Annotated in this window: 46 protein-coding genes and 1 tRNA gene (1 of these 47 cut by a window edge); 28 read left to right on the forward strand and 19 right to left on the reverse strand. The window is 67.6% G+C overall.

Annotation, left to right across the window (positions count from 1 at the left end; all coding sequences use genetic code 11):
• The 11 genes from hfq to WG922_RS18755 all read left to right on the forward strand — a co-directional run.
• On the forward strand, positions 1-29 hold the 3' portion of the coding sequence (hfq, locus tag WG922_RS18705; RefSeq protein ID WP_340284361.1) for an RNA chaperone Hfq. It extends 220 nt beyond the left edge of the window; the window shows 29 of its 249 coding nt (coding positions 221-249); the start codon falls outside the window, past its left edge; the stop codon is at positions 27-29.
• A gap of 71 nt (positions 30-100) precedes the next feature.
• Entirely contained in the window at positions 101-1,279 is a 1,179-nt protein-coding gene (gene hflX / locus WG922_RS18710; protein ID WP_340284362.1) for a GTPase HflX, read from the forward strand.
• A gap of 43 nt (positions 1,280-1,322) precedes the next feature.
• Positions 1,323-2,648, forward strand: coding sequence for an FtsH protease activity modulator HflK (gene hflK / locus WG922_RS18715; RefSeq protein ID WP_340284363.1), 1,326 nt, complete (start codon positions 1,323-1,325; stop codon positions 2,646-2,648).
• A 22-nt stretch (positions 2,649-2,670) separates the two neighbouring features.
• Entirely contained in the window at positions 2,671-3,678 is a 1,008-nt protein-coding gene (hflC, locus tag WG922_RS18720; protein ID WP_340284365.1) for a protease modulator HflC, read from the forward strand.
• A gap of 44 nt (positions 3,679-3,722) precedes the next feature.
• Positions 3,723-3,911 carry a DUF2065 domain-containing protein gene (locus WG922_RS18725; RefSeq protein ID WP_340284366.1) on the forward strand — a complete coding sequence of 63 codons (189 nt, stop codon included), beginning with the start codon at positions 3,723-3,725 and terminating at the stop codon, positions 3,909-3,911.
• 105 nt (positions 3,912-4,016) lie between these two features.
• On the forward strand, positions 4,017-5,165 hold the full coding sequence (locus WG922_RS18730; protein WP_340284367.1) for an ATP phosphoribosyltransferase regulatory subunit: 1,149 nt from the start codon (positions 4,017-4,019) through the stop codon (positions 5,163-5,165).
• A 27-nt stretch (positions 5,166-5,192) separates the two neighbouring features.
• Positions 5,193-6,524, forward strand: coding sequence for an adenylosuccinate synthase (locus tag WG922_RS18735; RefSeq protein WP_340284368.1), 1,332 nt, complete (start codon positions 5,193-5,195; stop codon positions 6,522-6,524).
• 28 nt (positions 6,525-6,552) lie between these two features.
• Positions 6,553-7,077 carry a phosphoribosyltransferase gene (locus WG922_RS18740; protein ID WP_340284370.1) on the forward strand — a complete coding sequence of 175 codons (525 nt, stop codon included), beginning with the start codon at positions 6,553-6,555 and terminating at the stop codon, positions 7,075-7,077.
• Positions 7,078-7,127: 50 nt separating this feature from the next.
• Positions 7,128-8,309 carry a PLP-dependent transferase gene (locus WG922_RS18745; RefSeq protein ID WP_340284371.1) on the forward strand — a complete coding sequence of 394 codons (1,182 nt, stop codon included), beginning with the start codon at positions 7,128-7,130 and terminating at the stop codon, positions 8,307-8,309.
• Positions 8,310-8,385: 76 nt separating this feature from the next.
• The gene (locus WG922_RS18750; protein WP_340284372.1) at positions 8,386-8,583 is read left to right on the forward strand and encodes a hypothetical protein; all 198 of its coding nucleotides are present in this window, start codon (positions 8,386-8,388) and stop codon (positions 8,581-8,583) included.
• A 138-nt stretch (positions 8,584-8,721) separates the two neighbouring features.
• Entirely contained in the window at positions 8,722-9,252 is a 531-nt protein-coding gene (locus WG922_RS18755; protein WP_340284373.1) for a hypothetical protein, read from the forward strand.
• A gap of 72 nt (positions 9,253-9,324) precedes the next feature.
• On the opposite strand, the gene mnmH is transcribed toward WG922_RS18755, so the two are convergent.
• Both mnmH and WG922_RS18765 read right to left on the reverse strand, forming a co-directional pair.
• The gene (gene mnmH, locus WG922_RS18760; protein ID WP_340284375.1) at positions 9,325-10,401 is read right to left on the reverse strand and encodes a tRNA 2-selenouridine(34) synthase MnmH; all 1,077 of its coding nucleotides are present in this window, start codon (positions 10,399-10,401) and stop codon (positions 9,325-9,327) included.
• Positions 10,398-11,048, reverse strand: a complete 651-nt coding sequence (locus tag WG922_RS18765; protein ID WP_340284417.1) for an arylesterase — start codon at positions 11,046-11,048, stop codon at positions 10,398-10,400. The genes mnmH and WG922_RS18765 overlap by 4 nt, the downstream gene beginning before the upstream one ends.
• Between WG922_RS18765 and WG922_RS18770 the strand changes: the two genes are divergently transcribed.
• Complete coding sequence (locus WG922_RS18770; RefSeq protein ID WP_340284377.1) at positions 11,047-11,721, forward strand: ABC transporter ATP-binding protein; 675 nt, start codon at positions 11,047-11,049, stop codon at positions 11,719-11,721. The genes WG922_RS18765 and WG922_RS18770 overlap by 2 nt on opposite strands.
• A gap of 67 nt (positions 11,722-11,788) precedes the next feature.
• Here WG922_RS18770 and WG922_RS18775 read toward each other — a convergent pair whose 3' ends face one another.
• Positions 11,789-13,822: a protein kinase domain-containing protein gene (locus tag WG922_RS18775; RefSeq protein WP_340284379.1), complete on the reverse strand. Its 2,034-nt coding sequence runs from the start codon at positions 13,820-13,822 to the stop codon at positions 11,789-11,791.
• Complete coding sequence (locus tag WG922_RS18780; protein WP_340284380.1) at positions 13,819-14,661, reverse strand: c-type heme family protein; 843 nt, start codon at positions 14,659-14,661, stop codon at positions 13,819-13,821. The genes WG922_RS18775 and WG922_RS18780 overlap by 4 nt, the downstream gene beginning before the upstream one ends.
• A 112-nt stretch (positions 14,662-14,773) precedes the next feature.
• On the opposite strand from WG922_RS18780, the gene rlmB reads away from it, so the two are divergent.
• On the forward strand, positions 14,774-15,508 hold the full coding sequence (gene rlmB, locus WG922_RS18785) for a 23S rRNA (guanosine(2251)-2'-O)-methyltransferase RlmB (RefSeq protein WP_340284381.1): 735 nt from the start codon (positions 14,774-14,776) through the stop codon (positions 15,506-15,508).
• A 16-nt stretch (positions 15,509-15,524) separates the two neighbouring features.
• On the opposite strand, the gene WG922_RS18790 is transcribed toward rlmB, so the two are convergent.
• Both WG922_RS18790 and WG922_RS18795 read right to left on the reverse strand, forming a co-directional pair.
• Positions 15,525-16,097 (reverse strand): chromate transporter, encoded by a 573-nt coding sequence (locus tag WG922_RS18790; RefSeq protein ID WP_340284383.1) that lies wholly within the window; start codon positions 16,095-16,097, stop codon positions 15,525-15,527.
• On the reverse strand, positions 16,094-16,693 hold the full coding sequence (locus WG922_RS18795) for a chromate transporter (RefSeq protein ID WP_340284384.1): 600 nt from the start codon (positions 16,691-16,693) through the stop codon (positions 16,094-16,096). The genes WG922_RS18790 and WG922_RS18795 overlap by 4 nt, the downstream gene beginning before the upstream one ends.
• 281 nt (positions 16,694-16,974) lie before the next feature.
• Here WG922_RS18795 and WG922_RS18800 point away from each other — a divergent pair, with 281 nt between their 5' ends.
• On the forward strand, positions 16,975-19,113 hold the full coding sequence (locus tag WG922_RS18800; protein ID WP_340284385.1) for an AAA family ATPase: 2,139 nt from the start codon (positions 16,975-16,977) through the stop codon (positions 19,111-19,113).
• A gap of 162 nt (positions 19,114-19,275) precedes the next feature.
• Positions 19,276-19,983, forward strand: a complete 708-nt coding sequence (locus WG922_RS18805) for a (2Fe-2S)-binding protein (protein ID WP_340284387.1) — start codon at positions 19,276-19,278, stop codon at positions 19,981-19,983.
• A gap of 19 nt (positions 19,984-20,002) precedes the next feature.
• On the opposite strand, the gene WG922_RS18810 is transcribed toward WG922_RS18805, so the two are convergent.
• Genes WG922_RS18810 through lptF form a run of 5 tightly spaced genes read right to left on the reverse strand, consistent with a single transcriptional unit; the run spans position 20,003 to position 24,723 of the window.
• On the reverse strand, positions 20,003-21,163 hold the full coding sequence (locus tag WG922_RS18810) for a pyridoxal phosphate-dependent aminotransferase (protein ID WP_445322857.1): 1,161 nt from the start codon (positions 21,161-21,163) through the stop codon (positions 20,003-20,005).
• 1 nt (position 21,164) lies between these two features.
• A complete protein-coding gene (locus WG922_RS18815; RefSeq protein ID WP_340284389.1) occupies positions 21,165-22,112 on the reverse strand; it encodes a CysB family HTH-type transcriptional regulator in 948 nt (315 codons plus the stop codon).
• 45 nt (positions 22,113-22,157) lie between these two features.
• Positions 22,158-22,529 carry a sirohydrochlorin chelatase gene (locus WG922_RS18820; RefSeq protein WP_340284390.1) on the reverse strand — a complete coding sequence of 124 codons (372 nt, stop codon included), beginning with the start codon at positions 22,527-22,529 and terminating at the stop codon, positions 22,158-22,160.
• The gene (gene lptG, locus WG922_RS18825; protein WP_340284391.1) at positions 22,526-23,626 is read right to left on the reverse strand and encodes an LPS export ABC transporter permease LptG; all 1,101 of its coding nucleotides are present in this window, start codon (positions 23,624-23,626) and stop codon (positions 22,526-22,528) included. Before lptG ends, WG922_RS18820 begins: the two co-directional genes overlap by 4 nt.
• Positions 23,623-24,723, reverse strand: a complete 1,101-nt coding sequence (gene lptF / locus WG922_RS18830) for an LPS export ABC transporter permease LptF (RefSeq protein WP_340284392.1) — start codon at positions 24,721-24,723, stop codon at positions 23,623-23,625. The genes lptG and lptF overlap by 4 nt, the downstream gene beginning before the upstream one ends.
• Before the next feature lie 36 nt (positions 24,724-24,759).
• Here lptF and WG922_RS18835 point away from each other — a divergent pair, with 36 nt between their 5' ends.
• The 7 genes from WG922_RS18835 to WG922_RS18865 all read left to right on the forward strand — a co-directional run bounded on the left by WG922_RS18835 (position 24,760) and on the right by WG922_RS18865 (position 35,526).
• Entirely contained in the window at positions 24,760-26,295 is a 1,536-nt protein-coding gene (locus WG922_RS18835) for a leucyl aminopeptidase (protein WP_340284393.1), read from the forward strand.
• Entirely contained in the window at positions 26,292-26,735 is a 444-nt protein-coding gene (locus WG922_RS18840; protein WP_340284394.1) for a DNA polymerase III subunit chi, read from the forward strand. The genes WG922_RS18835 and WG922_RS18840 overlap by 4 nt, the downstream gene beginning before the upstream one ends.
• Entirely contained in the window at positions 26,735-27,064 is a 330-nt protein-coding gene (locus WG922_RS18845; protein WP_340284395.1) for a hypothetical protein, read from the forward strand. Before WG922_RS18840 ends, WG922_RS18845 begins: the two co-directional genes overlap by 1 nt.
• 136 nt (positions 27,065-27,200) lie before the next feature.
• On the forward strand, positions 27,201-28,334 hold the full coding sequence (locus WG922_RS18850) for a branched-chain amino acid ABC transporter substrate-binding protein (RefSeq protein ID WP_340284396.1): 1,134 nt from the start codon (positions 27,201-27,203) through the stop codon (positions 28,332-28,334).
• Positions 28,335-28,594: 260 nt separating this feature from the next.
• Positions 28,595-33,307: a hybrid sensor histidine kinase/response regulator gene (locus WG922_RS18855; RefSeq protein WP_340284398.1), complete on the forward strand. Its 4,713-nt coding sequence runs from the start codon at positions 28,595-28,597 to the stop codon at positions 33,305-33,307.
• Positions 33,304-35,406, forward strand: coding sequence for a response regulator (locus WG922_RS18860; protein ID WP_340284399.1), 2,103 nt, complete (start codon positions 33,304-33,306; stop codon positions 35,404-35,406). Before WG922_RS18855 ends, WG922_RS18860 begins: the two co-directional genes overlap by 4 nt.
• Positions 35,407-35,435: 29 nt before the next feature.
• A tRNA-Ser gene (locus tag WG922_RS18865) sits at positions 35,436-35,526 on the forward strand.
• A gap of 267 nt (positions 35,527-35,793) precedes the next feature.
• Here the strand turns inward: WG922_RS18865 and WG922_RS18870 are convergent.
• Positions 35,794-36,144 (reverse strand): RNA recognition motif domain-containing protein, encoded by a 351-nt coding sequence (locus WG922_RS18870; RefSeq protein ID WP_340284400.1) that lies wholly within the window; start codon positions 36,142-36,144, stop codon positions 35,794-35,796.
• A gap of 80 nt (positions 36,145-36,224) precedes the next feature.
• On the reverse strand, positions 36,225-36,518 hold the full coding sequence (locus tag WG922_RS18875; protein ID WP_340284418.1) for an RNA recognition motif domain-containing protein: 294 nt from the start codon (positions 36,516-36,518) through the stop codon (positions 36,225-36,227).
• 383 nt (positions 36,519-36,901) lie between these two features.
• Between WG922_RS18875 and WG922_RS18880 the strand changes: the two genes are divergently transcribed.
• The gene (locus WG922_RS18880; RefSeq protein ID WP_340284401.1) at positions 36,902-37,309 is read left to right on the forward strand and encodes a GFA family protein; all 408 of its coding nucleotides are present in this window, start codon (positions 36,902-36,904) and stop codon (positions 37,307-37,309) included.
• Between the two features lie 38 nt (positions 37,310-37,347).
• Complete coding sequence (locus WG922_RS18885) at positions 37,348-37,749, forward strand: hypothetical protein (RefSeq protein WP_340284403.1); 402 nt, start codon at positions 37,348-37,350, stop codon at positions 37,747-37,749.
• Between the two features lie 63 nt (positions 37,750-37,812).
• Here the strand turns inward: WG922_RS18885 and WG922_RS18890 are convergent, their stop codons facing one another.
• Positions 37,813-38,730, reverse strand: coding sequence for a LysR family transcriptional regulator (locus WG922_RS18890; protein WP_340284404.1), 918 nt, complete (start codon positions 38,728-38,730; stop codon positions 37,813-37,815).
• 218 nt (positions 38,731-38,948) lie between these two features.
• On the opposite strand from WG922_RS18890, the gene WG922_RS18895 reads away from it, so the two are divergent.
• Together WG922_RS18895 and WG922_RS18900 are read left to right on the forward strand one after the other, a co-directional pair.
• Positions 38,949-40,115, forward strand: coding sequence for a mandelate racemase/muconate lactonizing enzyme family protein (locus WG922_RS18895; RefSeq protein ID WP_340284406.1), 1,167 nt, complete (start codon positions 38,949-38,951; stop codon positions 40,113-40,115).
• A 25-nt stretch (positions 40,116-40,140) separates the two neighbouring features.
• Positions 40,141-41,118, forward strand: a complete 978-nt coding sequence (locus WG922_RS18900) for a tripartite tricarboxylate transporter substrate-binding protein (RefSeq protein WP_445322858.1) — start codon at positions 40,141-40,143, stop codon at positions 41,116-41,118.
• Positions 41,119-41,569: 451 nt separating this feature from the next.
• Here WG922_RS18900 and WG922_RS18905 read toward each other — a convergent pair whose 3' ends face one another.
• The 3 genes from WG922_RS18905 to WG922_RS18915 all read right to left on the reverse strand — a co-directional run bounded on the left by WG922_RS18905 (position 41,570) and on the right by WG922_RS18915 (position 43,847).
• Entirely contained in the window at positions 41,570-41,755 is a 186-nt protein-coding gene (locus WG922_RS18905) for a hypothetical protein (protein WP_340284407.1), read from the reverse strand.
• A gap of 123 nt (positions 41,756-41,878) precedes the next feature.
• Positions 41,879-43,282, reverse strand: coding sequence for an FAD-binding oxidoreductase (locus WG922_RS18910; protein WP_340284408.1), 1,404 nt, complete (start codon positions 43,280-43,282; stop codon positions 41,879-41,881).
• A gap of 169 nt (positions 43,283-43,451) precedes the next feature.
• Positions 43,452-43,847 (reverse strand): VOC family protein, encoded by a 396-nt coding sequence (locus tag WG922_RS18915; protein WP_340284409.1) that lies wholly within the window; start codon positions 43,845-43,847, stop codon positions 43,452-43,454.
• Between the two features lie 253 nt (positions 43,848-44,100).
• On the opposite strand from WG922_RS18915, the gene WG922_RS18920 reads away from it, so the two are divergent.
• A complete protein-coding gene (locus WG922_RS18920; protein WP_340284411.1) occupies positions 44,101-45,099 on the forward strand; it encodes a YcjF family protein in 999 nt (332 codons plus the stop codon).
• A 57-nt stretch (positions 45,100-45,156) separates the two neighbouring features.
• On the opposite strand, the gene WG922_RS18925 is transcribed toward WG922_RS18920, so the two are convergent.
• Together WG922_RS18925 and WG922_RS18930 are read right to left on the reverse strand one after the other, a co-directional pair.
• Positions 45,157-46,068 carry an alpha/beta fold hydrolase gene (locus tag WG922_RS18925; protein ID WP_340284412.1) on the reverse strand — a complete coding sequence of 304 codons (912 nt, stop codon included), beginning with the start codon at positions 46,066-46,068 and terminating at the stop codon, positions 45,157-45,159.
• A 163-nt stretch (positions 46,069-46,231) separates the two neighbouring features.
• Positions 46,232-46,528 (reverse strand): hypothetical protein, encoded by a 297-nt coding sequence (locus WG922_RS18930; RefSeq protein WP_340284413.1) that lies wholly within the window; start codon positions 46,526-46,528, stop codon positions 46,232-46,234.
• A 71-nt stretch (positions 46,529-46,599) separates the two neighbouring features.
• Between WG922_RS18930 and WG922_RS18935 the strand changes: the two genes are divergently transcribed.
• Entirely contained in the window at positions 46,600-48,162 is a 1,563-nt protein-coding gene (locus WG922_RS18935; protein WP_340284414.1) for an ABC transporter permease/substrate-binding protein, read from the forward strand.
• The last annotated feature ends 198 nt before the right edge of the window (positions 48,163-48,360 follow it).

Here is a 48,360-nt window from a genome sequence, read left to right on the forward strand (position 1 = left end):
CTGAAAGTCACGAGGCACCTGCAGCCTGAACACACCATGCATGCAGGGCGCTCCTGGCGCCGCCCGGGTCCGCTATCGCGCACGACTCGGGTAACCATCCTTGCAAACTAATTCTCCCAACGCCACTGCTCCGGTCCTGCTGGTCGGAGTCGATTTCGGCACCCCCCATTTCGATACGCAGCTCGAGGAACTGGGCCTGCTTGCGCAGACCGCCGGCCTCGAGCCTGTCGCTCGCGTCACCTGCAAGCGCAAGGCCCCCGACGCGGCGCTGTTCGTAGGCAGCGGCAAGGCCGACGAGATCAAGGCCCTGGCCGAGAGCGCCGGCGCAGCCGAGGTCCTGTTCGACCAGTCGCTCAGCCCCGCGCAGCAGCGCAACCTCGAACGCCACCTCGGCCTGCCGGTCAACGACCGGACCCTGCTCATTCTGGAAATCTTCGCGCAGCGCGCCCGCAGCCATGAAGGCAAGCTGCAGGTCGAACTCGCCCGGCTGCAGTACGTCAGCACGCGCCTGGTGCGGCGCTGGTCGCACCTGGAGCGGCAGACTGGCGGTGCCGGCGTGCGCGGCGGTCCCGGCGAAAAGCAGATCGAGCTCGACCGCCGGATGATCGGTGAGGCCATCAAGCGCACCCGCGATCGCCTGGAGAAGGTCAAGAAGCAGCGCACCACGCAGCGTCGCCAGCGAGAGCGTCAGAACGCATTCAACATCTCCCTGGTCGGCTACACGAACGCCGGCAAATCGACGCTGTTCAATGCGCTGGTGAAAGCGCGGGCCTACGCCGCCAACCAGCTCTTCGCGACCCTCGACACCACCACCCGCCAGCTGTATCTGGGCGACGGCCTGGGCGGCGGCCGCTCGGTGTCGCTGTCCGATACCGTCGGCTTCATCCGCGACCTTCCGCACGGCCTTATCGATGCCTTCGAGGCCACTTTGCGCGAAGCAGCCGACGCCGACCTGCTGGTGCACGTGGTGGATGCTGCCAACCCGGGATATCCCGAGCAGATCAACGAGGTGCAGCGGGTCCTGCAGGAGATCGGCGCAGCGGACGTTCCGCAGCTGCTGGTGTTCAACAAGATCGATGCTTTGGCGCATTTCCAGCAGCCGCGCGCCGCCTGCGACACGTTCGATGTGGACGGTCGCGCCGTGCAGCGCGTCTTCGTGAGCAGCCACACGGGCGAAGGGCTGGGGAGCCTGCGGCACGTGCTGGCGCAGCGCTCGCAGGCCGAGTCGGCGGCGTCCATCCCCAGAGAAACCCCGTACCTGCATGAGGCGGCCGCGTGATTGGGCACAATCGCAGCGCCACACGATTAGAGATGCACATCGAATGAATCTGAAAATTCCCAGCTTTGCCAGAGGACGGCTGAGCACCCGGCTGCGGGGCATGTTCAACCTCAACGACCCCCGGTGGGGCCGCGGCGAAGACGTGCGGGCGGAGAACAATCGCCCCGATCCCGGCCCGGGCGGTGGTGGTCCGCGCGGTCCCAACCAGGGACCGCCCGACCTCGACGAGCTGTGGCGCGACTTCAACCGGAAGCTTGGCGGCCTGTTCGGCGGCCGCGGGCGCGGCTCCGACCCGGGAGGAGGGGGCGGCAACTTCCAGCCCGACATGAAGAGTGCGGGCGTTGGAGTAGGCCTCATCGCCGCGGTAGTCGTTCTCATCTGGCTTGGGACGGGCTTTTTCATCGTGCAGGAAGGCCAGCAGGCGGTGATCACGCAGTTCGGCCGCTACACGTCTACCGTGGGCGCCGGCTTCCACTGGCGCCTGCCGTACCCGATCCAGCGTCACGAGGCGGTCACGGTGACGCAGATCCGCTCGGTCGATATCGGGCGGGACACCGTCATCCGGGCCACGGGCTTGCGCGATTCGGCCATGCTCACGCAGGACGAGAACATCGTCGAGATCAAGTTTGCCGTGCAGTACCGCCTGAAGGACGCGCGCGCCTGGTTGTTCCAGAGCAAGGACCCGGCACAGACGGTGGTCAACGTCGCCGAGACCGCGGTTCGCGAGGTGGTGGGCAACATGCGGATGGACTCGGCCCTGGCCGAAGAGCGCGACCAGATCGCCCCGCGCGTGCGCAAGCTGATGCAGACCATCCTGGACCGCTACGCCATCGGCGTGGAGGTGGTTGCCGTCAACCTGCAGCAGGGCGGCGTTCGTCCGCCCGAGCAGGTGCAGGCCGCCTTCGACGACGTGCTCAAGGCTGGCCAGGAACGCGAGCGTGCCAAGAACGAGGCGCAGGCCTACGCCAACGACGTGATTCCCCGCGCGGTGGGTGCGGCTTCGCGGCTGGGCGAAGAGGCCGAAGGCTACAAGGCCAGGATCGTCGCGCAGGCGCAGGGCGATGCGCAGCGTTTCCGCTCGGTGCTGACCGAGTACCAGCGGGCACCACAGGTGACGCGTGACCGCATGTACCTCGACGCGCTCCAGCAGATCTACTCCAACGTGAACAAGGTCCTGGTGGATTCGCGCCAGGGCTCGCAGCTGCTGTACCTGCCCCTGGACCGCCTGATGCAGCAGGGGGGCAATCCGGGTGGCACCGAGGTCGTTCCGCCGCCGCCCAGCCCGGCGCCGCCTGCCAATGGCGCCGCGGCTGCAACCGACGTGCGCGCCCGCGACGGTGGCCGCAGCCGCGAACGCGAGACGCGTTGATCCCCAAGGACTTGCACTCCCAATGAACAGAATCGGTTTCCTCGTAGCAGGCCTGCTGGTCGTCCTCGCGCTGCTCAGCTCGATGGTCTTCGTGGTCGATCAGCGCCAGTACGGCGTGGTCTATGCCCTCGGACAGATCCGCCAGGTGATCACCGAGCCCGGCCTGCACTTCAAGCTGCCGCCGCCGTTCCAGAACGTGCGCTACATCGACAAGCGCCTGCTCACGCTCGACAGCATCGACGCCGAGCCCATGCTGACCGCCGAGAAGCAGCGCGTGGTCATCGACTGGTTCGTGCGCTGGCGCATCAGCGATCCGCTGCAGTACATCCGCAACGTCGGCCTCGACGAGCAGGCCGGCGCGATCCAGATCAACCGGGTCGTGCGCAACGCCTTCCAGGAAGAGATCAACCGCCGCACGGTGAGCGAGCTGCTCTCGACGCGGCGCGAGCAGCTCATGGCGGACGTCAAGCGCGAGGCGCAGGAGGTCGTGTCCGGCAGCAACCCCTGGGGTCTGGAAGTGGTCGATGTGCGCATCACGCGGGCGGACTACGTGGAGGCCATCACCGAGTCGGTCTACCGCCGGATGGAGGCCGAGCGCAAGCGCGTCGCCAACGAACTGCGCTCGACCGGCGCGGCCGAGGGCGAAAAGATCCGGGCAGACGCCGACCGCCAGCGCGAGATCACCATCGCCAATGCGTACCGCGAGGCCCAGAAGGTCAAGGGCGAGGGCGACGCACAGGCGGCCGCCGTCTACAACGAAGCGTTCGGTCGAGACCCGCAGTTCGCCCAGTTCTACCGCAGCCTAGACGCCTACAAGGCCAGCCTGGGCAAGCGTGGGGACGTGCTCGTCCTCGATCCCTCCACCTCGGAGTTCTTCCGCACCTTCCGAGGCGGCGGCAACGTGGCTCCTCCCGCAGGCGGATCCGGCGCCCCGCCGGCCGGTCCGCGGGCGGGAGCTCCCGCCGAACCCGCTTCCTCCGGCGGGAACAACCGGACGCCGGCCGCCGCCGCTTCCGCCGCGGCCCGCTGAGGACGGCTCGAACGTGCACGGGCGCACGGCCGTCGCCGCTTGCCTTGGACGCTGACCTGTTCTGGGCGGCCCTGGCGCTGGTCCTCGTGTTCGAGGGCCTGTTTCCGCTGCTGGCGCCAGGGGCCTGGCGACGCACCTTCGCCCAGCTCGTCGCCATGCGCGACGGGCAGTTGCGCTTCTTCGGTCTGTGCAGCCTGGTCGTCGGGCTGCTGCTGTTCTGGGTGGTGCGCTGACGCACCTGTCCACCGCCCGAACCGCTGGTGGCCCACCCGGGGCATGCTCAGCGGTGGGCACGCGGCCGGCCGGTAAAATAACCGTTTCATCACTCGTCCCCTCCCATGTCTGCCTGGGTCCTGCCGGATCACATCGCCGATGTTCTGCCTTCCGAGGCCCGGCACATCGAAGAGCGTCGCCGCGAACTGCTCGACACCGCCCGCGGCTATGGCTACGAGCTGGTCATGCCGCCGCTGCTCGAACATCTCGAGTCTCTCCTGACCGGCACCGGCGAAGCGCTGGACCTGCAGACCTTCAAGCTGGTCGATCAGCTGTCGGGACGGATGCTCGGCCTGCGCGCCGACACCACGCCGCAGGTCGCACGCATCGATGCGCACCTGCTCAATCGCCAGGGCGTGGCACGCCTGTGCTACTGCGGCCCGGTGCTGCATACCCGGCCGGACCGTCCACACGCCACGCGCGAGCCGCTGCAGTTCGGCGCCGAGATCTACGGGCACGCCGGACGCGAGGCCGACCTTGAGATCCTCACGCTCGCCCTCGACTGCCTGGCCGCCACGCAGGTGTCCGACTTCATCGTGGATATGGCGGACGTACGCATCGTGCGCGCGCTGCTCGACGGCTGTGTGAGCGATCCGCGCCTGCTGGCCGACATCCACGCTGCGCTTGCGGCCAAAGACGCCAGCAGCATTTCAGCGCTCACCCGTAGCCTTCCGTCCTCCTCACGCGAAGGGCTCGTGGCCCTCGTCTCGCTCTACGGCGACGAGCAGGTGCTGGACGAAGCGGGCAGGGCGTTGCCGGACACGCCGGCGCTGCGTGAATCCCTTGCGGGCCTGCGCTGGCTCGCTGGTGAGCTCGGTGGTGCGCGGGTGAGCTTCGATCTGGCCGACCTGCGCGGCTACGCCTACTACAGCGGAGTGCGCTTCGCCCTCTACAGCCCCGGCGCCAGCGATGCGCTGGTGCGCGGCGGCCGCTACGACGAGGTCGGTGCGGTGTTCGGCCGCAACCGACCGGCGGTCGGCTTCAGCCTGGACCTCAAGGAGCTCGTGGGCGTCGCTGCGCGGCGTCCCCTCAAGGCGGCCATCCGCGCGCCATGGGGGCAGGATGCCGGCCTGCGCGCGGCCATCGCCCATCTGCGGCGCCAGGGCGAGACGGTGGTGTGCGTCCTGCCGGGCCATGAAAGCGAGATCGACGAATTCGACTGCGACCGCGAACTCACCGCCCAAGGCGGTGCCTGGGCCGTGCGCGCCCTTTGAACTTCATTTTTCCAGCGAGTTTTTTTGATGAACAAGACGATTGGTCGCAACGTGGTCGTGGTCGGCACCCAATGGGGCGACGAAGGCAAGGGCAAGCTGGTGGACTGGCTCACCGAGATGGCGCAGGGTGTGGTGCGCTTCCAGGGCGGTCACAACGCCGGCCACACGCTGGTGATCAACGGCGTCAAGACGGCGCTGCACCTCATCCCCTCGGGCATCATGCGCCCCGGCGTGAAGTGCTACATCGGCAACGGCGTGGTGCTTTCCGCCGCCAAGCTGTTCGAGGAGATCGAGGGCCTCGAGGCGGCGGGCGTGGAGGTGCGATCGCGACTGCGCATCAGCGAAGCGTGTCCGCTGATCCTGCCGTTCCACGCTGCACTCGATGTGGCCCGTGAGGCCCTGCGCGAGAAGGGCGGCACCGAGAAGATCGGCACCACCGGCCGCGGCATCGGCCCCGCCTACGAAGACAAGATCGCGCGGCGCGCACTGCGCGTGCAGGATCTGAAGCATCCGCAACGCTTCGCCGAGAAGCTCAGGTCGCTGCTGGAGCTGCACAACCACGTCCTCACGACCTTCCTGCAAGCGCCGGCCGTCGATTTCCAGCAGACGCTGGACGAGGCACTTGCGCTCGGCGAGCGCCTGCGGCCCATGATGGCCGACGTGTCGCGCGAGCTGAACGAAGCCCACCGCGACGGCGCCAACCTGCTGTTCGAAGGTGCACAGGGCACCCTGCTCGACGTCGATCACGGCACCTATCCGTACGTCACCTCCAGTAACTGCGTGGCAGGTAATGCGGCCGCAGGTGCGGGCGTCGGGCCGGGCATGCTGCACTACATCCTCGGCATCACCAAGGCGTACTGCACCCGCGTGGGTGGCGGCCCGTTCCCCACCGAACTCGACTGGGCGACTCCGGGAACGGTGGGCCACCACCTGTCGACGGTGGGGCAGGAGCGCGGCGTCACCACGGGCCGGTTCCGTCGCTGCGGCTGGTTCGATGCGGCCCTCCTCAAGCGAAGCGCGCAGGTGAACGGGCTTTCGGGCCTGTGCATCACCAAGCTCGACGTGCTCGACGGACTGCAGGAGCTCCAGCTGTGCACCGGCTACGAGCTCGATGGCGAGCAGATCGACCTGTTGCCGCTGGGTGCCGACGAGATCTCGCGCTGCGTTCCGCTGTACGAAACGCTTGCGGGCTGGAGCGAAAGCACCGTCGGCATCACGCAATACGACGCGCTCCCTGTGAACGCGCGTCTCTACCTGCAGCGCATCGAACAGGTCACCGGGGTGCCGATCGACATGATCTCCACGAGCCCCGACCGCGACCACACGATCATGAAGCGCCACCCCTATCTGGCCGCCTGAACACCGACACACGAAAGAGGAGTTCCCGATGTTGACCGAAGACGGCAAGCACCTGTATGTGAGCTACGACGAGTACCACAACCTGATCGAGAAGCTCGCGATCCGGGTGTACCAATCGGGCTGGGAGTTCGACACCATCCTGTGCCTCGCGCGCGGCGGCATGCGTCCGGGAGACATCCTCAGTCGCATCTTCGACAAGCCGCTGGCGATCATGTCCACCAGTTCGTATCGCGCCGAGGCGGGCACCGTGCAGGGGCACCTGGACATCGCGCGCTACATCACCACGCCGCGCGGCGAGATCGCGGGCCGGGTGCTGCTGGTCGATGATCTCGCCGATTCGGGCCATACCCTGCACAAGGTGGTGGACCAGCTGCGCAACAACTACAAGCCCATCACGGAATTGCGCAGCGCGGTGATCTGGACCAAGGGCCTATCGACTTTCACGCCGGACTATTCGGTCGAGTTCCTGCCGACCAATCCCTGGATCCACCAGCCCTTCGAAGGCTACGACAGCATGGGTCCCGGCAAGCTGCTGGAGAAGTGGAAGATCTGACGGCGCCAGCCGATTGCCGTGAGGCGGGCGGCGGCCGCTACGATGCGCGCATGCGCGCTCCCATCACCGACCTGATCCACCACCCGTACACCGCTCCGGCGGGGTTCGGCGCGCCGCAGCCCGGCGTCTTCAAGGCCTCCACCGTCTTTTTCCCGAATGTCGCCGCGATGCGAGCGCGCGACTGGAAGACCAAGGACGGCTACACCTACGGGCTGCACGGCACGCCCACCACCTTCCTGCTCGAGGAGCGCATCGCCGCGCTCGAAGGAGGGCGGCAGTGCCTCCTGGTGCCGAGCGGACTGGCGGCGCTGGCCAACGTCAACCTGTCCCTGCTGCGCAGCGGCGACGAAGTGCTGCTGCCGGACAACGCGTACGGGCCGTCCCGCGCGATGGCCGAAGGCGAGCTGGCGCAGTGGGGCATCGGCCATCAGCGCTACGACCCGATGAACGTGGACGACCTCGCGCGGCGCATCGGGCCGCGCACGCGCCTCGTGTGGCTGGAGGCGCCCGGATCCGTCACCCTGGAGTTCCCGCCGCTGGAGCGCCTGGCCGCACTGTGCCGTGAACGCGGAGTGACCAGCGCCCTGGACAACACCTGGGGTGCCGGTCTGGCGTTCAACGGCTTGGAGGCCGGCGCCGACATCGTGGTGCAGGCCCTCACCAAATATCCCAGCGGCGGCGGAGACGTGCTCATGGGCAGCGTAGTCACGCGCGACGAGGACCTGCATCTGCGGCTCAAGCTCACGCACATGCGCCTGGGCTGGGGAGTCGGTGCGAACGACGTCGAGTCCGTGCTGCGGTCCTTGCCCAGCCTGGCACTGCGCTACCGGGCGCAGGACGCGGCGGCGCGCGTCCTGGCGCGTTGGTTGAGTGATCGGCCCGAGGTGGCGCTGGTCCTGCATCCCGGCCTGGAGGGCTCGCCCGGACACGCGAACTGGCGCGCGACCTGCGGCCCTGATGGCCTGGCTGCGGGCCTGTTCTCGATCGTGCTCCACGAGCATCATGCCCCGGCGCGCGTGGATGCCTTCTGCGACGCGCTGCGGCTGTTCCGCCTGGGCTACTCCTGGGGCGGTCCGATCAGCCTCGTGGCGCCGTATGAGCCCTCCGCCATGCGTTCGCCCGAGCTCGGCACCTGGCCCCATCGCGGGACGCTGGTTCGCTTGTCCGTGGGCCTGGAGGCGGTCGAAGACCTGCAGGCGGACCTGGCCGCGGCACTGGCACAGCTCGCCTGAGCCGTCCGCCGGATGACGGGTTTGGCCTCTCGGCCGAATCGCGTACAGTGAGCCGATCAACATATCGGGAGACGACGTGGCAACACCCAATTACGGATACGAAAAGCGCCAGAAGGAACTGGCAAAGAAGAAGAAGAAGGAAGAAAAGCTGCGGGCCAAGGCCGAGCGCAAGTCCGGCACCGGGCCGGCCGACGGGCAAGCGCCCGAGCCGGGCGAAGGCGATGGCAGCCTCAGCGGCGACGACGCGGCACCCGCACCCTCTGTGTCAGCCTAACGCTAGGATTTTCGTTCCCCGCTGCCGATAGGATCGCAGTCTTTGTGATTACAAAGACTGCCCGATGCTCCGGTATTCGCTTCATCCGTTCTCCCGCGCATTTCATCTTGGGTCCAGGCACGCGACGGGGCCGACCTGATGGGCGGCCTGGAGCTGCCGCTGCTGCTGCTGGCCTGGTCCGGGCTGTGTGCCTTGATCGCCCACCGCATCGGTGACCTCTTCATCGACAACCCGCTGCGCACCGAGCTGAAGGCGATCATCTTCCTGGCGCTGCTGCCGGTGCTGCTGCTGGACGAGCTGCTCGCCAAGCCGCAGTTCGAGAAGCTCTGCGCCGAAAAGGCCGTGATGACGGTGCATGTGCCTGCCGTACATGGCCGCAGCTACTACCTCACCGAACTCCCGATCGAGCAGCTGCCCGGCCTCTTCGTCCCGGTGCACATGCAAAGGCGCCTCTACGTGGACGCACGCACCCACCAGCCCCTCGTGAGCTTCACCATCCTGCGTGCCGGGGGCGGCAAACTGGTCCGCGTCCTGCAGCGCGAAAGCGCCACGCCCATGACCTTCGAGGGGCAGTGTCGCCCGCGCAACTGGCAGCAAGCCTACGCGGCGCTCGGCCTGCAAGCTGCGCCGCCACCTGCGGGTGCGGCAGAAGCGCAGCCATTGCGCTGAGGCGCGCCACGACGGCGGCCACCAAGTTGTCGTGCGCCTCCGCCGCGCGAGGCGTTGGAGAGCTGCCGCCGCTCAGATGCCTGCCGGCGCGGCCGATGGCGCCAGCAGCGCGACCGCCACCTCGTCCATCGACTCAGGGGAACGATCGCGGGCCGGAAGGGTTCGCGCCTGCGGCCACTGGCTGAAATTGCGCGCGATGGACGCCGCATACATCGGGTCGTAGTGCTGCGCCAGCAGTTCATCGACGACTTCGCGCACCCGCCCCGCGCGCACGCGTTCCTGCCAGCCGCCTACCACCGCCTTGCCGCGCAGCTCTGTCAGCGCAGCAAGTCGGCTGCAGAAGAACTCCGGGTCGCGAACGAACCAGTCGTAGTCTTCCATCAGCAGCGCCACGCGCTCTTCGCGCGGCAGGTCGAGATGCAGGCAGGGGCTGGCCCGCATGGCGACGATCAGCGCCTCGGGCACGGCAACGTTGCCGACCTTCTTGCTCTCGCTCTCGACGAACACCGGCCGCGACGGATCGAAGCGGCGCAGCCGGTCCCACACGCGGGTGTCGAACTCCTTCTGGCTCGGCTGGCGTTCGCCCGGCACCAGCCCGAGCACCGAACTGCGGTGCTGCGCCAGGGCCTCGAGGTCGAGCACCTGCGCGCCTCGGGCGGACAACGCCTGCAGCAGCCGCGTCTTGCCGGAGCCGGTGGGACCGCACACCACGCGCAGGGAGACCCGAGCAGCCAGCAGCGGCAGCTGCGCGAGCACCTGCGCCCGAAAGGCCTTGTAGCCGCCCTCGACCAGGTGGACGCGGAACCCGATCTGGTCGAGCACGAGCGCCAGCGAGCCGCTGCGCTTGCCGCCGCGCCAGCAGTACAGCAGGGGCTGCCAGCCCTTGGGCTTGTCCAGGACCTCGCGTTCGATGTGCCGCGCGATGTTGGCCGCTACCAGCGCCGCGCCCAGCTTCTTCGCTTCGAAGGGGCTGACCTGCTTGTAGAGGGTTCCGACCTGGTGGCGCTGCGCGTCGCTGAGCGACGGCCAGTTCAGGGCGCCGGGCAGGCGGTCTTCCTCGAACTCGGACTCGCTGCGCGCGTCGATGATCGTGTCGAAAGCGTCCAGGCGCGCTATCGCCTGCGCGGCATCGATCAATTGAACGGTCACTTGGGCAGCAGCTTCTTCAGTTCGGGCCAGACGTTGGCCAGCATGATCGGCTGCGCCTCGGCCGTGGGATGGATGCGATCCGGCTGGAACAGCCGCGCCGCGTCGGGCACGTCGGCCACGTCCTTGAGGAAAAAAGGCACCAGGGCAGCGTCGTAACGGCGGGCGACCTGCTCGTAGAGTGCAGCGAAGCGCTCGCCGTAGTCGCGCCCGTAGTTCGGCGGCAGCTGCATGCCGAGCAGCAGGACACGTGCGCCGGACTTCTGCGCCGCCTCGGTCATCGCTGCGATGTTCGCCTCGGTCATCTGCAGCGGCAGCCCCCGCAGCGCGTCGTTGCCACCGAGCTCGATGACGACGTGCGTCGGCCGGTGCTGGGCCAGCAGCGCGGGCAGTCGCGCACGGCCGCCGGACGTGGTGTCGCCGCTGATGCTGGCATTGACCACCCGGGCGGGGACGCCTTCGCGCGCAAGCCGCTGCTCGAGCAGCGGCACCCAGCCGCTGCCGCGTTTGAGGCCATACTCCGCACTCAGCGAATCACCGAGCACCAGGATGACGGGCTCCGCCGCCGCGGCCGGCAGCGTCACCGCAGCCAGAGCCAGCGCCGCCGCCGCTTCCAGGATTTGCCTTCGACCGAACAACACGCACTCCATGTCAGAACCCATCATCGCCGTCGAGGGGCTTTCCAAATCGGTGACCGACTCGACCGGCACGCTCGACATTCTCCGTGATATCGATTTCACCCTGGCTCCGAAGGAAACCGTCGCCATCGTCGGCGCGTCCGGCTCGGGCAAGAGCACGCTGCTGTCCATCGTTGCCGGGCTGGACACCCCCACCAGGGGCACCGTTCGCCTGGCGGGGCAGGATCTCTTTGCCATCGACGAGGACGATCGTGCGGCGCTGCGCGCACAGAAGGTGGGCTTCGTGTTCCAGAGCTTCCAGCTCATGGCCAACCTCACGGCGCTCGAGAACGTGATGCTGCCGCTGGAGCTTGCGGGGCGGAGGGACGCGCGGCGCGCGGCCGGCGAGATGCTGGCCCGGGTTGGGCTGTCGCAACGGCTGGGCCACTATCCGCGCGTGCTGTCCGGGGGCGAGCAGCAGCGGGTCGCTCTGGCACGGGCCTTCGTGGTCCAGCCGGCGGTGCTCCTGGCCGACGAGCCGACGGGGAGCCTGGATTTCGCCACCGGCGAGACGGTGATGCAGCTCATGTTCGACCTCAACCGCGAACTGGGGACGACCCTGGTGCTGGTCACGCACGACCGCGCCATCGCGCAGCGCTGCGATCGGCGCATCACCATCGAGGCCGGGCGCATGGTGCGGCCGTAGCAGGCGGCGTGCCGGGTTGAGCCGGGCTGTGCATGCCCGCTGCGGTTTGATCATGTGCCGCCCGACCCTAGAGCCTCAGCTCACGCTTGGCGCTGGCGCGAAAGGCATCGCGCAGCGCCTGATCATCTATGTGCGCCGCCAGCGCGGACACCAGTTCGGCTGTGTCTCCGTGCTGGTCGAGCTCACGCGCCAGCAGCATCCGTGCAAGCGGGCCGATGTGCTGCGTGAGCAGGCGTTCGAGCTCGACCAACTGGCGCCGCGCGAGGGGCCGCTGCGCATGTGGGGCCTTGTGCAGCGCAGGCGCTTCGGACTGCGTCGATTCCTTCTCGAGGCGCAGCGACACCGGGACGGCGGCTGCGAGCGCGCGGCGCAGGTTCTCCAGCGAGCCTGCGCCGCGCCGCACCTTTTCGACCAGCACGCGCGAGAGCGGCCCGGTGTAGCGGTCCATGTCACGTGCGATCGCGGGCGGCATGGGGCCCGGGAGGAGGGGGGCGTCGGCGACCCGCTGGCGGGCGGATGCGCGCCAGGGCGCGGGCGCGGGAACCGCGGCGGCATGCGCCTGCGGCACGATCGCGTGCACTTCATGGACGCGCCCGTGCTTGTCGCGGAAAGGGCCGACGAACTGGAACAGGGGCACGGCGGCATCGCAGACGCAGCAGATGACCTCGTGATAGGCGGTCGAGACCAGCACCTGGTTCGGGTTGGCAAAGTCCATGATGCGCTGGGCGGCGTTGATGCCGTCGCCCACGACGTTCAGCCGCCCGTTCAGGTCGTGAACGACCCGCACCAGTCCCAGGTGCAGCCCGACGCGCGCTTCCAGGCGTGGCTGCGTGAACTGCGGCAGCATGCGCGCGAGCATCAACGCCGCGTGCAGCATTTCCTCGGGGTCGCCTACGAAGCAGATGACGGCGCCGTCGCCGGTGTCGATCCCCAGCCGGTCCGCTTCGTCCATGCCGCGCAAGGCGAGCGCGAGCAGGCGGTTCAGCGCCTCCTTTGCGGCAACCTGCTCATCGACAGGTCGCGTGGAATAGCCCACCAGGTCGATGAACAGCATGGTGCACAGCAGGTTGCGCTTGCCGGCGTACGCCGCGAACGCGCTGGAGGCGGCCGGATCTGGCGGCGGCGATGCTGGCCGCACCGCGCCTGCGTCGCGCGCAGGTGGCGGGCGCACCGCAGCCGCGCGCAGCGGCGGAGTGCCGAACAGGGCGGCGCGCAGCTGCGGCACCGACCGCGGCCGCATGTCTTCGTGGGGGGCCATGGCCCAGTCGATGGCGTGCAGAACCGCCGGGTCGAACGCGCTGGCGGCGGGCAGCGTCCGCGCAGGCGCCATGGTGTCCTGGCGCACGCGCGCGGCGGCATCGATCGGGCGCTCGCCGCTCACCAGCCAGTACATCACCGCACCGAGCGCATAGATGTCGGTCCATGGACCTTGCTGGCCGCCCGAGTGGTACTGCTCGAAGGGTGCGAACCCCGGGCTCACCAGATTGGTCATCGGACCGCCCGTGAAGTGGCGCCGCGCCGCGCCGAAGTCGATCAGCACGGGCGATCCTTCGCTGCGTACGAAGATGTTGTCCGGCTTGATGTCGCGGTGCAGGAAGCCGGCACGGTGCACCGCCTCCAGGCCGTCCAGCAGCGGTTCGACCAGCGCCAGCAAAGCGACCTGGGAGGGTGCGCCGCTGGCGCGCACCCACTCGCGCAGCGACTGGCCCGATTCGTACTCCATCACGATGCAGGAGGTGCCGTTCGCCTCGAAAAAGCGCAGCACCCGCACGATGTGCGGGTGGCGGAACATCGCGAGCGCCCGCGCCTCCTCGACGAAGCGCTGCAGCCCGGCGCGAAAGCGCGCCGCCGCGTCCGAGTCGTGCCGGCGTGCCTGGACGGTGCCGTCGGGGCGGCGCGCCACCAGTTCGGCGGGAAAAAACTCCTTCAGGGCTACCGGCAGGTCCAGGTGCGCATCGCGGGCCAGGTAGGTGATGCCGAAGCCGCCGACGCCGAGCACGCGCTCGAGCCGGTATTCCTGCACCAGTGTTCCCAGGGGGAGGGCGGCGGTGTCGGACGGCAGGGGCAACCTGGGCTGCGGTGGCGGCGCGCCGAAGGTCACAGGCGCGACTCCATCGCGATCATCTGCATCGCCTTCTCCAGGCTGCGCCGCATTCGGTTGAAGGAGCCGCCCAGGATGCCGATCTCGTCGGCGCGGCGCTCGTCGAATTCCTTTTCGGAGAAGTCACCCGTGCTGATGCGATCGGCCGAACGGGCCAGCAGGCGCACCGGACGCAGGATCAACCAGCCGAGCATCAGGTTCAGGACGACGAAAAACGCTGCGAACACGGCGCTCAGCGAGACCATGAACGTGGTGAAGGTCGCGCGCGCCTGCCGCAGCGGAACGTCCATGGGGACGCTCACGATCTGGGCACCGACGATCTCGCCCTGGCGCCACCCGAAGCCGTTGGCTTCGCCGTAGATGCGCAGCATGGCCGGCGGAGCGGCCGAGGGCGCACCGTGGCACTGCATGCAGGCGGGGTGGTTCACCTGGATCGGGCGCGCGATGTACAGGGCGCGGCCTTGCAGCGCGTCGCGTTCGGCCACGATCTCGGGCTGCTGCGGCAGCTGCCGGAAGCGGTTCACCACGTCCGCCTCCCAGTCGGCCGTGCGGTTGCGGGGGTTGGTCGGGTTGAGGGTGGCTTCCTTGTAGCTGTACTCGGGGTACTCGCGGCGCAGCGAATTGATGGTTTCGGTGGCGGCGAAGGCGGGCACCGACTGCGGCAGGAAGACGTCGGCGCGGGCCGCGAAATGCGGGGCGATGTGGTCGATGGTGTAGGTGCGCACCGCGCTGGCGGCCTCCATCATGAGGCGTGCATCGCGCAGCACCTCGCGGCGCGCGCTTTCCTCGAGCAGCGGGCGGGTCACTGCGCCGGCGGCCGCCAGGCTGGCCAGGAACACGAGGGATAGAGCAAGGTTGAACCTTAGGCGTAATCCCATCGTATTCATCTCCCATTGACCCGCGCATTCTAGCCATGCACGAGCTGGCGCAGGCACGCCGGATAATCCCGCCATGTCTGCACCCCGTGTCCTGTTCGGCTTCCATGCGGTCGGGGTTCGCCTCAAGACCGCACCCCAGTCCGTAATCGAAGTGCTCTTCGACCCTACCCGGCGCGACGCACGCATGCGCCAGTTCCTGGAGAAGGCGCGATCAGCCGGCGTGCGCCTGATCGAAGCCGACAACCTGCGCCTGGCCAAACTGTCCGGCAGCCACGGACACCAGGGCGTTGCGGCGCGGGTGGCGGAAATCGAGGTGGCGCATTCCCTGGACGATCTGCTCGACTCGATTGCCGAGCCGCCCCTGCTGCTGGTGCTGGACGGCGTCACCGACCCGCACAACCTCGGCGCCTGCCTGCGGGTGGCCGACGGTGCCGGCGCGCATGCGGTGATCGCGCCCAAGGACCACGCGGTCGGCGTGAATGCCACCGTGGCGAAGGTCGCCAGCGGAGCGGCCGAGACAGTGCCCTATTTCATGGTGACCAACCTGGCGCGCACGCTCGGGGAGCTGCAGGAGCGCAATATCTGGTGCATCGGCACGGCCGGTGACGCGCCCGCCACTCTCTACCAGGCCGACCTGCGCCGGCCGGTGGCGCTGGTGCTCGGGGCCGAGGGAACGGGCATGCGCCAGCTTACGCGCAAGACCTGCGACGAACTCGTGTCGATTCCGATGCAGGGGGCGGTGGAGAGTCTCAACGTCTCCGTCGCGAGCGGCGTGTGCCTGTACGAGGCACGGCGCCAGCGCCTGTAAGCACCTCCGGCGCCGCTCAAACCCAGCCGTGCCAGCCCAGCAGGCCACCGGCACCGAGCAGCCACAGCAGGTGGATGCGGGTGCGCCAGACCACCGCGGTGACCACGGCGCTCAACAGCCAAAGCCGCCAGCGCGCGGGGTCGTAGCTGCCGCCCGTGGCCAGCAGCCAGCCGGTAGCGATCAGCAGGGCCAGCACGATCGGCGTCATGCCCTGCTTGAAAGCGCGCACTGCGCGCAATTCCCGGTTGCGGTGGCCCCAGCTCGCCGCCGCGTAGGCCAGGGTGGTGCTGGGCAGCAGGATGCCCAGCATCGCCAGGCCAAGCCCGACGGCCGCCCCCGGCAATCCGGCGGAATTGAGCCCGACGTTCCATCCGAGCAGCGCCACGAACAGCACGTTCGGCCCCGGTGCGGCCTGCGCGATAGCTATCGAGGCGGTGAACTGCGCGTCGGAAAGCCATTGGTGGCGATCCACCAGGAAGCGGTGCATCTCGGGAGCCGTCGTGATCGCGCCGCCGATCGACAGCAGCGAGAGCACCAGAAAATGCCCGAAGAACGCCAGCCAGTCGGCGCCGGTGAGCACGGTGTTCATGGCGCCAGCCGCCGCCAGGTGAGCGCGAAGGCGCAGGGGCCCAGCACCAGCAGCGTCAGCGCGAGCGGCACCCGCAGCAGAGCCACCGCCACGAAGGTCGCGGCCGCCAGGGCGATGCACATGGGCAGGCCCATCGGGTTGCGGCCGAGCGTGCTCAGCAGCTTGAGCCCCGTGGCCGCCACCAGCCCGGCCGCCACCGCGCCCATGCCGCGCAGTGCGCCGAGCACCTGCGGATGCCCGGCGAACTGCGCGTAGGCCAGCGCCAGCACCAGCACGACCACCATCGGCAGGGTCAGCATGCCGGCCAGCGCCACCAGGGCGCCGCGCAGTCCGAAGTAGCGCTGGCCGATCATGAGCGACAGATTGACCACGTTGGGCCCCGGCATGATCTGCGCCACGGCCCAGTCCTCGACGAACTCGTCGCGGCTCAGCCAGCGCTTGCGCTCGACCAGCTCGCGCTGGACCACCGCGAGCACGCCGCCAAAGCCCTGCAGGGCAAGCCATGAGAACGAAAGGAACAGATCCCCGAGCGACTGTGGCCGGGGCGATGCGCCATCGCCTGCATCAGCGGTGGCTGTTGGGGGTGCTTGCGTCACGCCCCGGATTATCGAGGCCGGCCCTGCGCGCTGCGCCGCCGCAGGCGGCGAAAAAATCCCCCGGGGTTTTGCAGCGCCGGGGGACAAGTGCCGGGGGAAGAAACTTGAAAGAAAACCCGGCCTGCGTTGGAGCAGCAACGCCCTCCAGGGTTCCCTCGGGAAAAGTTCACGCGAGCGCGTCCTAGCACGGTAACGGTGCTTGCATGTGGTGGAGTTCAGCCAGCGTCTATGTAGGATGGCTCCGACAACCTTTCTGCCACGTTCTGCCCCTGAAGGACACTATGTCGGACTTATCGGCGAGCACCTCCAACCGCCCCGAATTCACCAAGGAAGAGCCGCCTGAGGGCAGCCTCTTGCTGGCGATCAAGAAGGCAGCGTCCCGGCTGTCGGACTGGTTCGTGATCCAGACCACGGCCGTGAAGCTGCTGATCATTGCGTTTGCGATGCTGATCCCTATTACCGGTATCTACTCTGTCGTCCTGCTGCAAAAGCAGGCCGCCGTCGCCGAGCAGGTGCGCCTGATGGGGGGTGGCAAGCCGGGCGAGGGCGCCTGGAGCCTCAACGAGCAGCTCCCGGTCGTGTTCGGCGCCGGATCGGTGCTGTCATTCCTCGAGAACAACCCGATCGAGCGCATCACGGTGATCTACAAGCCGCTGATGTGGAACGTGTCGGACCGTTTCGTACTGGTCGAGTCGGGCGGGCGCCAGCACGCGTTCTACCCCTCGGACATGGAAACCAAGATTTTTGCCGACAAGGCGGTGCATGCCGGCTGGGGTGGCAAGCTCAGCTTCGTGCCGCGTGCCGAGCTCAGCCCGAGCAGCATCGCCATGATCGAGCGCCTCGACCAACGCTTCGAGGGGTCGCGCCCCCAGTCCGAAAAGGACGCCTGGAAGGCTGGCGTGAGTGGCGTTCTCTCCGCCTCCCTGACCCTCGGCCTGCTGGGCTTCCTGTTTTTCCAGCTGCGCGGCCAGCACAAGTCGCTCAAGTTCATCGAGCCGGCCAACGTGCAGGGCTCCATCGGCGACCTGGTCGGCATGGACGACATCAAGAGCGAAGTCGCCCAGATCAAGGACCAGTACCAGCGCCGCGCCGAGTACGCCGAGTACGGGATCAACAAGCCGTTCAACGTGATGTTCAGCGGCCCGGCGGGCACCGGCAAGACCAAGCTCGCGAGCTACCTGGCCAAGGAGCTGAACCTGCCGATCCTGTTCCACTCGGCGGTGAATCTCGAGACCGGCTACGTGGGCGGCGGTGCCAGCACGCTCAACCGCATCCTGTCGATGGCCAAGCGGCGCAAGCGCTGCATCGTCTTCCTGGACGAGGCGCAAGACCTGTTCATGAAGCGCGGCGGACACCGCAAGTTCGACGACGACACGCAGAACATGCTGCTGGCCGTGCTGGATGGCGTGCGCACCAAGAGCGATGCCGAGATCATCTGGATCGTGGCGAGCAACTTCAACAGCGAAAGCATGCAGATGGACGAAGCCATGCTGCGCCGCTTCCAGATGAAGGTCGATTTCCGTCTGCCCAACAAGGAAGAGCGCGCCGCGATCATCGGCCACTACCTCAGCCAGCGCGCCGAGAAGGTGCTGCCCGACCTCGATCTGCGCCACATCGTCGAGATCACCGAAGGCCGCAGCCCGGCCGACCTCGAGACCATCGTCAACCAGGCCGGCATCTCCGCGGTGCAGGCCGGCGAGATGATCGGCACCGAGACGCTGATGCAGGCCGCCGAGCGCGTGATGGTGGGCAACGTCAACACCAACACCACGAAGGAGCGCGAGCGCGACCGCCGCATCATCGCCATCCACGAGTGGGGCCACTTCCTCGTTGATTTCGAGCAGGAGCGCAAGCGCTGCGGCGGCGACTGGGACCGCATCCTGGGCGACATGAAGACGCTCAAGATCTCGCTCAAGGCCAATCCGCGCAACAACGCGCTGGGCTTCGTGTTCCACAAGCAAGGCGCCAACCTGCTCAAGACCAAGGGCGATATCGAGCACGACGTGCGCGTGCTGCTGGGCGGCATGGCCAACGAAGAGCTCTTCTTCGGTGAGGAAGGCACGACCAACGGTGCGCACAACGACATCACCCGCGTCACGCGCCTGCTGCACCACGCCGTCGGCGAGATGGGCATGTACCGCAAGACGCGCCTGAATTTCGGTGCCCTGGCGACCGAAGGCGGTGGTGGACGCAACGTCGATGAGGAAACCCGCTCCATCATGGAAGCGCAGAGTGAGCGGCTCTACGGCGAGACCAAGCAGTTGCTGGCGCGCCTGAAGCCGCTGACCGAGCACCTTGCCGGCAAGCTGATGGAAGCAGGCGAGATGAGCCTGCAAGAGGCACTCGCCGAGATTCGCAATTTCGAAGCGGCCTGCCTGAGCTTCAACAATCGCGTGGGGCTGGTGCAGCAGCCGGTCTGACTGCCGCCGTCAAATCAGCGACAAGCCGCCTTCGGGCGGCTTTTTCGTGTGCTAATGACTGCCCTGAGCGGCAGCTGCACACTTTCATACCGCGGGTAAACCGCGCCATTTTCCTGAATTTGAACGTCGCACACTGCACCATCCTTGTTCGAGGATTCGCTCATGCATCGACGTGGCTTTCTCCAGGCCTGCACCGCACAGGCCACACTCGTTCATCTGGCGGCCGGAACGCCGGCATTTGCGGCGCACGAGAAACCCCGCCCTTTCGAGCGGGCGGTGTTGACCGACGCGACGGGTCGGCAGCTGCGTGCATCGGACCTGCAGCCGCGCGTGAACTACGTGTTTCACTACCCGTTCGAGGCGACGCCGGTCTTCCTGCTCAACCTCGGCAAGGAGGTGTCACCGCAGGCGGTCACCGGTCGCGAGAAGGCGGACCAGTACGCATGGCCGGGCGGGGTGGGGCGCCGACGCAGCATCGTGGCGTATTCGGCCATCTGCACGCACAAGCTGGTCTATCCCACGCGCGACGTGAGCTTCATCAGCTTTCGCAAGTCGCGCGCCCGCCGCGGCGTACAGGACGACCTGATCCATTGCTGCGCCGAGCACAGCCAGTACGACCCCGCCCAGGGCGCCTCGGTGGTCGCCGGTCCGGCGCCCGAGCCACTGGCGGCCGTGCTGCTGGAGCACGATGCGCGAGACGATTCGCTCACCGCGTACGCCACGCTCGGGCCGGACCGATTCGACCTGTTCTTCGAGCGCTACGCCGCGAAGCTGCAGCTGGAGGTTGGGCCGACGGCGCGTGAGCTGGTGCGCAGCCAGGCCCGCGTGCTGCCACTGGACAAGTTCTGCCGCAACAGCGTGCAGTGCTGATGCGGGCGCCTCACCCGGCTCAGAGGCGCGCGAGCCGTTCCAGCGCGGTGCGCAGGGTCTCGTCCTTCTTGGCGAAGCAGAAGCGCACCACCCGCTGGTCGAACCCGTCGCCATAGAAGGCCGACAGCGGGATGGCCGCGACGCCCAGGGTGCGGGTGAGCCAGAGGCAGAACTCCGCCTCGGGAAGGTCGCTCACCTGCGAGATATCGACGCACTGGAAGTAGCTGCCTTCGCTGGGGAGCAGGCGCAGCCGGGTGGCGGCCAACCCGGCACGGAACAGGTCGCGCTTGCGCTGGTAGAACGCGGGCAGCTCGCGGTACGGCGCGGGGTCGGACATGTAGTGCGCGAGCCCGTGCTGCATCGGGGTGTTCACCGTGAAGACGTTGAACTGGTGGACCTTGCGGAACTCCGCGGTAAGCGGGGCCGGCGCCGCGACGAAGCCGACCTTCCATCCGGTCACGTGGTAGGTCTTGCCGAAGCTGGAGACGATGAAGCTGCGTGCGGCGAGCCCGGGAAAACGCGCCGCGCTCTGGTGCTCGCGGCCGTCGAACACCATGTGCTCGTAAACCTCGTCGCTGATGACCAGCACGTCGGTAGGCGCGAGCAGCTCCTGCAGCGCGAGCATGTCCTCGCGGCTCCAGACGGTGGCGCTCGGGTTGTGCGGCGTGTTGATGATGATGGCGCGCGTGAGCGGCGACAAGGCGGCTGCGATGCGGTCGAAGTCGGGGCGGAACGTGCCCGGGGTGAGGGGCACCCGCACCACGGTGCCGCCGGCCAGTTCGATGTTGGGCACGTAGCTGTCGTAACACGGCTCGAGCACGATCACCTCGTCGCCGGGGCGCACCACGGCCAGCACCGCGGTGATGATGGCCTGGGTGGCGCCGGCCGTGATCGTGACCTCGGTGAGCGGGTCCCAGCGGCGGCCGTGGAGCGCCTCCATCTTGGACGAGACTGCCTCTCGCAGCGGCGCGATGCCGGCCATCGGCGGGTATTGGTTGTGCCCGTCGCGCATGGCGGTGGACACCGCATCGACCAGCCGCGGGTCGCAGTCGAAATCCGGGAAGCCCTGCCCGAGGTTCACGGCGCCGTGCTCCGTGGCCAGGGCCGACATGACGGTGAAGATGGTGGTGCCCACGGCGGGCAGCTTGCTGGCCAGCAGCGGGGTGTGCGCGGTCTGCATATCAGAGCTCATAGTCGTTGACGTGGCCGGTCATGGCCTTGGCGATGAGATTGCGGTCGAGCCGGTTGGAGAGCAACTCGGCGAACTTGTAGACGAAATTGCGCAGGTAGGCACTGCGCTTGAACGCTACCCGCGCGACATTCTGGCCGAACAGATGGCCCAGGGGCCGCACCGCCAGCCGCGATTGCTGCGGATCGTCTTCGCGCATGGCCATCTCGGCCACGATGCCCACGCCCAGCCCGAGCCGCACGTAGGTCTTGATCACGTCGGCATCGATCGCCTCCAGGGCGATGCGCGGCTGCAGCTTGCGCTGCGCGAAGGCGGCGTCGATGCGGGTGCGGCCGGTGAAGGACGGGTGGTAGGTGATCAGCGGCTCGGCGGCAAGGTCTTCCAGGCTGACCCGCTCCTTGTCGGCAAGGGGATGGTCGGTGGGCAGCACCAGCACGTGCTGCCATTCGTAGCAGGGCAGGGTGACGAGGTCGGGATAGTCGGCGAGCGATTCGGTGGCGATACCCACCTCCGCGACCTCGTCCAGCACCATTCGGGCGACCTGGTCCGGGGAGCCCTGGTGCAGGCTGATGTTGACCTTGGGGTAGGCCTCGCGCAGCCTGGCGACCGGCACTGGAAGGACGTAGCGCGCCTGGGTGTGCGTGGTGGCGATGGACAGGGTGCCGCTGTCCTGTGCGCTGAACTGTTCGCCTATGCGCCTGAGGTTGCCTACCTCGCGCATGATCAGCTCGATGCTGCGCAGCACGTGCTGGCCCGGCTCGGTGACCCGCTTGAGGCGCTTGCCGTGGCGCGCGAAGATCTCGATGCCCAGTTCCTCCTCCAGCTCGATGATGGCCTTGGACACGCCCGGCTGCGAGGTGTGCAGGGCCTTCGCCGCTTCGGTGAGATTCAGGTTGCGGCGCACCGCCTCCTGCACGAAACGGAACTGGTGGAGGTTCATACTGGATTTCTACTAAAGAAGAAATTCATTATGCCTCCGCGCAGATCACGGCCCCGCAGCGCGCAGGGCCAGATCGGCAAGGTGGTCGAGCAGGCGCGGGTCTTCGCCCACGGGCGGCCGAAGATCCCAGAGCATGTCCGGATGGCGCTGCCGCAGCGCATCCACCAGCGTGGGCAGATCCTCGCGCACATGCCTGCCCGCCCCCAGGAACATGGGCAGTATCGCCACTGCCGAAACACCCGCAAGCGCGAGCTCGTCGGCAACCCGCTCGAGGGTGGGTTCGGTGAGTTCCAGAAAGGCGCAGCGCACCGACAGGCCCGGCTGGAGACGGCTCAGGCGTTCTGCCACGGCATCCATCGGCCGGCGCCACAGGGGATCACGCGAGCCATGCCCGAACAGGATGACCGCGCGCGTCATCGCCGCAGCACCAGCCAGCCGAATGCGCTGAGCGAGAGCACCGAATAGATCAGCCCGGGCAGCGCCGCCGTGAGCCAGGGCGACCAGTTGCGCAGGTTGCCGATGTAGCCGAACACGTTGTTCAGCAAGAAGAAGCTGATGCCGATCAGCACGCCGCCGAACACGAAGCCGGTGATGCTGCCGGAGCGGAAGTGGAGGTACGCGAAAGGCAGGGCCATCACTACCATGACCAGGCAGCTGAGGGGATAGAACACCTTGCGCCAGAACTGGATCGCGTAGCGCTGCGAGGTCTGCTCGTTGGCTTCGAGGTGGCGGATGTACTGGAACAGGTCCAGCGTGCGCATGCGTTCCGGTCTGAGCAAGGCCACCGACACCATTTCGGGGCTGAGGTCGGTCGGCCATTCCAGGCTGGCGAGCTCGCGGGTGCGCACCTGCGGCACGCCCTGCGCGTCGGTGGTGAACAGTCGCTGCTGCACCTCCAGCAAGGTCCAGCCTTCGGCGGCGAAGCGCGCCCGCGCGGCCTGCGTCGCCGACAGGAGGGCCCCCTGGCGGTCGGCTTCGAAAATGCGCACGCCCTCGAGCGTGCCGTCGGGGCTCAGGGCGGCCACGTTGACGGTGAACGAGCTGTCGGGACGGCGGTCCTTGAGCCACGCGCCGGTCTGGCCGACGCTGATATTGCCCTGGTAGCGGGCCTTCAGGAGCTGGGCGGTGCGGTCGGCTGCGGGAGCCAGGTAGTCGCCCACCGCAAAGGTGAAGAGCGTGAACACCGCCCCGAGCACCAGCAGCGAGCGCAGCGCCCGCCAGGGCCCGAGCCCGGAGGTGCGCAAGATGGTGTATTCGGAACTCTGCGCCAGCCGCGCCATCACGAAGATCGTGCCGATCAGCACCGCGATGGGCACGAGCTCGTAGAGATGGCTGGGCAGCAGCAGCACCACATAGCTCAGCGCCTGTGTGAGCCCGTAGGCGCTGCCGCGGCGGCCGACGTTGGAGAGCTCATCGACGAAGTCGAAGAAGAAGAACAGGGCGAGGAAGCCCACCGTCACGAAGCCGACGGCGCCGAGCACCTCGCGGTACAGCAGGCGGCGGATGGTCCTCATGTCGCGGACTTTCGGCGACGGAAGATGCGGGGAACGAGCGACCAGCCGTTGTGCTGCTTGGCAAGCCAGAACGACGCCAGCGCGAAGACGCCCCCATGCAGAGCCAGCAGGAACGCTCCCATGCCGACACGCTCCGAGCCGATCCAGCTCTGCCCGAGGTTGAGGAGGTTGTAGTAGACGATGAAGGCGCACAGCGCGAACAGCAGATGGCCGCTGCGCCCGGCACGCGGGTTCACGCTGGAGACCGTGGCCGCGATGATGACGAAGTTGAAGGCGGCGATGCTCAGCCCGAGCCGCCAGGCCAGCTCGCCCCGGTCGCGCGGGCCGGGATCATCGAGCAGGTCCCAGGTGCGGCGCGCCTTGGGCGGCATCTCGTCCCGAGCGGTGTCGCGGGCCTCGCCGACCCGCGTGCCGAGTTCGGCAAAGACGCTGAGCTTGAGTTCGCTGCCGTCCAGCGCGCGTTCCATGCGCTGGCCGTCGCCGAGCAGCAGGAACTGGCCGTCACCCTGGGTCACCACCTGCCCCGTGCGCGCCGAAGTGACGGTCTCGCGCTCGCGCTCCTGGGTGGCGATGAAGATGTTGCGGCCGCTGCGGTTGTCGGGGCTGTCCTTGTCGAGGAAGAAGACCCGTGTGCCGCCCGCGGACTCCTGGAACTGCCCGGGCGCGACCCGCTCGAGATCGCCGCGGCTGCCGTAGCGGCGCCGCAGCTCCAGCGTCTGTTCGTTCGCCCATGGCCAGCCCACCAGCGCAAGTGCCACGACCACCAGCAGCACCGGCCACGCGAATGAGAAGAGAGGCCGCAGCAGCGAGGACAGGCCGCGACCGGCGCTGAACCAGATCACCATCTCGCTGTCCCGGTACATGCGCGAGAGCACGCCAACCATCGCCACGAACAGCGACAGCGTGAGAAGCGGCGCGAGGTAGCCGAGCACCGTGTAGCCCATGACCATCAGCACTTCCTGCGGGTTCACGCTGCCCCGGCTCGCCTGGCTCAGGGTGCGGATCAGGGTCATCGTCATGACGATGGTGATGAGCACCACCAAGGTCGCGCCGAAGCTTCTTGCGAGCTCCTTGCGGACGGAGGAATGGAATAACATCGGCGCGCAACGGCTGTGGCGAAAGAACGGGAGATTATGGACTTCGAACTCAAGACCCTGAACCTCGATGGCGCGGCCAGCGAAAAGTGCGACGTGCTGCTCGTGCTGGTCGATGAAAGCTTCAAGCCGGCGAGCGACGCGCTGTCCCGCCTCGCAGCCGATGCCGTCAAGGCCAGGGCCTTCGAAGCCAAACCGGGCAAGACGCTGCACGCCTGGCGCGCCACCGGGGTGCAGGCGCCACGGGTGCTGCTGGTGGGCTGCGGCGACGGCAGTCCGCGTCGCATCCACTCGGCCGTGCATGGTGCGGTCGCCAGCCTGCGCTCGGGCGTGCGGCGCATCGCGATCTGCCTGCCGCAGGCGGCCAACGGCCGTGCGGTACGTGCCGCTGTTTCCGCCGTCGCGGAAGCTAGCTACGTCTACATCACCACCAAGTCCAAGCCCGAAGCCTGCGAAATCGAGAAATGCGTCGTCGGATGCGCCGATGCCGCCGCGTCGAAGGCAGACTTCGAGGCCGCGCGCGGCGCTGCCGCCGGCATCGCAGTCGCGCGCGAACTGGGCAACCTTCCACCCAACGTGGCCACGCCGACGCGGCTGGGCGAAGAGGCCAAGCGCATCGCCAAGTCGGGCGGCTTCCAGTGCGAAGTGCTTGGCCCCCGCGAAGTCGAGAAGCTGCGCATGGGCGCGTTCATGGCGGTCGCCCAGGGCTCCGACGAACCCCTCCGGTTCATCGTGCTGCGCTACCAGGGCGCGGGCGCCTCGGATGCGCCGGTGGTGCTGGTGGGCAAGGGCATCACCTTCGACAGCGGCGGCATTTCCATCAAGCCTTCGCCCGAGATGGACGAGATGAAGTTCGACATGGGGGGCGCGGCCAGCGTGCTCGGCACCTTCCGCGCCCTGGCCGAGCTCAAGCCGCGGCTGAATGTCGTGGGGCTGGTGCCGGCATGCGAGAACCTGCCCAGCGGCCGCGCCTTCAAGCCGGGCGACGTGGTCACCAGCATGAGCGGCCAGACCATCGAAGTCCTCAACACCGATGCGGAAGGCCGGCTGATCCTGTGCGACGCGCTGACCTACGCCGAGCGCTTCAAGCCGCGTGCGGTGGTCGATGTCGCCACCCTCACGGGAGCCTGCGTGATCGCGCTGGGCGGGGTGCGCAGCGGCCTGTTCGCCACCGACGAAGCGCTGGCGGCCGCGCTGCAGCAGGCCGGCGACGTGGCCCTCGATCCCTGCTGGCGCATGCCCCTGGACGACGAGTACGGCGAAGGCCTGAAGACCCAGTTCGCCGACATGGCCAACGTCGGCGGGCGCCCCGCCGGCGCAGTCACCGCGGCCAAGTTCCTGCAACGCTTCGCCGGCGCCTACCCGTGGGCCCACCTCGATATCGCCGGCACCGCGTGGAAGGGCGGAGCGGCCAAGGGATCGACCGGTCGCCCCGTGGGCATGCTGGTGGAATACCTGCTGTCGCAGCAGCAGGCAGCGGTTGCCCGCAAGGCCGCACCCCGATCCGCCGCCCCGCGCAAGGCGGCGGCCGAACCCGCAGCGCGGCGCAAGCGGTCCGCGAAAACAGCGGCATGACGACCCAGGTCGCGTTCCACTTCAACGCGTCGGCCAAGGTGGGCTATTCCTGCCGGCTGCTGCGCAAGGCGGTGGCAAGCGGCGCACGCGTGGTGGTCTGCGGTGACGTCGACCTGCTGCGCGAACTCGACCTGCAGCTGTGGACCTTCTCCGCGCTCGACTTCGTGGCGCACTGCCGCGCCGACGACGCACCGCCGCACGTGCTGGCGCGCAGTCCGGTGGTGCTGACCGAGCCGGCGCACGCGGCGACCGCCGCGCCGCACCGCGAGGTGCTGGTCAACATCGCCGAGCGCGTGCCCACCGGCTTCGAGCAGTTCGCGCGCGTGATCGAGGTCGTCACCGACGACGCCGACGACCGTCAGCGGGCCCGCGCCCGCTGGAAACAATATGCCGGACAGGGCTTCGCGATCGAACGCCACGACCTCGCGGAGTCGCGCTGATGGTGCGTCGTACCCCGCCCAAGAACGTTCCGACGCTCACCGAAGTGGTGCAGCGGCCGACCCGCAGCCAGCCGGCCGCCGAGGGTCTGCGCGGCCGTGACGAGCGCCTGGTCCAGCGCATCATGCAGCGCATCGATGCCGACCTCGAGCAGCGCCTGCGCGAGGCGGTCGCCGCGATGGTGGTGGAGCAGACACGCGCCCTTGCGCCGCGCCTGCGCGAAGAACTCGAAGCGAGCGTGCGCGTGGCGGTCTCCGAGGCGCTGGCCCAGGAGCTCGCGGCGCGGCCTGCGGCCGATCCGCCCGGATCGATGGAGCCCGGGGGCGCTTGACGGATCGGACGGGCGTTGCCGCGTGGCGGGCTGCCGCACCTGGGCTTTCCTCTATGCCTCGGGCGCGGAATTTGCGATATGTTGCCCCGGTTGAGAAAACTGACGACTCAACTTTTCCATCTGGAGGTTTGACCTTATGCAAATGACTTTGAAATTGACGGTTGCCGCGGCAATCGCCGCGGTGGCCGGCATCGCCTCGGCCCAGGACGTCCAGGTTGTGAAGATCGGCCATGTGGCCCCGATCTCCGGCGCCCAGGCGCATTACGGAAAGGACAACGAAAACGGCGTGCGCATGGCCATCGAGGATCTGAACAAGCAGAACCTCACCATCGGCGGCAAGCGCGTCCGCTTCGAAATCCAGGCCGAAGACGACGCCGCCGATCCGAAGCAGGGCACGGCTGCCGCACAGAAGCTGTGCGACTCGCGCGTCGCGGGCGTGGTGGGCCACCTGAACTCCGGCACCACCATCCCCGCCGCCAAGGTCTACAACGACTGCGGTATCCCCCACGTCACGGGTGCGGCCACCAATCCCAACCTCACCAAGCCGGGCTACAAGACCACCTACCGCATCATCGCCAACGACAACGCCCTCGGTGCTGCGCTGGCGCACTACGCGGCCGACAACCTCAAGCTCAAGAAGGTCGCGATCATCGATGACCGCACCGCCTACGGTCAGGGCGTCGCCGATGTGTTCAAGAAGACGGCGAAGGAGAAGGGCATGCAGGTGGTGGACGAGCAGTTCACGACCGACAAGGCCACCGACTTCATGGCCATCCTCACCGCGATCAAGTCCAAGAACCCCGACGCCATCTTCTACGGCGGCATGGATCCGCAAGCCGGCCCCATGCTGCGCCAGATGGAGCAGCTGGGCATGGGGAACGTCAAGTACTTCGGCGGCGACGGCATCTGCACCGCAGAGATCGCCAAGCTGGCCGGCGGCGCGAAGACGCTCAACAACGTGATCTGCGCCGAAGGCGGCTCGTCGCTGGGCAAGATGCCGGGCGGCGCCGAGTGGAAGAAGCGCTACGACGAGAAGTATCCCAACCAGTTCCAGGTGTACAGCCCCTACACCTACGACGCGACCTTCGTGCTGGTGGACGCCATGAAGCGCGCCAACTCGACCAACCCCAAGGACTACACCAAGGAGCTGGTCAAGACGAACATGAAGGGTGTGACCGCCACGATCGCCTTCGAGCCCAACGGCGAACTGAAGAACCCGGCGACCACCCTGTACAACTACAAGGAAGGCAAGAAGACGCCCATCAACTGACGCCTTCACGGCCATCAGCAAAAAGCCGCCTCAGGGCGGCTTTTCTACTTACCGGCGTGTCGTCTGCGTTCCCGGGGCGAAGCGGCTGCACGCCGCATCGCCTCGTAGGCCGCGAGGCCGTGTTTCTGTAGGTACGCGCCTACACGCCGCGCCCAGACTTGTGTAGCAGCCCATGCGTCGGGTTCCCTCGGTTGTTCGCCTCGAGCGAACTGACTACTCTCGACAGCTCTCAGCCGACGCGCACTCTGACGGGAATTCGCATGGAAGTTGTTGTAGGCAAGCGGGAGCCGCTCGACCAGCGCGAGCGGGAGCTGCGCATGATCCTGCAGGCGCTCGGCGCCCTGCGGCGCGGCGATGCCGATGCGAGCCTGCCCACCGAGTGGGAGGGCCTCGCCGGGCGCGTGGCTGCCGAGTTCAACGAGCTGGCGGCGCAGACCGCGCGCGGCGCGCACCGCCTGCGCGCGCTCGACACGGCCCTGCTGTCCGGGCTCGAGCCCAAACGCCTGCCCGAAGAGCGCCTTTCGGGGGTGTGGCTCGGCAACGTCGCCTCGGTCAACCTGCTTGTCGATCAGGCGCAGGCCTGCTCCGAGCGCACGCGTGCCGTGCTGCAGGCGCTGCACAAGCTGCGCAAGGGCGACGCGCAGGCCCGCCTGCCGGACGATTGGCCCGGCGCTTTCGGCAAGCTCGCCGACGCGTTCAACGCCGTGGTGGACGAGAACCTGCGGATGTCGCGTGAACTGGCCCGCCTGTCGCGGGTCGTCGGCAAGGAGGGCAAGCTCAAGGAGCGGGCCCTGCTGCCGCAGGCCGGAGGTTTCTGGCGCGAGTCGGCCGAGTCGATCAACTCGCTCATCGCCGACCTGGTGCACCCCACCTCCGAGGTGGCCCGCGTGCTCGGTGCCGTCGCGCAGGGCGACCTCTCGAAGTCGATGGCGCTGGAGGCGGACGGCCGGCCGCTGCAGGGCGAGTTCCTGCGCACGGCAACCACCATCAACCGCATGGTGCGCCAGCTGGGCACCTTCGCGGCGGAGGTCACGCGCGTGGCGCGCGAGGTGGGCACCGAAGGCAAGCTCGGCGGCCAGGCCGAAGTGCAGGGGGTCGCGGGCACCTGGAAGGACCTCACCGACAACGTCAACTTCATGGCGTCCAACCTCACGTCGCAGGTGCGCAACATCGCCGACGTCACGAAGGCCGTGGCCGCGGGCGACCTGTCCAAGAAGATCACGGTGGACGTCAAGGGCGAGATCCTGGAGCTGAAGAACACCATCAACACCATGGTGGACCAGCTGCGCTCCTTCGCCTCCGAGGTGACGCGGGTCGCGCGCGAGGTGGGCACCGAGGGCAAGCTCGGCGGCCAGGCCGACGTGCAGGGTGTCGCCGGCACCTGGAAGGACCTCACCGACTCGGTGAACTCGATGGGTTCGAACCTCACCGCCCAGGTGCGCAACATCGCCGAGGTGACCACGGCCGTGGCCGCGGGCGACCTGTCCAAGAAGATCACGGTAGACGTCAAGGGCGAGATTCTGGAGCTGAAGAACACCATCAACACCATGGTGGACCAGCTGCGCTCCTTCGCCTCGGAGGTGACGCGGGTGGCGCGCGAGGTGGGCACCGAGGGCAAGCTCGGCGGTCAGGCCGAAGTGCAGGGCGTCGCCGGCACCTGGAAGGACCTCACCGACAACGTGAACTTCATGGCCTCGAACCTCACCGCGCAGGTGCGGGGCATCGCGCGGGTGGTGACCGCCGTCGCCGGAGGCGACCTCGACCGCAAGCTCACCGTCGAGGCCAAGGGCGAGATCGCCGCACTGGCCGACACCATCAACTCCATGACGGACACCCTGGCCACCTTCGCCGACCAGGTGACCACCGTGGCGCGCGAAGTGGGCGTGGAGGGCAAGCTCGGCGGGCAGGCGAAGGTGCCGGGCGCGGCCGGCACCTGGAAGAACCTCACCGAGAACGTGAACCAGCTCGCGGCCAACCTCACCACGCAGGTGCGTGCCATCGCCGAGGTGGCCACTGCCGTGACGCAGGGCGACCTGACGCGTTCGGTGACGGTGGAGGCGCTGGGCGAAGTGGCGGCCCTGAAAGACACCATCAACGAGATGATCCGCAACCTGCGGGACACCACCCAGCTCAATAACGAGCAGGACTGGCTCAAGACCAACCTCGCCAAGTTCACCCGCATGCTGCAGGGCCAGAAGGATCTGGTGGCGGTGGGCCAGCTGATCCTGTCCGAGCTGGCGCCGGTGGTGGGCGTGCAGCAGGGCGAGTTCTACGTGCTGCGCCGTGCACCCGACCAGCAGGCGCCGCGCCTGTGCCTGACGGCCAGCTACGCCTCGCAGGGCCACGGTGCGCACGGCAAGGAGATCGCGCTCGGCGAGGGGCTGATCGGCCAGTGCGCGGTGGACCGCAGCAAGGTCCTCATCACCTCGGCCGTCCCGGAAAACCTGCGCATCGCCTCGGGGCTGACCGAGCTCACGCCGCTGAACGTGCTGGTGCTGCCCATCGTGTTCGAGGGGCAGGTGCGCGGCGTCGTCGAGCTGGCCTCGCTGGAGCGCTTCAAGTCGACCCACCTTGCGTTTCTCGACCAGCTGGCCGAATCCATCGGTATCGTGATCAACACCATCGCGGCCAACATGCGCACCGAGGACCTGCTGGCCCAGTCGCAGTCGCTCGCCCAGGAGCTGCAAAGCCGCCAGCAAGAGCTGCAGCAGACCAACCTCGAGCTGCAGGACAAGGCCAAGCTGCTCGCGCACCAGAACCACGAGGTGGAGCACAAGAACCGCGAAGTGGAGCAGGCGCGCCAGGCGCTGGAGGAAAAGGCCAAGCAGCTGGCCCTGACCTCGAAGTACAAGTCCGAGTTCCTCGCGAACATGTCGCACGAGCTGCGCACGCCGCTGAACTCGCTGCTGATCCTGTCCGACCAGCTCTCCAAGAACCCCGAAGGCAACCTCAGCACGCGTCAGGTCGAGTTCGCCCGCACCATCCACTCGTCGGGCAACGACCTGCTGATGTTGATCAACGACATCCTCGACCTCTCCAAGATCGAGTCGGGCACCGTCGCCGTGGAGATCAGCGAGCTGCACCTGTCCGACCTGCAGGTGTACGTGGAGCGCACCTTCCGCCACGTTGCCGACGCCAAGAACGTCGGCTTCGGCGTCGAGCCCGGCATCCGCCTGCCCGAGACCATCCTCACCGATGCCAAGCGCCTGCAGCAGATCCTCAAGAACCTGCTGTCCAATGCGTTCAAGTTCACGCACCAGGGGCAGGTGACGCTCTCCATCGAGGAGGTCGTGGGCGGCTGGAGCCGCGACCACGAAGCACTCAACCATGCGCAGTCGGTGATCGCGTTCTCGGTGTCCGACACCGGCATCGGCATCGCCACCGACAAGCAGCAGATCATCTTTGAAGCGTTCCAGCAGGCCGACGGCTCCACCAGCCGCAAGTACGGCGGCACCGGGCTCGGCCTGGCGATCAGCCGCGAGCTCTCCAAGCTGCTGGGAGGCGAGATCCGCCTGGCCAGCGCACCGGGGCAGGGCAGTACCTTCACGCTGTACCTGCCGGCGCACTTCCCCTCGACGCGAGGCTCGTGGCGCACCGCATCCGTATCCGCGAGCCGCGAGGTGGCGCCGCAGGCCCGGCATGCGCCTGCCGATCGCGAAACGCCGCCTGCGACGCCCGCCGCAGTCGCTGCGAGCGCCAGACGCGTCGCCGTGGCGCACGTCGCGGCCGACGACACAGGAGACGAAGCCACGTTCGGTCTGCCGAACGAAGCGGACGACGACCGCGACACCATCGCGCAGGGCGACGCGGTGCTGCTGATCGTCGAGAACGACCTCGGCTTCGCGCGTTTCCTGCTCGATGCGGCGCGAGCCAAAGGCTTCAAGGGTCTGGTCACCGGACTGGGGGCGGGCGCGCTGACGCTGGCCGGCCAGCACGCGCCCCTGGCGATCACGCTCGACATGCACCTGCCCGACATGGACGGCTGGCGCGTCCTGGACCGCCTCAAGCAAGACCTGGCCACGCGCCACGTGCCGGTGTGCGTCATTTCCACCGACGAGTCGCGCGACCGGGCGTTCAACGCGGGCGCCCTCGGTTTCGTCGCCAAGCCGGTGCCGAGCCGCGACGTGCTCGATGCGCTGCTGGAGCAGTTGCTCTCCTATGCCGGTCGCATGCAGCGCAAGGTGCTTGTCGGCCTGGACGACGAGCCGACGCGCCGCGCGTTGCTCGACCTGCTCGCGGACGTGGAGGGCCTGAACGCGGTGCTCGCCGAAGACACGCAGCAACTCCTGGACGCCCTGGACGAGCACCGCTTCGACTGCGTGGTGCTCGACCAGCACTGCCTGGGGGCGAACCAGGCCCATCTGCGCGAGGCCCTCCAGCAGGTGCCCGGGCCGGGCTGCGGGCCCGTGCCGCTGCTGCTGCTGCGTGGCGCCCCCGGAACACCGGCCTGGAAGGACGCGCCCGGCATGGCCGCCCAGGTGCTGCCCGACGCGGTGGCATTGTTCGACGCGGCGCTGCGGGCCATGCACGTCGCCACCGGGAAACTGCCGCCGGCCACCGAGCTGACGGTCAGGGAGTTCGCTGCGGCCAGCCGCCCACTCGCGGGGCGGCGCGTGCTGATCGTCGATGACGACATGCGCAATATCTTCGCGCTCGCCACGGTACTGGAGGAACACGGCATGGATATCGTCTGGGCCGACAGCGGCCGCGAAGCAATCAACCGTGTCGCCAACGACGCGCACATCGACGTCGTGCTGATGGACATCATGATGCCGGAGATGGACGGCATGACCACCATGAAGGAAATCCGGCGGCTGCCGCAGGGGCGCAGGCTGCCGATGATCGCGGTCACCGCCAAGGCCATGAAGGGCGACCGCGAACGGTGCATCGAGGCCGGCGCATGGGACTACCTGTCCAAGCCGGTCAACACCCAGGACCTGCTCGCCGTTCTGCGCGCATGGCTGCCGCGATGACGCACGTCGTGGCCCACCAGCACGCACCCGCCGTCCGCCCGGAAGAGGGCAAGGCGAACATCCTCATCGTCGATGACCTGCAGGAGAAGCACGTCGTCTTCCGCACCGTGCTCGAGGAGCTCGGCGAGAACATCATCAGTGCCCGCTCCGGGCGCGAGGCGCTGGCGCAGGTACTGAACAACGAGTTCGCCGTGATCCTGCTGGACGTCAACATGCCCGACATCGACGGACTGGAGACGGCCAGCCTGATCCGCCAGTACAAGCGCTCGGCCCAGACGCCCATCGTCTTCATTACGGCCTACGTCGATGAACTGCAGGCCAAGCGCGGCTACGCGCTCGGTGCGGTGGACTACATCCCTTCGCCCGTGGTGCCTGAGGTGCTGCGCTCGAAGGTGCGGGTGTTCGTCGAGCTCTATCGCATGAACCGGCAGCTGCAGCTGCGCGCGGCCGAGCGCGAGGCGCTGGCGCGGGCCGAAGCGGCGCGCGCCGCCGCCGAGGCGACCACCGTCCGCGCCGACTTTCTCGCCAATGCGACCCAGCGGCTCACGCGCTCGCTCGACACCGACCAGACCGCGGCCGCACTGCTGGAGGTCTGCGTGCCTACGCTGGCCGAGCAGGCCTTGTTCGTGGGTGTCGGGCTCGACGGCGGTGTCGGCGTGCAGGCCACCGCGGGCGGCGGCGCGGCGCCGGCGCTGGCGCCGACCCTGTCCGCGGCGGTGCGCGAGGCGCTGGCGCAGGGGCACATGCAGCGCTGGCACGAGCCGGCCCCAGCCGCCGACGCTGTGGCGCGCTCGGGGCTGGTGTTCCCGCTGCGCGAGGGCGAGCGGGCGGGAAGGGCACTGGTGCTGCTCGGACCCGCAGGCGCGTTCGATTCCCAGCGTTGCGCGCTGGCGACCGAGGTGGTCGGCCGCGCGGCCATCGCCCTGGACAACGCGCGGCTCTATGCCGCCGTGCAGCAGGCAGATCGCCGCAAGAACGAGTTCCTGGCCATGCTCGCCCACGAACTGCGCAACCCGCTCGCACCCATCCGCAACGCGGTCCACATCATGCAGGGCAGCGAAGTCGCGCCGGGCACCCTGCACTGGGCGCGCGACGTGATCAGCCGCCAGGCCGACCACATGACGCGGCTCATCGACGACCTGCTGGACGTCTCGCGCATCGTGCAGGGCAAGGTGGTGGTGCGGCCCGAGCGCCTCTCGCTTGCCGCCCTGGTCGAGCGCTCGGTCGAGGCCAGCGCGCCGCGCGTCGCCGCCCGCGGCCAGCAACTGCGCGTCACCCTGCCGGAGATTCCGATCCTGCTCATGGGCGACGCGGTGCGCCTGGCGCAGGTCATCTCCAACCTGGTCAACAACGCATCCAAGTTCGCACCTGCGGGATCGCCCATCGACCTGGAGGCCCGCTTCAACGGGGAACAGGTGACCCTCACCGTGCGCGACCGCGGCTGCGGCATTCCGCCAGAGTTCCTGCCGCACATCTTCGAGCTGTTCGTGCAGGGCGACCAGACGCTGGACCGCGCGCAGGGCGGCCTGGGCATCGGCCTCACGCTGGTCAAGCACCTGGTGGAACTGCATGGCGGACAGGTCGAGGCGCGCAGTGGCGGCGCCGGTACCGGCACCGAAATGCTGGTGCGCCTTCCGGCCAAGGCCGGTACGCCACCCGAGCGCGCGGTTCCGACCGGCAAGCCGGCGCGGTCGGCGGCGACCGATGAGCGCCAGCTCGCACGCGTGCTGGTGGTGGACGACCTGGCGGCCTCCGCCGAGACGCTCACGCTGCTGCTGCAGATGGAAGGCTATCCCGTGCGCGTCGCAGCGGATGGCCCCACGGCGCTTGCCATCGCCGAGGACTTCCTGCCCGACGTGGTGCTGCTCGACATCGGGCTGCCTGGCATGCACGGTTTCGAGGTCGCACAGCGCCTGCGCCAGCACCCCTGCGGAGCCGACGCACTCCTGGTCGCGCTCACCGGCTACGGCGAGGCTGAAAGCCGCCACCGCTCGGCCGAAGCCGGCTTCGATTTCCACATGGTCAAGCCCGCAGACGTGAACCTGCTGCTCACCATGGTTGCCGACCCGCAGAAGTTCCGCCGCATCAAGGTCGCCTGATCGACGCTGCTACAATCGCGGGCTTCGCAGGAGAGGTGGATGAGCGGTTTAAGTCGCACGCCTGGAAAGCGTGTGTGGGTTAATAGCCCACCGCGGGTTCGAATCCCGCCCTCTCCGCCAGAAATAGCTCCACTGATGACCGCTAGGCACCAGCAGCACCCCAGAAAGCCCCGCCGGACGGGGCTTTTTCATGCGCAACGCTCCGCCGTTGACCATCGACAGCCAGCGGCGACCGGGGGACTGTCCGGGGGAACAAGACGGCCTTGCCCCCGTTTGCGCGCGTGCTCAAGGACGAGTTGAGCAAGAACGGGCGACTAGGCGCGCAGAGCGCCCCGGCCCGAAAAAAAAAGACCGGCTAACCGGTCTTTTCGCTGGAAGCGGCAGGCGTCAGTATCGACCGCCGCCGAAGCCGCCATTGCCATAGCCAACGTCGCCGCGATTGCTGGCCTTGAAACCCTGCACACCGTCTCCACCGGGGCCACGGCCTTCTTCGCGCGGACGGGCGAGGTTCACGGTGATCGAGCGCCCATCCACGAACATGCCGTTCAGCCCATTGATCGCAGCCTGGGCGACTTCGGCGGACGCCATTTCCACGAAGCCAAACCCCTTGGAGCGGCCGGTTTCACGATCCATCATGACTTTGGATGAGGCAACGCCACCGAACTCGGCGAAGTTGCTTTCCAGAATGGAATCGGTCACGGAGTAAGGCAGGTTGCCTACGTAAATTTTTCTGCTCATGCAAGAGCCTTTCTTTGATTAGGGCGCGCGGTCGTGCGCACGGGGAGGTGGCGGCCGCAGCCGCCGCTAGCTTCAGCGAATCAGTGTCGATTGCCGCCATAGCCACCCGCATGGGCGGAGCGCGGCTCCATAGGCTTGGCGACGTTCACGACCATATCGCGGCCGCCCAGGCCCTGGCCATGCAGGGCAGCGATGGCCGCGGTGGCCTCAGCGGCGGTGGCCATCTGGACGAAGCCGAAGCCTTTGGAGCGACCGCTTTCGCGGTCCATGACGACCTTCGCGCTGCTGACCGACCCGAACTCACTGAAAGTGCGGTGCATGTCGGCGTCGTTGAAGGCGTAGGGCAGGTTGCCTACGTAGAGTTTGTTTTCCATGATGTCTCCATTGAGGAAGGTGCCGCGCAGCAACATGCCGTGCGGTGCACAACGCCAGAGAACATCGACGGGATTTCAGACAACGACGCGGCGGGTTGCAAGTCCGCCGGAGGGAGAAAGTAAACCTTGAAGAGCGACGATCTGTTGAACGTCCAGCAGCGCGCAGGTTAACACGCTATGCACTTCCTCTGCGCAGAGCAAACTCTCGCCCGACGTGGCGAGGTCGCATTGAGCTCCTTGCCAGCGGAGCGCCCCTGGGTGCGGACGTCACTCCACCGCGCGGCGCGGGCTCGGAGCGGAAGCCGAGCACCGGTTCCTTGCGGTGTCCGCTTCCGGCCAGGAGCGGGCATCAGCTTTGCGCGGGCCCCCGGATAATCTGGCGAATGAATTCAGAGTTCTCAGGGAAGTGCGCCTGCGGTTCGGTCCGCTACCGATGCAGAAGTGAGCCCATCGCAATGCTGAACTGCCATTGCGCTGACTGCCAGCGCTCGAGCGGCGCTCCGTTCGCTTCCGGCGTGGTCGTCGTGAGCTCGGATCTCGAGGTCCAAGGCTCCCCCAAAACCTACGACGTTCGCGCAGGCAGCGGTATGACGACCCGCAGCTTTTGTGGCGACTGCGGCAGCCCTCTGTTCACCCGTAGCGAAGCGAACTCGCAGTTCACTTCGATCCGCTTTCCTTCTCTCGACGATCTGTCTACCTTCGCGCCAATGCTGGACATCTGGACATCTCGCGCACAACCCTGGGTGTGCCTCGACGAGAAACTCCCTCACTTCCCCAACTCGCCGAAGTAAGCCGCGTCAATCAATTTCCGGAGACGCAACCGTGGGGCATGGGACGGCCCATTGCCAAGGCGTGGAACGCCATCGGCTCCGACTCCTTCGCGCGAAAGGCAAAGCCGGCCGGCGAGCCGGAGCGTATCGCCATCCCAGTGGCGGCTGATCGCGAGCGTGGCCGTAAGGTGGCAATGGCTCTCGTCGAGGACACCGGCTTCGACGCCGTTAATGCGGGCGCGATCGCGGAGTCGTGGCGGCAACAGCCGGGCGCGCCGGGCTACTGCACCGACCTTACGCGTGAAGAGCTGCGTCGCCCGTTGGCGGCGGCGGAATGGGCGCGCCTGCCTAAGCGGCGCGACTTGGCTGTCGCTGCCATCATGGAGCGGATGGAGGGCCGTGGCATGGCGAACCCTGATGCCGACTATCTCGTGCCCCTCAACCGCGCTCTGTACATGTGAGGCGTTTCGAGCCGAGGAACGGTCTTCAGCAGAACGCTCCCTCTGCTGGCACGCTCCGATCACTCAAGGTGAGGCGTTCGCGCAGATCGTCGCCCAGAGGTTGTCGCCGCTCGCCCCGAGCGGGGCCTTATCCCGATAGAGCCGGATCTCCACGTCGATCCGCCATTCCGACCTGATGGCGGGCACCAGCCGTCCGGCCTCCACGTCCTCCCTAACAAGCGTCCGGGGGAGCCATGCCATGCCCGCGCCGTCCAGCGCCATGGTCCGCAGCGCCGACGCCAGGTGCGCCTTGAAGACGTCCTGCACGGGAACGCGCTCGAAGAATGCTGCGTTGACCTCCCGAATGATTCGCCCGATGCCGGACTCCTCGCTGTAGCCCAGCAGGCGCAGGGGCGCCGATGCGGCCGCGTGGTCGATCATGTGCAGTGGGCGTCCATCCGGTCCGGGCGCAGTCAGCGGCAACAGCTGGTCCATGCCGACGCACACGGACGGAAAGTTGTCTGCCTGCAGCTTGCTAGAAGCCCGCGGGTGCGCGTGGCACATGACGAACTGCACCTTGCTCTCCGACAGCATGGCTTCGCACCGGGTCAGCACGTCGGACACGAGGGTGAGAGGTCCGATTTCTCCCTGCGGCTTCAAGCCGCGCAGCCATCCAGGGAGGAAGGTAAATGAGAGCGCGTGCGTCGAGGCAAAGCGCAAGGACGCGGAGTGTGAGCCTGCCACGGCACGTGCCTCGCCGGGCAGGCGAGCGACTTGCGAGAGCAACTCCAGCGCCTCGTCGCGGAACCACTTGCCCGCAGGCGTCAGGGTGGCTGGCTGGCGGCTGCGGTCGAACAGGTCCGTCCCCAGCCATTCTTCCAGTGCGCGGATGCGCCGGCTGAACGCTGGTTGCGTCATGTGCCGCTCCTCCGCCGCCCGCGAGAAGTTCCCGCTGGTGGACAGGGCCAGGAAGTCATCCAGCCACGACAGGTTCATCGGCATGGTGGATCGGTGCTTTCAGAACATCAAAGACGAAAAAAATAGCATTGGCAGAAGAAGGGCGCATGCCAGAACATCGCCAACCAGTTCATTCACTCTAGCAACAAGGCGCAGATCAAGCTAGACAAAGAGGCAATTGCTTTACTTGGACGAAATGTTCTCCAGGTACCAGCACACGGCAACAGGCCAACTCGTCAAGCTCGCCTGAAAAAAGCATCCGCATGAAAATCGTTGAAATCCGAGAGAAAACCGTTCCCATCAGCTCGTCGATTCGCAACGCGTACATCGACTTCAGCAAGATGAACCTGAGCCTGGTGGCCGTCGTCACCGACGTGATCCGCGACGGCAAGCCCGTGGTCGGCTACGGATTCAATTCGAATGGCCGCTACGGGCAGGGCAGCATGATGCGCGAACGGTTTATCCCGCGCATCATGGAGGCCGCGCCGGGTTCCCTGGTGGACGACAGTGGTGACAACCTGGACCCGCACAAGATCTGGGTCACGATGTTCACCAACGAGAAGCCGGGTGGCCATGGCGAACGGTCCGTGGCGATCGGCACCATCGACATGGCTGTCTGGGATGCGGTGGCGAAGATCGAGGGCAAGCCTCTGTTCCAGCTGCTGGCCGACCGGTACGGCAACGGCTCCCCTAACCGCAAGGTGTTCGTCTACGCGGCCGGTGGCTACTACTACCCGGGCCAAGACCACAAAAAGCTGCAGGATGAGATGCGCAGCTACATCGACCGGGGCTACACGGTCGTGAAGAAGAAGATCGGTGGCGCGTCGCTCGACGAAGACCTTCGCCGCATCGACGCCATCATGGAAGTGCTGCAGGACGGGCAGAAGCTGTGCGTGGATGCCAATGGCCGCTTCGACCTGGACACCGCTATTGCGTATGCTAAGGCGCTGTCGCAGTACGACCTCTTCTGGTACGAGGAGCCGGGCGACCCGCTCGACTTCGAGCTGCAGGCAACGCTGCGCAACTACTACGACAAGCCAATGGCAACGGGCGAAGACCTGTTCTCGATGCAGGACGCGCGTAACCTGATCCGCTACGGCGGCATGCGTCCGGACCGCGACTGGCTGCAGTTCGACTGCGCCCTGAGCTACGGACTGGTCGAATACCTGCGCACGTTGGACATGTTGAAGCAGCATGGCTGGTCACCCAGCCGCTGCGTTCCCCACGGGGGGCACCAGATGTCGCTGAACATTGCGGCCGGCCTCGGCTTGGGCGGCAACGAGTCCTACCCCGACCTGTTCCAGCCGTACGGCGGCTTCCCCGATGGCGTGAAGGTCGAGAACAGCCACCTGACCCTGCCGGACCTGCCCGGCATCGGATTTGAAGGCAAGGCGGACCTGTTCGCCGAGATGAAGAAGCTCGCCCCCTGATCGGCGTACCACCAAGGAGACTGAATTGAACGCACCCCGCTCCCTTATTGCGGCGCTTGCAATCGCCCCGATCTTCGCCGCGGCACAGGCCGACTTTCCTGCCAAGCCGGTCACTCTGGTCGTGCCGTTCGCGGCCGGCGGACCGAGCGACAAGATCGCCCGTGACCTGGCCGAAGCTCTGCGCAAGCCGCTGGGACAGACCGTCGTCGTGGAAAACGCAGCTGGAGCCGGCGGCACGATCGGCGCCGCGAAAGTGGCGCGAGCGCCTGCCGATGGATACACGCTGCTGGTCCACCATATCGGCATGGCCACCGCGCCGGCCTTGTACCGCAAGCTGACGTACAAGGTGCCAGATGACTTCGAGACGCTCGGCGTGATCAACGAAGCGCCGTCGGTCCTGATCGGCAACACTGCGTTGGGTGCGACGAACTTCGCGGAATTGCGCAACTGGATCGCGGCAAGCGGCGACAAGGCCACCATCGCCAACGCGGGCGTCGGTTCCGCATCGCACCTGTGCGGACTCATGCTGCAGAGCACTCTGAAAGCGAAGATGACACCAGTTCCGTACAAGGGGACGGGGCCGGCGATGAACGACCTCATCGGGGGACAGGTGAACCTGATGTGCGAACAGGCGACCAACGCCGTTCCGCAGATCGAGGGCCGAAAGGTCCGGGCGTTCGCGCAGACGGGAACACAGCGACTTCCGCTTCCATCACTCAAGGAGGTGCCGACGCTGTCCGAAGCCGGCCTGCAGAACTTCAACGTGCAGGTGTGGCACGCGGTGTATGCCCCCAAGGGCACTCCGCCGGCGGTTCTGGCCAGGCTGAATGCGGCGATTCGTGCGGCGCTGAAGGATCCCGAGTTGGTCAAGCGTCAGGAAGCCATCGGACTGACGGTCGTCACCGATAACCGGCTGGAGCCTGCAGGTCATCGGAACTTCCTCGATGGAGAGATGGCGCGCTGGGGCAAGGTGATCAAAGAATCGGGCGAGTACGCGGACTGAGGTCGCCCGTAAGTGCGCTTCGCATCAGGTGGCGCGTCCAGCCCGCCTGGACTACGGGCGACTGACCCTGCGGCTCTCGCGCACTGGGGTAGGAACTTCGGACCCATCCATCGCTGCGCACGCGTCGCCTCCTGACAAGGCCCGGTGCAAGATCTCGCCAGTCGCAAGCGCTCAGGCCAAGCTTGACCCGTCGGCCGGACAAATGCAGCGTAGCTTGTGTTCCCTCGCCTTGGTGGGCTGCTGTGGCAGCGGCAGCTTCGGGTCGGATGCAGCCCTCACGACGGAATGATGATGAATTCGTCAGTCACTGCGATAGCCAGATTACGAATCGGTCGTTCGCACCGAAGCTGGACGCGCGTGTTCCCGAGCTGGATGGTGGCGCGGGCTAGCAAGGACTCCCCAAGCGCATGATGCGTCCCTGATAGGGGCGCGCCGCTCCAGAGCGTCGCCGTCAACGAGCTGTCGTACGCTTCTCGCGCCGGCGCACCCGGATGCGCTCAACAATCTTCCACACGATCCCGCTGACAATCAACAGAAGTGGAATCGCGCCTGGCTCGCTGTCCTCAACGATCTTGAGGACCATCAGCCCTCCGCCAATTCCGATGAGCACGGAAGAAAGCACTGTCTGCAGCTTCATTTCGGCATCGTAGCGCAGGGCTGGCACGGCACGCGCAGCGGCCGTGCCGGCTGACGGAGTGCATGAGCAGGCGCGCACGCGGCTGATCACGGGATGCAGCGGACGGTCCGCTGCAGCAGCCGTTCAGGCGCTGACAAGCTCTTGTCGTTGGGCCGGCCTGATGTTCTGGTTCACGCGGAAGACGTTCTCCGGGTCGTACCTGGCCTTGACTGCCGCCAGGCGGGCGTAGTTCTCGCCATACGTGGCCTGCACACGGCCATCCGCTTCGTCGTCCATCATGAAGTTGACGTACGCGCCCTCGAGGTTGAAGGGGTGGATCGCCTTCCAGTAGGCGCGTCCCCACGTCCTGAGCGCCTCCGCCTTGTTCGGGTCCGGATCGATGCCCGCGATCACCATCGACCAGGTCGCGTCGCGCGCGCTCCACGCGGTTGCGTCCTTCGCGACACGCTGGGGAGCGCCGTCGATCGGGTAGAGGTGCATCAGGCACAGGTCGCTTGGCGCGTTGGCGGCCTGGGCGATGTGCGTATCGATGGCCGCTTCGGACAAGGTCTTGACGAAATCGCCCTTCCAGTACCACTGCAGACCCTTGGGGAAGAAGGGATCGAACATCGAGTTGATCGCCGGGAAAGGCATTTCACCCATCCAGTTGAAGATCGGCGCAGGCAGCTTTTCAAGCAGGCGCGCCATGAGCTTCTGGCCTTCTGCCGCGCTGCCGTTGTAGCTGCCGATGATGGCGCAGGCGCGCCGCCCCCAGTAATCCTTCGGAAACGGGTCCATCGGTGGCACTGTCTTCAGCCCGACGAAAACGCCCAGTTCTTCCGGCGCGGTGGGCAGGAAGTCCCGATAGGCCGCCATCACCGCCTTCGCGTGCACGGCTTCCCAGAAGACCGGGCCCGCATACACCATGCGGACAGGATGCGCCTTGAACAGGAAGCTGGTCACGACCCCGAAATTGCCGCCCCCGCCTCGCGCCGCCCAGAACAGGTCCGGATGCTCGCGCTCGCTGGCCGTCACGAGGCTGCCGTCGGCCAGCACCATGTCCAGCTCGAGCAGGTTGTCGATCGTCAGGCCATGCTTGCGCGTGAGATACCCGGTGCCGCCGCCCAGCGTCAGGCCGGCCACGCCCGTGGTCGAGACAATGCCGAACGGAACTGCGAGCCCGAAGGCGTGCGTGGCGTGATCCACGTCGCCCGACGTGCAACCGGGGTCCACTCGCACGGTGCTTGCCCGGGGATCGACGCGCACGCTCTTCATCAATGACAGGTCGATCATCAGGCCGCCGTCGCAGCTGCCCAGGCCAGGCCCGCTGTGCCCGCCGCCGCGGATCGCGATCAGCAGGCCCTGGTCGCGTCCGCAGTTGACCGCGGCGCTCACGTCCGCCGCATCGACGCAGCGGGCGATGACCCGCGGCTTCTTGTCGATCATGCCGTTGTAGAGCGCTCGCACGGCGTCGTACTCGGCGTCCTCCGGACCCATGACGCGGCCACGCATTGCTTGCTTCAGGGTCGTGACGATCTGGTCTGACATGGTGTTCTCCTTCGTGTGCGGCATGGCGGAATGGAGCGGCTGGCGCGCGATCAGAGCGTGCTCGCGCCAGGCAGTCTGGCAAACCGATGTAATCGCCTCGTTTCAGGGAGAGCTGCAAACGTATCGGCGGCGTATCCGAGCAGCCGTCGTAGCAGTTCGTGGGGCGCGTCTAGGACGTCCGGAGCGGCGTCGCGAAGCTCAGCTCATGTCCGTCGGGATCGCTGATGTGGAAGTAGCGTTCGCCCCACGTGGCGTCATGCGGGGGCGCCTGGGGCTGCAGCCCGGCGGCGACGGCCTGGCGGTACAACAGATCGACATCCGTCACGTGGAAGATGATCCGGCCCCACCACGACCACTCGCGCTCGCTGCCCTCGGTGGTGACGTTGAGGCAGGAGCTGCCTGCACTGAAACTGCTGAAGCTCGCCGAGGCGCCGCCGTAGCGCAAGGTAAAGCCCAGCGCGGTATAGAACCGCACCGCGCGCGCCATGTCGTGGGTCGCCAGCGTCACGGCACTGATGGATGCAATGAGTGCCGGACGTCCGGAACGCTCGCCCGGGCCGCTCACCGGGCCGGGAGTGGGTTGCGTGATGACACTCTCCTGAGTCGAATAAAAAAGGTCAGCCTAGGTGGCGCATCCCGGTTTGTCCAAACTTGTTGCTTCTTGCAATCGCGGCTGGAGCGAAAGGTCCATCATCGTGGGATCGCATGGCATGTCTCCCGGTGGTGGCGCGGTGAGGCAGTCCTGCCTGCGCCTGCGGCCGGGAACCCGCGGCGCACGAGCAAGTCAACTATCCCCCGTATCGACAGGAGCCCGTCCCGTGACCCAGACCGAAACGCAAGCCGTCGTCACCCTCAGCCTCATGGCCGCCTTCGCCGACGGCGACAAGCACGACCGCGAGCGCGCCGAGGTCAGGCGGATCGCCGAGGCGCTGGTCAACACCGACGCCGTCCACCTGCCCACGCTGGTTCAGGACGTGCTGATGAAGCGCGTGGACCTGGCCGGTGCCGCCGCGGCCCTGCGCTCGGCGGAGGCGCGCCAGCTGGGCTACGAGATGGCGGTCTGCGTGTGCGATGCCGACGGCGTGCAGTCCGTCCCCGAGCAGAAGTTCCTGTCCGAGTTGCGCAGCACCCTGGGCCTGGATGCCGGACTCGCGCGGAAGTTCACCGAAGACGCCGAAGCCATGGCCGCCGCTCCGATGGACGGCCTCATCCCCAGAGCGGCCGGGCTGTCGGCGGCCGCGCCGGTACCCACGCCGGCGGCCGCGAGCGGCGGTACGGGCACGCGCACTCCGAACGTCGATGAGGCGGAACTCGACCAGACCATCCTGAACGCCGCCATCACCAACGGTGCGCTGGAACTGCTGCCGGAGACGCTGTCGACCATGGCCATCATCCCGCTGCAGATGCGCCTGGTCTACCGCATCGGTCAGGCCTACGGGTACGAACTCGATTCGACCCACGTCAAGGACTTCCTGGCGACGGTCGGAGTGGGGCTGACGTCGCAGTACCTCGAACAGGCCGGCCGCAAGCTGCTGGGCGGCCTGCTCGGACGCATGGGCGGCGGGCTGGCGCGCGGCCTCGGCCAGCAGGCGGTGAGTTCGGGCATGAGCTTCGTGGCGACCTATGCGCTGGGGCACGTCGCCAAGCGCTACTACGCAGGCGGCCGCACGTTCACTACGCAGATGCTGCAGGAGGCGTACGCCGGGATTTCCAGCGAAGCGCAGGACCTGCGGGGCCGCTACCTGCCGCAGATGGAGCAGCAGGCGCGCACCATGGATGTGGGCAAGGTGCTTTCCATGGTGCGCGGCCGCGCCTGAACCGGAGCCAACGCGGCAGCGCCTCCCGGGGGAAGCTGCGGTGTCTGCCGAGGAGGATCAGGCGTGCTCATGCAGGAACCGCGTCGCTGCCGGCCCGATGCTGGCTGCGTTCTTCAGCCAGGGGCAGTGGCCACCGTTGACCACCCGCAGTTCGGCGCAAGGCATGGCGGCCGCAACGCGCTCGCCCACGGCGGGAGATCCGAAGGGGTCACGGTCTCCCCACAACAGAAGCGTAGGCTGTGTGACGAGCTCGAGCTCGCTGGCTGTCAGGCGATGCCGGGGCCGATTGCCGCGCAGGCGCACCAGAACATGAAGCGTGGAGAGAAACGTGTGCCGGAATCCCGGCAGGCGCTCCGTCGCAACCAGCAGGTCGATCAATTCCGCCGGCAGGGGGTACTCGCCCACCATCCTGCTCATCTGCCGCACCTGGCTGCGGGATGGCGGCTGCAAGCGCGTCAGCAGTCTGCCCATGGGCCTGGCCGAAAGAAGGCGCATCGGAAACGGGGCCGACGTTTCGAGCACCACGGCAGGGCAGCCGATATGGATCATCGCCGCGACACGATCGGGCCGCTCCAGTGCCAACCAGGTGGCCCAAAGCGACCCCATCGAATTGCTTACGAACGCCGGCCGCTCGAGCCCAAGTGCCTGGACCGCCTCGTCGAGGAACCGGACAGCGCTGGTCCGCAGATCCTCCGCCAGATCGGGGGTGGTGTCAGTGAGGCCATACCCTGGCAGGTCAATGGCGTGCAGGCGAAAGCCCGAAAGATGAGCCATCAGGGGCGCCCACATGGCTGCGGGAGTTCCGATGCCGTTCACCATCACCACCGGCGGTCCGTCCCCGACGACCAGAGCGTGCGCGCGCCCGCCGATCGACGGCGTGTAGACGAAGCGCGACTGCGCGACGACGCCATAGCGGTCAAGCATCCGACGCTGGGCCTGCGTAAATTCCAGGCGCTCGTGTCCTGCCATCTGCAGGCCTCCAACGACTGCGGCCGCTCCCAATCTAGGACGGGCGGCGTGTGCGCGCAACCTGCGCAATTGTGAGAACTGAGATGCGTGGCGTTCGTGATCCTGCACCCGGTGGACCAGCAGAGGAGGACGGGCGCTTTGGGTCGGAAGCAGCGTCGCGCCGTCAGCGCTGCACCAGCACCCCTAGCACCACCGCGGCGTTCAGCAGGATCCAGCCGACGCAGGCCACGTAGATCGTCTTGTCGCGCAGCGCCAAGCCATGGACGAACCAGAGGCACGCGCCCAGCAGGTAGGTGCCCCACGACAGCAGCGAGACACCGGCTACCTCGCCGTCCACCCAGACGGTCCAGACCTGTGGCAGGGTCATTACCATGGTGGCGATGGACATGGAAGGCAGGATCTTCGCCACCGGGCTGTCCGGTGGAGCTGCGGCCTGCGAAGCGCCGGGTCCGTGGTCCATGTGCCGCTCCTGGGAGGTGGGGATGACGCATCATGCCGCTGCAGTGGAGTGGCGGATACTTGGCCGCTGAGATGATCCTCGCGTCCCTCATCATTGCGCTCGGCCTGGTGGGCACGTGCCTCGCGGCGCAGGCGGCCGACCCCGTGGTCGTCGGCTCCAAGCGCTTCACCGAAAGCTATGTGCTCGGGGAAGTGGTACGCCAGACCTTGGTGGACGCCGGCGTGCCGGCGCTGCACCGCCAAGGCCTGGGCAACACAGCGGTGATGGAGCAGGCGCTGGCAAGCGGTTCCATCGCCGTGTACCCCGAGTACACCGGAACCATCGTGCGCGAGCTGCTGAAGAAAGAAGGTGCGGAGGCCGTCGCTCCCCCGCTGGAGCAGATCAACCGCTGGCTCGCCCCGCGCGGGCTGAAGGTGGCGGTGCCGCTCGGTTTCAACAACAGCTACGCGCTCGCCATGCGCGAGGACGACGCCGCGCGCCTGGGCATCGCGACGCTGTCGGACCTGGCGCAGGCCGGCGGCCGCTTGCGCTTCGGCCTGTCGCATGAGTTCCTGCTGCGCGCGGATGGCTGGAACGCGCTCAAAGCGGCGTACGGCATGCCCTTCACCCCCGGTAACGCGCTGGACCACGGGCTGGCGTACCAGGCGCTCGCGCGCAAGCAGGTGGACGTGATGGACGTCTACACCACCGACGCGCAGATCGCCCGGCTGGGGCTGCGCGTGCTGCGTGACGACCGCAACTTCTTCCCGCGCTATGACGCGGTGCTGCTGATGCAGGCACAGCTGGAAGAAGGCCCGCTTGCCGCGGCACTGGCCGGCCGCATCGACGAACGCGTGATGCAGGCGATGAACGCCGAAGCGGAGGTTGACGGCAAGAGCTTCGAGCAGGTCGCGCGCGACTTCGTCGCCCGCAACAAGGCAGCCGCGGGCTCCCGTCCTTCCGCAGTGCACTCGGCCCCGGCCACCCATGGCCAGCGTTTCCTGGACCGGCTGCTGGCCCCGGACCTTGCCCGGCTGCTGCGCGAGCACGTCACGCTGGTGTTCGCCTCGGTCGCCATCGCCGGGGCGATCGGCATTCCGGCGGGCGTGCTGGCCGTGCGACGGCCCCGCTTGGGCCAGCCGCTGCTGGCCGCCGTAGGCATGCTGCAGACGGTGCCCTCGCTCGCGCTGCTGGCGTTCCTGATCGCCCTGGTGGGCGGCATCGGCTTCGTGCCGGCCCTGATGGCGCTGTCGCTCTACGCATTGCTGCCGATCGTGCGCAACACGCATGCCGGGCTGGTCTCGCTGCCGCCCGGCATGCGGCAGGCAGGATTGGCGCTGGGGCTGCGCAGTGGCCAGGTGCTGCGCAGCATCGAGCTGCCGCTGGCCGCGCCGACCATCTTCGCCGGCATCCAGACGGCCGCGGTGTTGAACGTCGGCGTGGCCACGATCGCCACGTTCATCGGCGCCGGCGGGCTGGGGGAGCGGATCGTGGCGGGGTTGGCCGTCAACGACACGGCGTACATGCTCGCCGGTGCGGTGCCGGCGGCGATCCTCGCGTTACTGACGCAGTGGCTGTTCGACGCCCTCGAATGGGTGCTGTTGCGCAGGCGCGCCCAGGCCGAGGGGAAGGGCCGCGCCGGATCAGGCGGGTGACTCGACGGGCTCCTTCCATGTGCTGGCTGCTGGCGCTGCCAGCGACAGCGCCCGTCGTTGGGACACCGGCAGTAGAGGCTGGGGCAAAATGACGCGCTCGGCGAGAGGTTGGAATCAAGGTGGCGCACGCTTGACGGCTGCTTCCGGCCAGAACCGGCCGTCGCAGATCCCAGCCGAGACGCAGCATCTTCGAGTCCA

The sequence above is a fragment of the Ramlibacter sp. AN1015 genome, assembly GCF_037726105.1.
Classification (GTDB): Bacteria; Pseudomonadota; Gammaproteobacteria; order Burkholderiales; family Burkholderiaceae_C; genus Ramlibacter.

Excerpts from the sequence above, each read along its gene's own strand:
- hflK (WP_340284363.1), top strand. The coding sequence starts at position 1,323 with ATGAATCTGAAAATTCCCAGCTTTGCCAGAGGACGGCTGAGCACCCGG.
- hflC (WP_340284365.1), top strand. The coding sequence starts at position 2,671 with ATGAACAGAATCGGTTTCCTCGTAGCAGGCCTGCTGGTCGTCCTCGCG.
- WG922_RS18730 (WP_340284367.1), top strand. The coding sequence starts at position 4,017 with ATGTCTGCCTGGGTCCTGCCGGATCACATCGCCGATGTTCTGCCTTCC.
- WG922_RS18735 (WP_340284368.1), top strand. The coding sequence starts at position 5,193 with ATGAACAAGACGATTGGTCGCAACGTGGTCGTGGTCGGCACCCAATGG.
- WG922_RS18740 (WP_340284370.1), top strand. The coding sequence starts at position 6,553 with ATGTTGACCGAAGACGGCAAGCACCTGTATGTGAGCTACGACGAGTAC.
- WG922_RS18745 (WP_340284371.1), top strand. The coding sequence starts at position 7,128 with ATGCGCGCTCCCATCACCGACCTGATCCACCACCCGTACACCGCTCCG.
- WG922_RS18755 (WP_340284373.1), top strand. The coding sequence starts at position 8,722 with ATGGGCGGCCTGGAGCTGCCGCTGCTGCTGCTGGCCTGGTCCGGGCTG.
- WG922_RS18770 (WP_340284377.1), top strand. The coding sequence starts at position 11,047 with ATGTCAGAACCCATCATCGCCGTCGAGGGGCTTTCCAAATCGGTGACC.
- WG922_RS18765 (WP_340284417.1), bottom strand. The coding sequence starts at position 11,048 with ATGGAGTGCGTGTTGTTCGGTCGAAGGCAAATCCTGGAAGCGGCGGCG.
- rlmB (WP_340284381.1), top strand. The coding sequence starts at position 14,774 with ATGTCTGCACCCCGTGTCCTGTTCGGCTTCCATGCGGTCGGGGTTCGC.
- WG922_RS18790 (WP_340284383.1), bottom strand. The coding sequence starts at position 16,097 with ATGAACACCGTGCTCACCGGCGCCGACTGGCTGGCGTTCTTCGGGCAT.
- WG922_RS18800 (WP_340284385.1), top strand. The coding sequence starts at position 16,975 with ATGTCGGACTTATCGGCGAGCACCTCCAACCGCCCCGAATTCACCAAG.
- WG922_RS18805 (WP_340284387.1), top strand. The coding sequence starts at position 19,276 with ATGCATCGACGTGGCTTTCTCCAGGCCTGCACCGCACAGGCCACACTC.
- WG922_RS18810 (WP_445322857.1), bottom strand. The coding sequence starts at position 21,163 with ATGCAGACCGCGCACACCCCGCTGCTGGCCAGCAAGCTGCCCGCCGTG.
- WG922_RS18815 (WP_340284389.1), bottom strand. The coding sequence starts at position 22,112 with ATGAACCTCCACCAGTTCCGTTTCGTGCAGGAGGCGGTGCGCCGCAAC.
- WG922_RS18820 (WP_340284390.1), bottom strand. The coding sequence starts at position 22,529 with ATGACGCGCGCGGTCATCCTGTTCGGGCATGGCTCGCGTGATCCCCTG.
- lptG (WP_340284391.1), bottom strand. The coding sequence starts at position 23,626 with ATGAGGACCATCCGCCGCCTGCTGTACCGCGAGGTGCTCGGCGCCGTC.
- lptF (WP_340284392.1), bottom strand. The coding sequence starts at position 24,723 with ATGTTATTCCATTCCTCCGTCCGCAAGGAGCTCGCAAGAAGCTTCGGC.
- WG922_RS18835 (WP_340284393.1), top strand. The coding sequence starts at position 24,760 with ATGGACTTCGAACTCAAGACCCTGAACCTCGATGGCGCGGCCAGCGAA.
- WG922_RS18840 (WP_340284394.1), top strand. The coding sequence starts at position 26,292 with ATGACGACCCAGGTCGCGTTCCACTTCAACGCGTCGGCCAAGGTGGGC.
- WG922_RS18845 (WP_340284395.1), top strand. The coding sequence starts at position 26,735 with ATGGTGCGTCGTACCCCGCCCAAGAACGTTCCGACGCTCACCGAAGTG.
- WG922_RS18850 (WP_340284396.1), top strand. The coding sequence starts at position 27,201 with ATGCAAATGACTTTGAAATTGACGGTTGCCGCGGCAATCGCCGCGGTG.
- WG922_RS18855 (WP_340284398.1), top strand. The coding sequence starts at position 28,595 with ATGGAAGTTGTTGTAGGCAAGCGGGAGCCGCTCGACCAGCGCGAGCGG.
- WG922_RS18860 (WP_340284399.1), top strand. The coding sequence starts at position 33,304 with ATGACGCACGTCGTGGCCCACCAGCACGCACCCGCCGTCCGCCCGGAA.
- WG922_RS18870 (WP_340284400.1), bottom strand. The coding sequence starts at position 36,144 with ATGAGCAGAAAAATTTACGTAGGCAACCTGCCTTACTCCGTGACCGAT.
- WG922_RS18875 (WP_340284418.1), bottom strand. The coding sequence starts at position 36,518 with ATGGAAAACAAACTCTACGTAGGCAACCTGCCCTACGCCTTCAACGAC.
- WG922_RS18880 (WP_340284401.1), top strand. The coding sequence starts at position 36,902 with ATGAATTCAGAGTTCTCAGGGAAGTGCGCCTGCGGTTCGGTCCGCTAC.
- WG922_RS18885 (WP_340284403.1), top strand. The coding sequence starts at position 37,348 with ATGGGACGGCCCATTGCCAAGGCGTGGAACGCCATCGGCTCCGACTCC.
- WG922_RS18890 (WP_340284404.1), bottom strand. The coding sequence starts at position 38,730 with ATGCCGATGAACCTGTCGTGGCTGGATGACTTCCTGGCCCTGTCCACC.
- WG922_RS18895 (WP_340284406.1), top strand. The coding sequence starts at position 38,949 with ATGAAAATCGTTGAAATCCGAGAGAAAACCGTTCCCATCAGCTCGTCG.
- WG922_RS18905 (WP_340284407.1), bottom strand. The coding sequence starts at position 41,755 with ATGAAGCTGCAGACAGTGCTTTCTTCCGTGCTCATCGGAATTGGCGGA.
- WG922_RS18910 (WP_340284408.1), bottom strand. The coding sequence starts at position 43,282 with ATGTCAGACCAGATCGTCACGACCCTGAAGCAAGCAATGCGTGGCCGC.
- WG922_RS18925 (WP_340284412.1), bottom strand. The coding sequence starts at position 46,068 with ATGGCAGGACACGAGCGCCTGGAATTTACGCAGGCCCAGCGTCGGATG.
- WG922_RS18930 (WP_340284413.1), bottom strand. The coding sequence starts at position 46,528 with ATGGACCACGGACCCGGCGCTTCGCAGGCCGCAGCTCCACCGGACAGC.
- WG922_RS18935 (WP_340284414.1), top strand. The coding sequence starts at position 46,600 with ATGATCCTCGCGTCCCTCATCATTGCGCTCGGCCTGGTGGGCACGTGC.